Source organism: Mesorhizobium sp. M0910 (assembly GCF_040319465.1).
Taxonomy (GTDB): domain Bacteria; phylum Pseudomonadota; class Alphaproteobacteria; order Rhizobiales; family Rhizobiaceae; genus Mesorhizobium.
This window is the reverse complement of the sequence record NZ_JAMYNZ010000003.1, coordinates 623,607-681,277: the sequence shown is the minus strand read 5'-3', so window position 1 is coordinate 681,277 and position 57,671 is coordinate 623,607. Positions and strand designations below refer to the sequence as shown.

The following is a 57,671-nucleotide window of genomic DNA, read 5'->3' as shown; positions in this document are numbered from 1 at the left end:
GTCAGGGGCAAGCCGCCGATGTCGGTCGAAGCGATGCTGGTCGATCGGGCGCAGCTGCTGACCTTGACGGCGCCGGAGATGACGGTGCTCGTTGGCGGGTTGCGGGTGCTCGGCGCCAACACCGGTCAGTCGAAGCACGGGGTGTTCACCGACAGGCCGGGCACGTTGACCAACGATTTCTTCGTCAACCTGCTCTCCATGAACACTGTCTGGGATCCGGCGGCCGGCTCCGATGAAGTCTATGAAGCGCGCGACCGCAAGACCGGGGCGGTCAAGTGGACCGGCACCCGCGCGGATCTGATCTTCGGCTCGCATGCGCAGCTGCGGGCGCTGGCCGAGGTCTACGGGTCGGCGGACGCCGGGCAGAAGTTCGTCAGGGATTTCGTCGCGGCGTGGACCAAGGTGATGAACGCCGACCGTTTTGACCTGGCGGCCTGATCCGGGCATACGAATTTCTCGACGCAACAAAAAAGGCGCGGGCCTCGACCCGCGCCTTTTTTCGTTGGGCTTCCGAAAAGTCAGTCCTTCTCGAAGATACCGGCCTTGGCAACCACGCCGGCAATGGCGCCGCCGATCAGCGGCGCGACGATGAACAGCCACAGCTGGCCGATCGCCGCAGTTCCCGAAAACAGCGCCGGTCCGATCGAACGGGCCGGGTTGAGCGATGTGCCGGTCACCGGGATGATGGCGAAGTGCAGGCCGGCCAGCGTCAGGCCGATTACGAGGCCGGCGAAGGCCGTGGTGTGCTTGGCGTTGGTGACGCCGAGGATCACCGTGACAAAGGTGAAGGTGCCGATCAGCTCCCACAGCAAGGCCGAGCTGACGCCCCATTTCGTCACATCCCAGCCATTGGCGCCGAAGCCGCCGGTGTGGCCGCCGACCTGTCCGGAGACGATGATCCACAGTGCCAGCGACGCGATGATGGCGCCGATGACCTGCGCGATCCAATAGGGAATGACATCCCTGGCCGGCATCCGCCCGGCGAGGAACACACCGAGCGTCACCGCCGGATTGAGGTGCGCGCCCGAAATCGGGCCGATCGCATAGGCCGCCGCGATCAGGCCGATGCCGAACGCCAGACCGATACCTTCCTGGCCAAGCGGCAGCGCGCCGCCGAAGCCGCCCGTCACCACCGAAGCCGTGCCGATGAACACCAATAGAAACGTGCCTAGAACTTCCGCCAGATAAGTCTTCATTGCCCTCTCCTCGTATCGACCCGCGGCTCCGCCTTTTCTGCGACGCGAATCACCGCGCAAAGAGTATTCGCAACCGGAAAACTTGGAAAGCAGAGCAGTTTCGCAAGCCGCTATGCTTGTGAGCGCCAGACATGCACATTAGAGACTTGTAATTTATTGATGAATTGTTTGGTTACGCATGCCGGCGCCCGCTTGGTGGCGGCGGCTCGCGATGCACCAACCCACACTCGTCACCCCTTGCATGGATTGTCTCGCCGTCGGGGAAACAGAACTGTTTCAATCAGGACACGAAAAGCTCTAAGAGCAGGGCCGGATTTTGTTTTGCTGAGTAATGGAAGACGACAATGAGACTGGGCGGGCGGCTGGCGGCAGCCATTGAAGTGCTTGACGACATTGGCCGGCGCCACCGGCCGGTGGCCGATGCGCTGAAGGACTGGGGCCTGTCGCACCGCTTCGCCGGTGGCGGCGACCGCGCCGCGATCGGCAACATCGTCTATGACGCGCTGCGCCGCAAGCGCTCGGCCGGCTGGCTGCTCGGCGAGGACACGCCGCGCGCCATCGGCTTCGGCGCGCTGCTGCTCGAATGGGGCCAGACGGCGCAGTCGCTGAACGAGGTGCTCGAGGGCGACAGGTTCGCGCCGCCGCTGCTTACCGCCGACGAACTGACAACGCTCGGCGGTCGCCGGCTCGCCGATGCGCCGCCGGCTGTCAGGGCAGACATCCCCGACTGGTGCATGCCGCTGTTCGAGCGCGCGTTCGGCATGGCCTGGGTGGAAGAGGGTGCCGCGCTGGCGACACGCCCGCCGCTCGACCTCAGGGTCAATACGCTCAAGGCCGATCGCGGCAAGGTGCTGGCCGAGTTGGCGGAGACCGGCGCCAAGCCTGCGCGGATCGCGCCGCACGGCATCCGCATCCCGCCGATCGAAGGCGACGGCAGGCATCCGAACGTGCAGGCCGAGCCGGCCTTCCAGAAAGGCTGGTTCGAGGTTCAGGACGAGGGTTCGCAGATTGCGGCCGAACTGGCCGGCGCCGAACCTGGAATGCAGGTGCTCGATTTTTGCGCCGGCGCCGGCGGCAAGACGCTGGCGCTCTCCGCGGCGATGGACAATCGCGGCCAAATCTTCGCCCACGACGCCGAGAAGGCCAGGCTGGCGCCGATCTTCGACCGCATCCGCCGCTCGGAAAACCGCAATGTGCAGATCGTCACCAGGCCGGCCGAACTCGCGCCGCTCGGCAGGCATATGGACATCGTCCTGATCGATGCGCCCTGCACCGGCAGCGGCACGTGGCGGCGCCGGCCGGATGCCAAATGGCGGCTGACACAGAGGCAGCTCGACGCGCGCAAGGGCGAGCAGGAGACGATACTCGATGCCGCCAGCGACTTCGTCAAACCCGGCGGCCTGCTGGTCTACATCACCTGTTCGGTGTTCGACGAGGAAAATGGCGACCAGGTTTCGGCGTTCCGGGACCGCCATCCCGGTTTTGTCCCTGTCGATCACCGCCAGCTTTGGGACAGCCGTTTTGCGGGCCGCGAAGCGGTCATGCGGATAGGCGCTGCGGGCGGCATTTCGCTGTCACCGTTGCTGAGCGGCACCGACGGTTTCTATTTCTGCGCGCTGCGCCGCGCCGGCTGAACCATTGCCATGGACACAGAGCCGGGGCCGAATGCTGCAGTGCAGCATTTGCGATTGCCTGTCGCCCACCCCTCTGCGATAAATGACTTTGCAATAAGATTTGCCGAGAAACGAAGGGCGACGGCCATGGCAGCAAAGATCGTTCCTGCTCCCGATTATGAGGACCGCGTCAGGACGTCCTTTGCGCGCCAGAATGCGATGATGACGATTGGCGCCGAGCTGACGCTGGTGACGCCCGGCATCATCGAGATCGAAATGCCCTATTCTGCGGCACTGACCCAGCAGCATGGCTTTCTCCATGCCGGCGTCATTTCGACGGCTCTCGACTCGGCCTGCGGCTATGCGGCATTCTCGCTGATGCCGGAAAATTCCGGTGTGCTGACCATCGAGTTCAAGGTCAATCTGCTGGCGCCGGGCCGGGGCGAGCGTTTCCTGTTCCGCGGCTCGGTGACCAAGCCCGGCCGCACCATCATCGTCGCCGACGGCCAGGCCTATGCGTTCGCCGTCGATGGCGAGGCCAAGCTGATTGCCACAATGACCGGAACGATGATGACAGTGCTCGGCCGCGACGGTATCGAAGGCTGAGGAACGGGCAGGGGAGGATCGACGATCATGGCCGGCAAGGCACCTGGTGAGCTCACCCCGATCTCCGGCAAGTCCGTTCTCTTCGTCATGGCAGCCGAAGCCGAATACGGTCCACACCTGCAGCGGCTGTTCACGCCCCTGATGACCGGCGTCGGACCGGTCGAGGCCGGCGTCGGACTCAGCGCCGAACTGTCCCGGCTGCATGCCGGGATGGCGCTGCCCGATCTCGTCGTGTCGCTCGGGTCGGCAGGCAGCCGGACGCTGGAGCAGACGGAAATCTACCAGGCCGTTTCAGTCGCCTACCGCGACATGGACGCCTCGCCCCTGGGGTTCGAGAAGGGCGCCACGCCGTTCCTCGACCTGCCTGTCAGCGTGCCGCTGCCGTTCAGAGTTCCTGGCATCGGGCAAGCGACGCTGTCGACCGGTGCGGCAATCGTCACCGGCGCCGCCTACGACGCGATCGCGGCCGACATGGTCGATATGGAGACCTTCGCCTGCCTGCGCGCCTGCCAGCTGTTCGACGTGCCGCTTATCGGCCTGCGCGGCATTTCCGACGGGGCAGCCGATCTGAGGCATGTCGGCGACTGGACCGAATATCTGCACATCATCGACGAGAAGCTGGCCGCGGCGGTTCAGCTGCTGGAACAGGCGATCGCCTCCGGGGCGATCGAGTTTGATCTGTCGCGTGAAGATGCGGAATCGGAATGAGAGAGAGGCCTCGCAACCCATTGCGCCGACTCGTTTCTTTCTCTAAACGCTCGCCATGAAAACAGCCAATCATCCCGACACCGTCCTGATTGTCGATTTCGGCAGCCAGTTTACCCAGCTGATCGCCCGCCGCATCCGCGAGGCCGGCGTCTTTTCCGAGATCGTGCCCTTCCAGTCGGCCGAGGCGGCGTTCAAGCGCATCAATCCGAGGGCGGTGATCCTGTCCGGCGGCCCGGCCTCGACCGCCGACATCGGCAGTCCGCGCGCGCCGCAGATCGTCTTCGACGCCGGCGTGCCGGTGCTCGGCATCTGCTATGGCCAGATGGCGATGTGCGTGCAGATGGGCGGCGTCGCCGAAAGCTCCGATCATCGCGAATTCGGCCGCGCCTTCGTCGAGATCGCCAAGGACAGCCCGTTGTTCGAGGGCCTGTGGGCGCCCGGCCAGCGCCACCAGGTGTGGATGAGCCATGGCGACCGCGTCATCTCCCTGCCCAAGGGGTTCGAGGTGCTCGGAAAATCGGAGGGCTCGCCCTTCGCCATCTTCGGCAATGTCGAGCGCAAGATGTACGGCCTCATGTTCCACCCCGAAGTGGTGCATACGCCGGACGGCGCCAGACTGCTCCAAAACTTCGTCCACAACATCGCCGGTATTGAGGGCGACTGGACGATGCGCGCTTACCGCGAGCACGCGGTCGAGACGATCCGCAAGCAGGTCGGCAAGGGCAAGGTGATCTGCGCGCTTTCAGGCGGCGTCGATTCCTCTGTCGCAGCACTCCTGATCCACGAGGCCGTCGGCGACCAGCTTACCTGCATCCTCGTCGACCACGGGCTGATGCGCAAGGACGAGGCATCAGGCGTGGTGGAGATGTTTCGCCAGCATTACAATCTGCCCCTCATCCTGGTCGACGCTGCGGACCGTTTCATCGGCGCGCTCGAGGGCGAGTCGGACCCCGAGAAGAAGCGCAAGACCATCGGGCGGTTGTTCATCGAGGTGTTCGAGGAGGAGGCCGAGAAGCTCGGCGGCGCCGATTTTCTGGCGCAAGGCACCCTCTATCCCGATGTCATCGAAAGCGTCTCTTTCAGCGGCGGCCCGTCGGTGACGATCAAGTCGCACCATAATGTCGGCGGCTTGCCCGAACGCATGAACATGCAGCTGATCGAGCCGCTGCGCGAATTGTTCAAGGACGAGGTGAGGGCGCTCGGCAAGGAGCTCGGCCTGCCCGACAGCTTCATCGGCCGGCATCCGTTCCCCGGTCCCGGTCTTGCCATCCGCTGCCCGGGCGGCATCACCCGCGAAAAGCTGGAGATCCTGCGCGAGGCCGACGCCATCTATCTCGACGAGATCCGCAAGGCCGGCCTCTACGACGCCATCTGGCAGGCTTTCGCCGTGCTGCTGCCGGTGCAGACCGTCGGCGTGATGGGCGACGGCCGCACCTACGAGTTCGTCTGCGCGCTGCGCGCCGTCACCTCGGTCGACGGCATGACAGCGGATTTCTACCACTACGACATGGCCTTCCTCGGTGCCGCCGCTACGCGCATCATCAACGAAGTGCGCGGCATCAACCGCGTCGCCTACGACGTAACGAGCAAGCCCCCAGGTACAATCGAGTGGGAGTGACGAGGAGTACTGCGGAGTAGAAGAGAATCGAGCAGCATGTTTAAAGCGATGTTGGCTCGGCGATAATAGTCAATAGTCCCAGCCCCCGGCCACCCGGCGACGGCATAGACGAAGCATCTGGCCGATCGGCGAATGTCTGGAACGAACGTCCCACAGAGAAGGGTGGAGCAGCCTAGCCTTGCTGGGTTTGACACCCGGGCTCCGCGGCAACTGCCACCGGCGAGGCGTTGCATCTGGGGGCCACGTATCCTTTCGCTGGGTACATCCGTCTTAGCTGTTCATGGGCACGGTCATCCTTGACATCGCCCTCCTGGACGAATTGGAGCGTGACAAATGAACAGCAAGCAGAGCCTAGCGAACAAGATACACTACGAAACGCTCGCGGAGGCTTTCCGCAGCGGTCGAGAATCGCCACAGGAAGCATCCGAGTGGTCCGTTTTGACGGCAGAACCGGGCGGCGTCGATTACGTCGAGACGAACGTCGGCGACAAGACCGCGCTGTGGGTTCAGCCAAAAACGGCAGCCAAAGACCGGGTGATGCTTTACCTGCACGGCGGTGGCTATGTCGGCGGATCGATCTGGACCCATCGCAAGATGGTCGGACACCTTGCTAAGGCGATCGGCTGTTACGCTCTGCTCGCTACGTACGACTACGTTTTCCAGAGCAAGTTTCCGCGCCAAATCGAGCAGGCCGTGACCGCGTTCGAATGGCTCGCCGAGCAGGGTGTCGCGCCGAAGCACACCATAGCTGCAGGCGATTCCGCTGGTGCTGGCCTGATCGTTGCGGCGACGATGAAACTCCGCGATGCGGGACGGCCGCTGCCGGCCGCGATCCTCAGCATCTCTGGCTGGTATGATCTGTCGGCGAGCGGGCACTCCTACGAAAGCAACCGCGAGAAGGACGCCTTCTTCCAGAAGGCGGTCGTGGATATGCTGGTATCGCAAGTCCTTGCAGGGACCGATCCCCGGCATCCACTCGCCAGCCCGATCTTTGCCGATCTGAAGGGCCTGCCGCCGATCTATCTGCAAGTGGGCGGAGACGAAACCCTGCTCGACGACAGCCGAGCGCTCGCCGACCGCGCGAAAGCCGCCGGCGTCGAGGTGCGCTTAGACGTATTTCCGGGGATGCTGCACTCGTTCCAGATGATGGCCGGCCGCGCTCCGGAAGCCGACGACGCGATCGCGCGGTTGGCTCAATGGGTTCGCCCCAAGCTTGGTCCGGCCGCAACCGCGGCAACACGCGCTGAAGGTCAGGAGGTCGCATGACTGGCAAATTGAAACCAAGATGTGGCAGCTGAAGGACATGCCCGAGCGACCGACCGGCCTGTTCGATGCGCGATATCGCGCCTTCCTCGAGACGGTGTCAGGCGTCCGCGCCCAACTGCATCGCTACTGCGCCCGCATGACGGCCTCACGCCTGGACGGTGAGGATCTCGTGCAGGAGACGCTGTTCGAGGCCTATACGAACATTGAGACCCTCGACGATGTCCGCCGGCTGAAGCCCTGGCTGTTTCGCATCGCTCACAATCGCTGCATCGACCTTCTGAGGCGACGCGATGTGCGCGAGCGCGCGGAGCACGCCTATTCGGACGACATCGGCGTTGTCTCTGCAGAGCCGGCAGCGACCGATGCACGCCGCGCCATCGAACGGCTGGTTGGCCACTTGCCGCCCAAGGAGCGCGCCTGCATCCTCCTGAAGGACGTGTTCGACTATTCGTTGGAAGAGACCGCAGAACTCGTGGACTCGACGGTTGGGGGCGTCAAATCCGCGCTCTCCCGCGGACGGGCGAAGCTCGCCGACTTGCCCCCTGAACCTGCCGGTGAACCGAACCGTCCGCTTGATCCCGACACCGCGGGGCTCTTGCAGCGCTATGTTGATCTCTTCAACCGCCATGACTGGGATGGCGTGCGGAGCCTCACCAGCGCCGATGCTCGGTTGCGGGTCGCCGACTGCTTCGACGGCCTGCTCAGAAGTTCTCCCTATTTCGTCGAATACGAGCGAAACCCAGAGACGTGGACCATGGAGTTGGGGGCGATCGACGGAGAGCCTGTCCTGATCGTGCTCTTCCAGCGAGGCGACCGGTGGCAGGTCGCGTGGCCGGTTCGTGTCCATGTCGCCGGTCGCGTCATCGATCGCATCGAAGATTAATATGCCTGTCCATGGATGTTGGAAAACGCCGCGGAATCCGACCTGAAACTCATGACTGGGCCAGCCATTTTGGGAAGAGCATAAGGCGACGATTTCTCACTTCTGGCCTGGCGGAGTTACGATGGTGCGTCCTCAACGAAAAATCGTGGCGTGCAGCTTTGGCTGCGGTACCGATCGGTGTTCCGGACCTGATCGCATATCGTCGGATGGCACCGTCGCATCACCTATCAAATGTTATCCCGACTGCTGCCGGATCTGCGATGGAGAGAAGCGTCGACCGCATCCAGGCGGGAGCTTGGACCGCGGTAGATGCGAGCGTCTTTTATCGTTGGGAGAAAGATGAGGTGCCGCGATCTGTGCAAGCTCGGCCGCGCGCGCCGGCCCAATATTACGAAGCGCCTGGACGACGGTCCCGGCCAAGCTGCCCGGAGCAATCAAATGCTTATCCGGCCGCGTGGTCGTTGCCACCGTGCGCGGCGATGAACATGGCGACGGCCGACCGGCAATAGGATTCGATTTCGTTGTCGTCCTCTGCTCTCGCCTGATCGAAGCGTGCGATAATCAGGAGATCGGATCCCTTGAAAAGCGCGGCAAACAAGCGGGCGGACCGGAGAGGATCGGGCACGTTCAGAACCGCCTTCGCGTGCAACTGACGCAACAGGGCCTCGATTTGGGCGATGACATAGGCGGGGCCGGCTTCGTAATGGAGCCTGCTTAACGACTTTTGATTCGTCTTGTCGGCCATGATCATGGCTTCGACATTGCGGACGTCCGAGCTCAACAGCGTGCGAAGCAGGGATAATCCCACCGCCATGAGCTGATCTTCTGCCGAACCGTCGAGACCTTCAATAAGAGCCTGTGGTGCAAACTGATGACAGTGGGCCGCGATGGCCGCGCTGAACAGCGCCTCCTTGTTCTCGAAGTGCCGATAGATGCTGAGCTTGGATATTTTCGCCCGCTGGGCGACCTTGTCCAATGTCGTCGCTTGAAAACCCAATTCCACAAAGAGTTCGCACGCGGCGTCGACTATCGTTTGGCCAAGCGCCTCGTTGGCGGGCCGGCCGCGCCGACCCTGGCTGTTTTCGGTCACGACAATTCCAGTACTTGACAGTATCCTAATTCTTGCATTACGATACCATGTAGTATCTGAAATGTGCAAGCCAATGGGTAGGTTTCAACCTGTCCTCCAAATCAAGTTTCCCTGGGCCGCCCGGCGATATCGAATGCGGCATTGTCCGGCCGGTCAACACAGTGATGGGCGACTTTCTCGTCGATGCCGAAGCCCTGCTCGCTGCCCGTCTCGAGCGCGTATCGCTGGACGATATTTTGCGCCAGGCCCAGCCCAACCCCCTCCATCCACAACACGGAGTTTATCACCATGGATGACGTCATCATCATCGGCGGCAGCTTTGCCGGTCTCGCCGCTGCGCTTCAGCTCGGCCGTGCCCGCCGCAAGGTCACCGTTCTCGATACCGGCCTGCCGCGCAATCGCTTCGCCGGCCACTCGCATGGCCTGCTCGGTCACGATCACAAGCCACCGCTGGACATCCTGGCCGAGGCGCGGCAGCAGCTGGCGCGTTATCCCACGATCAGACTGGTCAGTGCCCGGGCCGACAGCGTCTCCGGCGCCATCGACGATTTCTCCGTCCTCACTGGCGATGGCGAAAGCCTTGCGGCGCGCCGCCTGATCCTGAGCTATGGCGTCGCCGACCAGATGCCTGATGTTCGGGGCTTTGCCGAAGGCTGGGGCACGTCCATCGTGCCCTGTCCCTATTGCGACGGCTTTGAAGTCGCCGGCCAGCATTGGGGCCTTGTCTGGTCCGGCCCGCAGTCGCACAATCAGGTAAGGCTGTTCCACGATTGGACCGACAGGTTGACGCTCTTCGCCGATGGTCACGACATTCCACCCGATATCCGGGCCGATCTGGCGCGCCGCAACATACCTGTCGTCTATGGCCGGATCACCGAGATCGCCCATCACGGGGGCCATATTGCCACCGTCAATCTCGATACCGGCCGCAATGTCGCAGTCGACATCCTGTTCGCCCATCCGCGCAACAAGCCGTCTGCAAGCCTGCATGAATCACTGGGCCTCGCCACGGTCGATACGCCCCTCGGCATCGCCCTCAAGGTCGACGAGCGCCGCGAAACCAGCATGCCCGGCATCTACGCCGCCGGCGACCTCGCCAACCCCCTCATGGCCTCGGTCACCACGGCATCATCGCACGGCGCGATGGCGGGTATCTTCGCCCAGCAGTCGATGCTGGTTTGAGGGCACAGATACCCTTCTCCGGTTGCCGCGGGCCATCATATTATGAAGGTTGCGGGCCGGTGCCACGGAAACGCGGGGCCCATCTCCCCTGAGGGGCGTCTTTGGCCGGTCAGCCGTCTCGAAGGGGCAGTTGAGCAAAACGATTCCCAGGCTCAGGCCGGTCCGCAAACCGTCCCAAAAGACCCACAGGTTTTCCACAGGTTATTCAACCTCCCCCGGCCCCCTCCGGGAAGAAGTTCAGCAAGCGAGGGCGCGGCATTGAACCTTGAACCGTGCTGTCGCGCCCTCGGAGCGGGTGGGTCTTGAGGTGTCCAGTTTATGCTGCCGGGAGTGTCCAGTTTGCACTGCCAGCGGTATCCAGTTCACCTACAAAACGGAGAGGGGATGGCGCCTGGATGACGCTGCCGCGGCGGGTCGCGTTGTGGCGCGCTGTGCTATGAAAGTTAGTGACGGGTACTTTCTTCGTTCGCTGTGAAACCACCTGAGTTGCCCAAAGTGGGTCCGGAAAGGCGATCGACTTCGATAGATGCCGAAACCGCACAAAAAATTTTCGTGCTATTTTTCCCTCGGAAATCAAGACTGTAACGTTTTGACGGCCCATAGGTCGGCTTCTCAATTCTATTGGTCCGCGCTTCCCACGTCAGCGCACTTTCACGTCGCCTGTTCGCTTGTTATCGATGTGAACTGGATTTTTGTTGGCAGCGTCCGATCCGCTCTTTACGTGATCGATAAAGGCTCGCAGTTTCGGCATCATTTGATGGCGGCTGGGATAATAGAGAAACACGCCCGGCGCTATCGGCGCGAACCGCTCCAGAACGCGCACGAGTTTTCCGGCTTTCACTGGCCCAGCTGAGATCGGCGCAGGCACTTGCGCGAGCCCCATGCCCTCCACTGCCGCGCCAAGTACGGTGGGAAAGTCGTGGGCGACGAGCGGTCCCGAGATGAGCGCCTCGACCGGCTTGTTGCCGTTGACAAAGGACCAAGGCGCGATCGACCCGTTCGAGCGGCGCATGCGCAGGCAGGCATGCTCACGCAGATCTTCGATACGCTCCGGCCGCCCCTGCCGGCGTAGATACTCGGGGCTGCCCACGACGACGAGCGGAAACGGCGGCGTGAGCCGCACCGCGATCATGTCCGCTGCGATAAACTGACCGAGCCGGATGCCTGCGTCAAATCCTCCGGCCGCGATATCGACCAGTTCCTCACTCGCGGCGATCTCCACCTCGACCTCGGGATTGGCTTGGCAGAAGGATGCGATCAGTGGCTCCAGCAGGATCGGCACCACCGCGCGCGGTACCGAGAGACGCAATAGTCCAGCCGGCCGCTGCCCGAGGTCACGCGCGGCCTCGCTTGCGGCGACGAGCTCCTCGAAGGCGGGCTTTGCGCGCGACAAGAAACGTTCGCCGGCCTCGGTCAGACCGACGCTGCGTGTTGTGCGGATGAAGAGTGCTGCGCCGAGGCGCGCCTCGAGCGCGCGTACCGCCTGGCTGATCGCCGATGGAGTCACCCCGAGTTCCGCGGCTGCTCTGCGAAAGCTGCGGTGCTGAGCAACGCTCAGGAATGCCTCGACGCCGTCGAGCGCGCCTTGCCTCACTGTGAAGTTCTGCTTCATGGCCCATCAATATTATCGCGGATAGTCGCTTACCGGAAGCGATCCTAGATTTGATGGGCAAATCCTGAATGGAGATTTCCCGATGGCCGAGCCGTCACCCACCCAATCCCAGACCTCCACCGCAACGACCACTGGCGTGTTTGCACTGTTGACGGCAAAGCCCGGCGTGAAGCGCGAGCAGGTTATGGCCGCTATACCCGCTGAGATACGCGCGACGGTCCAACTCTATCTTGAAGGCAAAATCCGCGAATGGCACTCGCGGGAAGACGGCAGAGGCGCCGTCTTCCTTCTGAACGTCAAAGACGTGGCTGAGGCGAGTTCGATCATGGAGGCCCTGCCGCTCGCTCAAGAGAATCTGATGGATCACGAGTACATTCCCGTCGGTCCGCTGATGCCATTGCGCCTGCTATTGGGAGCCAGTCAGCCAAGCAATAACTCGGCAGACCGTGAACCCAGCGTTTAGTGCATGAATCTCGGCGCTGGGGCGAAGTCTCATGGAAGGCCAGCTCGGCATTCTGACTCCGGTGTTCGAGGCCGCGTCAATCAACATCTGATTTGAGAAAGCATATGGAAGGACCGCTGATGCCCGTCGCCGCTGTTCCCGCTGGTATCGTGTTCCGAATGTGCTGAACAGCGCAGGCGCCGGCGCTTATCCCGATGTGCTGACCCCGGCTTCATGGTGCCATGCTCGATCCTGCTGCACACGCTGTCACTGCGCCAGTTAATCCGGCGCAGCCGGGCGGAAACGGCGCGGTATTCTGATAGCGGTGCTTGAGGCCGCATGAATCAAGTCGCGATAGGAGATTTCATGTCACCGGCAACGATCTTCGACATTCAACTTGTTCTGGGCTACGTGCCGTGGCTCATCTGCTTCGGTGTGTATTTCTGGCCCAGGCTCAAGTCGATGGACCGCGTTGAGGCGCAGCGCGCCATCGCGATCCTGCACGCTTTCCGCTTTTTTGGGCTGGTCTTTATCCTTCCGGGCGTTGTCGGCCCCGATCTGCCCGCTGGCTTTGCAGAGTTCGCCGCATATGGCGACTTCGCAACAGGACTGCTGGCCATCCTGGCGCTTCTCACGATCAGGGCGCGCTTCTTCTTCTGGCCACTCGTGCTTGCTTACAACATTGTGGGGATAGTCGATCTCTTCGTCGATTATTATCACGGCACCGTGTTCAATCTTGCGGCGCTTTCGGGACAGTTGGCCGCCACTTATGTAATCCCGATTGTCTATGTGCCCTTGCTCATGATCACACACTTCGCCGCGCTCTATCTGCTGGTGCGTCCGCAGTCCAATCCGGCTCGGGCCCACGGCAGCGATTCGGCCGTTGTTGACGGTATTCCGGCAGCTGAGCAAACGATGCTTCGCCAAGGCGCAATTCGAAATTCGATCGATCGATGCCGGTAGTCTCTGAAACCGAGCAAGTTTCGACTTGGCGAATTTTCCCTTTATATTCAAGATCGAAAATGTCTGACGAAGGGGACGAATGCATCGAATTTTTCGCCGCCTGCGCGATGCCAGCTTTGCAATCAGCATGGCGGTCAGGCTTCTGGCGCTACCACCGTTCCGACTGTGCGGCCGAACTATCCTCGACGAGGACATTTGATTGCGGCCCACCGCGCACGTCGGCCTCAGAATGCGTTTCCGAATGCGGTAGTGCTCCAGCGTAGAATGGCGCGCAAAAAGGTGGTTGAGGCGGACGCGCACGACGAGACACCTCGGTTGGTCGTATTGTCAATGAGGTTGATGATGGTCTCGTAGGTCCGCAGAGGGCGGCGACGACCTCGTCGGGGTTCTCTTCCGCGTAGTGAAGAGCCAAGCGGCCGACCGCGAGATCGACGACTTCATGACCGTCCCACGCGCGCGCCCAGGGTGATAAGAAGCTCGTCCAGTTGCTCGAACGTCTCGACCATTGCATCCGCCGCCCCGGTGCCGGCAGCGTCGAGAACTTCCTTCGAGGGATAGAGCTCGTGCAGGACCAGCAGCGTCTTGCCACCTTTTTCCTCGAAGGTCACCGTGGTCACGGGCCCACCCTCACCATCTTCCTCATTGGTCCAGACGAGGCGCGAGTGCGCTGTCACTTCGAGGTACGTGCCGAAGAACACCATAGCATCGGGTTCGAACTCGAGACGGTACTTGCCCCCGACACGAACATCCATTTCGCAGGAACGCAGGAGCATGCCCATCGACTTCGGCACCCACCACTGCTTGAACAGCTCGGGCTTGGTCCACGCCTCGAACACGATGCGCGCCGAGGCGTCAAAGGTACGCGTAACGACTAGCTCACGCTCGGACTTCCGTTCCACCGTCGTGCGGTTCTTCATGGGGGTAGGCTCACTCTCACTTCCTGCGTCCATCGACCTTCTCCTTCTGTTTCAGTTCCTCGATAACCTTATCCAGCTCGTCGAAGCGTGCGTCCCAGAGCTGGTTGTACCTCTCGATCCATGCCGCCTCTTCCTCTAGTCGGCGCAGGCCGAGCTTGCAGGTCCGCACGCGTCCGACCTTCTCCGTGGTGACGAGCCCCGCCTGCTCCAAGACGCCGACATGCTTTTTCATGCCCGTGAGGGTCATGTGGAACTTCTCGGCAAGGTCCGTGATCGAAGCGTCTGCACGTCCGAGCTGCTCCAGAACGCCGCGTCGGGTGGCGTCCGAGAGCGCGGCGAACGAGGCATCGAAGCGGGTCCGAGCATACTGAACCATGTGGTTCAGTATGTAACACATGGATTAGCGGCATTCAAGGGGAGACCGAGCGCGCGCTGCGTTGGTTCTCCATTGAGTGTAGAAAAAATTGCGCCGTTAGATCAATGCGTTGCCATATTCAAGAACAATCGAGTGGGAGTGAGGGGCGTGCTGTGGAGTAAAGTAGGATAGGATATCGCGCTGTAGGCGATACCAGCACAGCAAAAGTAGCCGATAGTTCTCAATTCGCGATGACTGGGATCAGCCGGCATTAGCGTCGGCTCCGATGATACAAACCCTCGACTGCAGAGGTCACGTTCCGAGGGTTTGTATCAAATCCGGCTGTGCCTGGTGTGGGGCGGTCGCGACCAGCATTCCTTGTCGAGCGCCTTCGACTATGGCTAGTTCCGCGATGCCTTCTTTGGTTTCGCGGCCAAGTCCGGGACGCTTCGTGAAAGAGATCGCCGATGTCGTGTCGCCCTAACGCAGCAATAACCGAGCACAACGCACCCGCCGCCGGCCAGAGTTTTTTGGAGCTGCCCTTGTCGCCGTGGGCGGGACTCTCGCCACGATCAATCAGAAGGCATATGCAATGACAACAACATCTCAAGATAGTCGTTATTCGCGCGGTCTTGAAATCTTACGGCAGATTGGCGGAGAGAATTTCGACGCGCCGATTAATAGTCTTGCCGAGACATCCGTCGACCTTTCTCGTTTCACCGTAGAATACCCATACGGAGACATTCTATCGCGGCCAGGTCTCGACCTCCCATTGCGTCAGCTGTGCACTATTTCAATGCTGCTTGCCGACGGAAGCGCCCAGCCGCAGTTGAAGTTTCATATGGCGGGCTTTCTCAACGCCGGCGGCGAGCCAAAGGCGCTCATCGAACTCATGTTTATATCTGTAGCGCTCCTCGGCTTCCCGCCAACGGTAAATGCGATCGGCCTTATTCGTGCGGTGTTCGCTGAGCGCAAGCTCGCTTTTGAACCCATCGAGCCCTCCGCAGGCGATGGATCGACACGCCGACAGGCCGGGTTGGAGGCGCTCGACCGGCTCTCTGGAGGCGATGTGCAGGCATATTTCGATGGCTTTGCTGCCGGTTCGCCTGACCTCGCGCAACTCTCCATCGAGTTCGCCTTTGGTGAAATGCTGGCGCGCGACGGCCTCGAACAAAAAGCCAAACTGTTAACAATCATCTCGATGCTTGCTGCCAGCGGCAATCGTGCGGCGACGCTCCGTCTTCATCTCGCCGGCGCGCTTGCCCATGGCGTGACGCGAGAGGAAATCATCGAGGTGCTGATCCAGCTCAGCGTCTATCGGGGTTTTCCGGCAGCGCTCAACGCGTTCGCCGTCGCCAAGGATATGTTCGCTGCCGGGTCGCCAACGATTGCGGCAAACGTCCCCCCACCCGCCGTGGTCGCGAGCCGCGCAGACCGGTTGGAACGCGGGCGTGCTACGCTTGCACAAACGTCCGGTTCATCGGGCGATGCCGTGGTCCGCAGTTTCGATGATGTCGCACCTGATCTCGGTCGAATGATCGTCGAGCATTCTTATGGTGAGGTGTTTTCGCGGAGCGGAATCGACATGAAGTCTCGGGAACTCAGCGCCTGCGCTGCTCTGGCAGCCGTTGGTTCTGCCACGACAGAGATTCCGCTTCGCGTGCACATCAACGCCGCGTTGAACGTTGGCGCGACGCGGGAAGAAATCCTGGAAACGCTCGTAAACCTCACTCCTTACAGCGGCTATCCCGCGACACAGCAGGCGGTTCGTATCGCAGCCGAGGAATTCTCTAAGCGCGGTTAGTCCCAAAAGGGCAGATCACCTCAGGGGCTTTCAAAACGGCTGACGACGGCCGATAACGGCGGGGCGGACGTAGGAGAGGCCGTCGCGAAACGGTCTCTCTCGCCCATGCGCTTTACTGCTGACGGTCTTTTATCAGGCGCTATGCCGAATGTGCGTGTGCCTGCGAAGCGGAAAATCGACCAATTGATGTCGATAGTCACTCCTTCTTGAACAAATCCTGGAAGATAAGCTGGCCCCAAGTACGGCCGCGTGCGTGCACCAGCGCGCCACCCTCGTTGAGCTTTCCCAGCTTGACGGGTGCGAACCCGAGTTGTTTGGCCAAGGCCGCCACGGGAGCGGTCGCGTCCTCGTCGTCGCTCGACAGAAAGACGACCCGGTGGCCGCCCTCGACGATCGGATCGGCAGCCAGGGTGGCCGCAATCAGGTGATTGAACCCTTTCACGAACTTGGCGCCGGTGAACGCCTTCGCGACGAAAGCGGAGGACGGGAGACCGTCCAGCTCTTCAGGGACCGGAAAGAGGTTCATCGCGTCGATGACCGTCTTGCCTTCCCAGCTCGGCAGGGCTTTCGCAACCTCGCGGTGCTCCCCGAACGGGACCGCCAGGATGATCGTGTCGGCCTCGAGTGCATCCCGCAGCGACTTGGTGACGATCGTGGGTCCAATCGCCCGAGCCTGCGGCGCCAACGCCTCGGGCGGACGGCGGCTCGCGACGGTCACGTCGATGTTTTTACGGGCAAAGGCGTGGGCGAGGGCCTGGCCTATCTTACCGAATCCTACAATTGCGTAGCTCATAATCTTCTCCGATTTGTGTTGGTATTGATTCCCCGGCCTTCAACGGCGCTGGGTTAGCGCGTCAGAGTTGCGCAAGACCGCCGTCAACGGCGACCTCGCTGGCAGTCATGAAGCTGCTGTCCGACGACGCGAGAAAGGCCGCCGCCGCCCCGATCTCCGCCGGATCGGCCATGCGCTGGAGCGGAGTCATCGAGGCGAAGACCTTCTGGCCCTCCTCGCCCAGCGCTTCCTTCGCTAGCTCGGTCGCAGTGGCCCCGGGCGACAGCACGTTTACCCGGATGCCGGTGCCCTTTAGGTCCTCCGCCCAGGTCCGCGCGAGGTTGCGCACTGCCGCCTTGCTCGCGCTGTAGGCGCTCATCCCCGGGGCGCCAGTGGTGCCAGCGCTCGATCCGGTCAGGATTATCGAACCGCCCTCGCTCATCAGCGGCAGCGCCTTCTGGATCGTGAAGATCGTACCCTTCACATTGGTGTCGAAGGTTTCGTCAATGTGCTCGGCGGTGATCTCGCCGAGCCGAAGCTGGCTTCCCGCCCCGGCATTGGCAAAGACGATGTCGAGGGTTCCACGCTCGGCCTTCACCGCAGCGTAAAGTCGGTCGAGGTCGGTCAGATCGGAGACCGAGCCCTTCACCGCGCGGGCATTGGGCCCGAGGTCGGCCACAGCGGCGTCGAGCGCTTCCTGCCGGCGGCCGAAGATGAAAACGAAGGCGCCCTCCTCGATGAAGCGCTTTGCTGCGGCGCGGCCGATGCCGGTAGCGCCGCCGGTGATGACTGCAACCTTCCCTTCAAGCTTTCCCATGACTTATCCTTCCAGGCCTTCGCCTTTGGTTGTGCCGGGACACCCCCGAGAACCTCGAAATAGGTCCGCCGGCATCAGGTGTTGAGTGCGGAAGCGCGCACATCGGTGGTGCAAAATCGATCCGGCGGGACGCCAGCCGCGACGATCGATGTCCGCCGTTCGGAATTGGGCCGCGCTCGTCGACATAAGCTATGATTGACCGCCCGTACTGCTGTTCGATGTGTTAGATACGGGCTTTGGAAGGCGCACCGTGCGGTGCCGGATTGCACCATGATCGACTGGGATGACGTTCGCTATTTTCTTGCCGTCGCGCGCGGAGGCTCGGTGCGGGCCGCCGCCGAGCGCGTCGGGGTGAATCACTCGACCGTGCTGCGGCGCATCGCCCAGCTCGAGGAACGCCTCGGGGCGCACATGTTCGAAAAGCTGCCTTCGGGCTACCGCCTGACGGCTGCGGGCGAGGAGGTCCTCGACCTCGCGAACCAGATGGAAGCGTCGTCGCACCAGCTGGAGACGCGCGTCTTCGGGCGCGACCAGAGCGTGCGCGGGCTTCTGCGGGTGACGCTGGCACCGCCCCTCGCGACACACCTGCTCATGCCGGATTTCGCCGATTTCGCGCGTCTGCATCCGGACATCGAGATGGAAATCTTGTCGTCCGGCGAGCTGGCAAATCTGACCAACCGGGAGGCCGACGTCGCGATCCGCGTCGTCTACGACCGCAAAACCCTGCCGCTCAATCTTCACGGCCTGAAGGGACCGGAGCTGTTCGGCGGCGTCTACATGTCTCGCGATCGACTAGCCGCGTGGCGTGCGGGCGCGCCTGATCCCATCCGGTGGATCGTCATAAGCATTCATGGCATCCCGGATTGGGCCAGCGAGGGTGAGGTTCGTACCACGGGGGTTCCGTTCAGGACCACGGACGGCGAGGCGCAGATCGTTGCAGTACGGCAAGGGCTCGGGATGACGACACTGCCGTGCTTCGTCGGAGATGCCGACCCCCTACTGGTGAGGGTGCCGGGCACCGACCTGCACATGTACGGAACGCTCTGGCTTCTCACACAGGGGGAGACACGCAAGACGAAGCGAGTGCGGCTCTTCACCGAGTTCGTATCCCGCACGCTCGCCGCGTACGCGCCGCTTCTCGCGGGACGGTCCTTATCGCGTGACTGACGCGCGGCAGGTAGCCGATGGCGCTGTCTCGAGCGTACCGCTGTATCAACTTACGCAGCCCGATGTAAATCTCGGGACGGACTCTGGTTGTAGACTGCCTCGTGACCGTCTTTTTCGTCTTAACGGTTGAAGATAGAAGAGTATCCCTGCCACGGGCGATGCGCGGAAAGCGACGCTGTGACCGGCAGGTGTCACAGCTTTCCTACTCCGGTGTGCTGGCTTTTTTTCTGCGCCGAATAGTGTGCGACTGCGCAACGGCCATTTTCAACTCGGGTGTGATCTCCAACGGCGCATTCTCTGCCCCATGTGGGTTCTGTAGCCCCTGGACCTGGACGGTCGGAAATGGGAGTTCGATGCCCTGCTCCTTGAAGACCTGGCGGAGGCGTACATAGAACTTGCGTTTCATACCGAACGCGCCTCCCGGTCTGGTTGTGGCCTTGACCCTCAACACGATGCCGTATTCGCCGAACTCCTGTACGCCCTGCATCTTGATCGGGTCGAGCACCCAGTGTTTGAACTCTGGATCTTCCGCCAGTTCGAGGCCGATCCGCTTGATCAGCTTGCGAGCGAAGTCGATATCGGTGTCATAACCAACGGTGATGTTGAATTTGTCGATAACCCAGTCACGGCTCTGGTTTTGGACTGCCCCGAGTTCACCGAAAGGTATCGTGAACAGCGGACCACGATGGTGACGCAGCTTCACCGAGCGCAGCGAGAAGCTTTCCACAGTACCCTTGTAATTGCCCGATGAAATGTATTCGCCAACACGAAACGCATCATCGAGCAGAAAAAACACACCTGAAATGACGTCCTTGACGATGGTTTGTGCGCCAAAGCCCACGGCGACGCCGACGACGCCGGCGCCGGCGATCAATGGGCCGATCTGGATACCCAGCGAGGCGAGCATCATAAGCACCGCCATCACGATGATCGACGCGAGCAGAATGTTCTGGAGGATCGGCAAGAGCGTGTGCAGCCGCGCCTGTTGCGGATCGAGGACCGGAACGTCCTCGTCGCTGATCACAGGGTGCGGTGTTTCGATGCCCAGCTTTCGTTCAATCAAAGCTTTGATGATCGACCAGCCGAAGTCGGCGGCGAGGGCAATCACCACGACATTGATCAAGCCGCGCAATATGAACGTCGTCGTCGTATCGCTGTCCCGCATGGATTGCATGTCCAGACCCCAGACACGTGCGAGAAGGTAAGCCGCCGCCAGGATGAAAATCATTCGGATTCCGCGATCGATGACAGCGATCGTCACCGCCGGGATCGTGGGCCGGCCGACATCTTCCGAACCTGGCCGAAGAACGAAATTAACCCCGCGCTGCGTCACCACGATTGCCAAAGGCAGGAAGAACGCGGCGAAGGTGAACCAGAAGTATGTATAAAGGCCGGCGATACGCTGCAGGAACAGGACGACGAAATAAGCAGTCAATAGCCATGTCGCTTCCGTGTGACCGATGTGGCGCGCACCGTCTCGCTGCGTTCTTGGCCGACGCCAAATGGCAAGCAGCAGGAGCAACAGCAGCACGAAATCGGCGCCCAGTGACAGGACCATCATTCCGTCCTGATCGATGCCGAGACCTGGCAAGAGGATAAACGCGGCGCCGAAGAAGGCGAAGACGCCGACGATCCGGGGTAGCCAAAAGGACCAATGGTCAGCCGCTTCGTTGGTGATCGGCAAAGCACGAACCTCGACGGCGTTCTCGACGTTCATGAAGGAAGGGACGAGCATGGCCATCACGTACATGCGCACACCCCATGTAACGACTGCCGCCATCAGAAATGTCAGTACAATCTCGCGGATAAGCATCGGCCAGTCGAACAACATGAATGCGCCGGCGCTGCCCAGTGCGAAAGAGACTATCAGCATGCTGGAATAAAGCAGGCGGCCACCAATCTTCTTGGCTCGCCCAACGGGCGTATCCTTGGGTTGCGCGATAATCCAGAGACGAAATGGGCGGGTGAGCTTGTACGTTGCCCAAGTGAGCGCCAGGCCGGCAGCGATGAACATTGCAATCAGCACAAATACGCCGGCAGGCCCCTTGCTGGACATATCCTCCATTGTCTCTGCCCGAACGCGCGCGAACTGGCTTGGCAGCAAGGGCAAAGTTCGCACGATTCGTTCGATATGATGCCTGATCCCATCGAGCGTCGAGGATGCCATCGTATTCATCGGGCCTGGTGCGGCCACGGCGCCGGACGATGCGTCGGTCGGCGAAGCCCCTGGCTCGGCAGGCGCTCCCGTTGACCCGGCGTCCTGATTTCGCTGTTCGGCCACCCAGGCCTTCACTGACGGATCGTCGAGAAGCTCGAACAGCTGTTTGACCCTTTCAGGCGGGACCGTCGCCGGCGCCTGCGCCTGTGCCTGACCAGCCAACAAAAGGGCGATCCCAAAGACGAGCGGCCTGGCAATCAAGGCAAACATCGCGGTCAGGTCTCCGAGACGCCGTGCCGGGCGCGCCAGATTCCTGGCCCCCAATCGTCGAGTGATGCGTGGCATCGTGCTGTAACCTTCCGGTCAAATCGGCAAGCAACGACATCTATGTCCGTTGTTGCCTTACCTTGAAGAAACCGATGTTGCGGTGCAAGACGTCATCGTTCCGAGCCGGACCTTGCGCCGGGTACTTGGCGGTGTTTATTTAGCCGCGGGGGCAGGGCATTCCGACCTCGGCCCAGGTCTCCGGCCGTTCTATAAACTGGGCATCGACGTTAAACCTCAGGAACTGATTTCCTGAACTGACTAGGACAGACCTTTGGCGGTCGCTCGGTGGTCAACTGCTTCGCGCACCGCTGCGGACATTGGAAACCATGATGTTGCTTGAGATGCAATGCGCTTCCGGGTCGGCGCTGCCATGCGGCAAATCAGGCCGGGAGCCGCCACATTCGCACACGACCTGTACCACGCAATTCCGTTTCCTCGAGTGGGTCGCAAGCAAAATTTGGTCCAAGCAGTTGATGAGTTGCATCCGAAATGCGGATTTCATCGGGCTCCGCGGACGTTTGGATACGTGCGGCGAGATTAACGGTGTCGCCCCATAGGTCATAGGCAAACCGCCTTTTGCCTATGACGCCCGCCACGATTGGTCCTGAGTGAATTCCAATTCTGAGTCTTATCGGTTCTCCTGCGAAGCGTTCGCGCTTGACCTCGTTGCGCAGTTCAAGTGCATAGTGCGCAAGGGCTTCCGCATGATCGGATCGCGCGGCGGGCAGGCCAGCGACCACCATTACACAATCGCCGATTGTCTTGATCTTTTCGCAGCCGTATTGCTCCGAGAGCAGATCCGCCGCCTTGAAGAAGTAATTTAAGATAGCGAGCGTCGTTACGGCTCCGACGCTCCGCGCTCTTTCCGTAAAACCGACGATGTCGGCAAAAAGCACACTCACGTCAGCATGGTTGTCTGCAATTTGTTCGTCCGCTTTTAAGCGCTCCGCGATCGACGCCGGAAGAATGTTGAGGAGTAGGGCTTCGGCGCGTTGGTATTCACGCGACAATCCCTCTTGGCTCGCCCTCAACGCCTCGTTCATCGATTGTAATTTCTCGTTGAGTTGACGCTCCCTCTCTTGCAGAAGCGTCATTTCATAAGCCTTCTGTTGAAGCCGCTGCCTATTGTCGCGTTCGGCAGCGGCGTCAAGAAAGAGCAGCCACACGCAGGCATTGTCAGCAAAAAGATGGAGGTCCGCGACACGCCCGCCGGGCAGTTCGACCATGTCCATATCAAATGGAAGCTCCGGGCAGGGCAACAAACCTTCCATGAATTCAAGCTGCTCGGCAACGAGCTTACCTATGCGAACTGACGAGAGTCCGTAATGTTTAACGTTACCGCCCTTCGCAGCTACGCAAAGCTGGGCGTCGATTTTTAGATATGCGACCGAGCGCTCGTTGTAGAAAAAATCGTAAATCCAGCTTCTAACTTCTCTTGGCAAGACATGCATGGTTTATTTGCTGACCATCGAAGCAAGTTGACGAAACGCATCATCAACATGTTCACCCGAAAGCGCACTTGTTAGATAGATTTGCCATCCAAGTTGCCTCAGTTCGTCAATTTCACGATCCGATATTGCCCACCGGTCGGCCAGATCTGATTTATTGAACAGCAATACAAACGGCATAGCGCCGAATTCAGCCTCGGCCCGTTCGCGCAATGTGAGCGCCACGGCAAGAGTAGCCGCGCGTGTTCCATCGACGACAAGCACGAGCCCACTCGCACCTCGCACATAGCTGACGCGGAATGAGCCGATATCGTCTTCGCCGGCCAAGTCCCACAAAATCAGATCCACGGTTTTGTCCGGGAATGCGACACTCTTCTTGTCGATTTTCACTCCCACCGTGGTCAAGTAGGTTTCTGAAAAGATGCTTTGCACAAACCTGCGAACCAGACTCGTCTTTCCGACAGCGAACCCGCCCAACATGCAGATCTTCTTTTGCAATATCCTGGGCTCCGCCTAGTGGAAGTTTACCGTAACCGAAACTCTGCGGTTCGCGGAGCTCCCGGTTCGGCTATTTTCAGTCTCCGCTGGCTCAAAGGTGCCCGCGCCGCGAACCAAGAGCAATTCCGGATCGACGCCGCGTTTCTTGAGAAGCGCACGAACTGTTTCCGCGCGCGCCGCGCTGATCGACAACTTGGCCGTTTCACGGCCCGTCTCGTCCGAATGGCCGGTCAACATGAATTGTGCTGTTACCCCTGCCTTGCGGGCGTCCGTGGCCAATTCCTTCAACTGACTCGCCAATTTGTCGAGAACCGGCAGTTGCTCTGGTCCCGGTACAGCCTTGCCAGAATCGAAGAAAATGCTGACCGTTTGAATAGCCTCCCTCAAATGAGTCAGTTCCGGAGGGGTCAACTCACGCAGCTCGGAGAGTTCTAGAGAGAGTCCGTCCGCGGACAGCTGTTGGGCGGCGACCCGCGCCCGATCTATCCAGGCGGCAGGAGCCTCACCCTGGGCAACGATGCGATCCTTGATGATCGAAAGCCGTACTGAATCCGGCGGAGTCAGCGACGCCATCAGCCGCTTCACCACGAACTTCGGATGAAGGCTTTGATAGAATTGCCATTGCGAATGAACGCGGGCAGGATCGACCCCTGTTCCGGACAGCAGAACCTGCGGGTCGGCGGCCTGCGGGTCTCTCAGGCCGGAAATATAGAAATGTCCGCCCCTCGCCGTTTGCTGGGCGACGATGATTCCCGCTTGGGCCTCCAGTCGTGACACATAGGCCTGCCAGTGCTCCGCCGCGCGTGCTTCGGGGCTCACATCACGAACTTTGGAGATGTCGAATTCCGGTCCGCCTGCCGAAAGCTGTCGGGCCGCTGCGCGCGCCCGATCTATCCAGGTGTCGGGAGCCTCACCCTCGGCAACGATGCGATCCTCGACGATCGAAAGCCGAACCGATTTCGGCGGGTTAAGCGACGCTGTCAGCCGCTTCAGCACGAACTCCGGCTCAAGGCTCTGATAGAATTGCCACTGCGAATGAACGCGGGCGGGATCGACCTGCGTACCGGCCAACAGCGACTGCGGGTCGGCGGCAAGAGGGTCTCTCAGGCCGGCAATATAGAATTGGCCATCGCGCACCTTTTGTTCGGCAACGATAATACCCGGCTGGGCCTCCAGTCGCGACACATAAGTCTGCCAGCGCTCCGCCGCGCGTGCTTCGGGGCTCACATCACGAACCCTGGAGATATCGAATTCCGGTCCACCTGCCGAAAGTTGCTGGGCTGCTGCGCGCGCCCGATCTATCCAGGTGTCGGGAGCCTCCCCCTCGGCAACGATGCGATCATTGACGATCGAAAGTCGTACTGAATCCGGCGGAACCAGCGACGCCGTCAGCCGCTTCAACACGAACTCCGGCTCAAGACTCTGATAGAATTGCCAGTGTGAATGAACGCGGGCGGGATCGACCTGCGTTCCGGCCAACAGCGACTGCGGGTCGGCGGCAAGAGGGTCTCTCAGGCCGGTAATATAGAATTGGCCATCGCGCACCTTTTGGTCGGCAACGATGATGCCCGGCTGGATCCCCAGTCGCGACACATACGCCTGCCAGCGCTGCCCGGATTGCCAGGAAAGAAAGAACCAACCGCCTGCGGGAATCAAAACCAGCAGGACTGCAGCCAGGACCAGCCACGGAAATCCCTGGTTTGATTCCTCCTGCTTCAGATCAACGCAGGTCTGCAACTGCGTCTCGACGCCAGCCAACTGCGAACTGTCGCCGTCAAACTGCTCCAGGGCCTGTGAGCATTCATCATGGATGCGAAGCAATACATCGCGAATTATTTCATGTAATTCCTCCGGCGGATTTCCCCGGATCACCGCAACCAAGGTCGCAAACGGCCCAACTTCCGACCAGAGACGAAGCTCCCCGAAACGGATAGTGTCCAGGCCACTCTGTTCTTTCTCGTTAAATGAGTCTTTTACAAAATCCTGAATTGCACTAAGCATCGAGGAAATCAGTTGAGGATCTTCGCTGGTTGCGTTTTCGGCAGTTACATGCTTGATCAAAAGCCCGGAATTGCGGTGAATGAGAAAGACATGTTCTACACGATAGACAAGAGAATGCCTAAGAACAACTTCTGAGAAGCTTGCCCCCGTTCTCCAAGCTTCAAATCTCCACTTGAGCCCATGCCAAGTAAATATGTGTCTTAAGGTTTCATTCAGCGACTGAAAGGTTTGGTCGATCTTTTCGCCGATCGACTTGCGAATAGCCGGCAGAAACACCGGGTATAATATATCCGTCAGCGTGCGCGGGCTTTTCTGGATGGACCGTTGCACAGCCCTCTCGACAACTGGCGCAAGGGCCTCGCCGAGTTGCGCATGAGACGCGCGTGCGGCTGCACCGGGGAGGACGCCCCCCACTGCCGCCGCAAGCTGCTCAGGTTCGTCGAGCAGGTGGGTAACTCGTGAAAGCTCCGAAATTTCGCGGCCGACCAGCAACTGGCGAAGCGTTTCCATGCGAGGATCGGCGGTTGGGATTCCGTCGAGACGCGCACGATAGTCCGGATCAACGTTCCGGGCAATTTCGATCAAAAGGCGAGCCAGAGCCTCGCGATCAATCTCTGTATCGTTCGAAGCCGCTCTTTTAGGGAGGCTGATTGGGTCGACAGTCGACGTCAAGTTCCCATCAACTCACTTTCCAGGTACGCTCCGAGTTGTTCTTGCTGCCGACGGGATCCTGATTTAGACATTTTGCAACCTCGACAAACAGGCCAGCCAAAAGATTTCGGTCAGTCTTGACATTGCCAAGATCGGAAAACATTTTCTCCATCAGCATCTGAATGCTTTCATTCTTTTGCTTGATTTCCTCACGCAGCAAATGATCGTTTCGATTTATCCGGTCCGCAACTTCCCGCTCAAGCTCGCTCAACTGATCCGACAACGCGCGCACCTGCTTTTCGAGCGCCTGATTTTGCTCGCGAAGATTCCGATCAATCTCCTTATCGGCGTCGGCTCGCGCGTCTTTTTCGTTCCGCAATTGCGCCGCAAGCGAGTCGACCTGCTTCTTTGCATTTGACTCGTACATTTCAAGATTGCGCTTGGCCTCGGATTCGACATCCTTGAAGCGCTGCAAGACCCGTTCTTCAAGCTTGGAAAAGCGGCGGTCATAGTCCTGCATCTGGTTGCCGAACAGCAGATCACGTATCTTGTCGACACCTACAGCGTCGCCGGGAGGCCCGCTCTCGCGAGCCTGGCCCGCCATGAAGTTCAGCCCGCTTCCGTCTGCATTACTTGTCAGATTTGCGTCCGCTTTATTTGCCGAAGAAGCGGTACTCGAAGATTCCTTGGCCATCCCATGCCCCTTCTTTTGACATTGCCACAGCGCTAATTTAGAAACTGATAAACATGTCAGCAAAATAGCCGACCCGCAAGCCGGAATTTTCTCGGCTCAAGTCGGTTCGTGCGTCCCCATTCGGATAGATTTCGACATGCGGCTCGATCCGGATCAGCTTGCGCTCGTGTCTTCGCCCGCGATCATCTTTTTGCAGATGAAATGCGAGAGCGGAGATGCCCTGGCGCATCGACCTCAGCTCCAAGCCGTCGGGCATGCACGCTTGCTATTCAGCCTGTCTTCAAGTCTTTTGCCTGTCTCTAATTCGCCCCGATCTTGACAGGGCAGTGCTGCCATCCGATGCCGTCATCCGGTTTTGACATTCGCCGACTCTTGCCGAAGAAAACGAAAGCTCGATGATCCAGGACAATGCTACCGCAAGGCGGTATGGTACCGATTTTCAATGCCGAGCAAACCGTCGGCGCAACGCTCGCCGGCAGGCCAAGAAAGATCAACGCATCTTGTTCTGCCTTCGGACCGGGCGCGGGTAAGACGGCGTGGCGCATGATCCCTTGGTTTCAATCGTGGTTCCTGCGCACAACGCGGAGGTAACGCTCGCGCGCGCACTCGATTGCCTTCTCGATCAGGAAATAGTGGATTGGGAGGCGATCATCGTCGACGACGCCTCCATGGACCGCACCCCCTCGATCATCGCCGGTTATGTAGAGCACGATGCCCGATTCCGGACGTTGAGGTCTTGCGCGTATAGCGCCGCCGGCGCGCGCAATAGCGGGATTTCGACAGCGCGCGGCCGCTGGCTCATGTTTCTGGATGCCGACGATTGGGTGGATGCCAGCTTCCTCGCCAAAATGCTGGCGGCACTGAAATCCGTTCCCGATGCAGTGGCCGCCTATTGCGGTTCCCGGCGCGTGATGCCCGATGGCGAACTCACCGCGTTGAGCATCGCAACGGAGGTTGCGATCCAGCCCTTCGAGACATTCGCCCGCAGGTGTGCCATCGCCATTCACGCGCTGCTGGTCGACCGCGAGACAATTGTCGAGTTGGGCGGTTTCGATGTGTCGCTGCGCACCTGCGAGGACTGGGACCTGTGGCAGCGCCTCGCACGTCTGGGCAAAAATTGGGTGATGGTCGATGAGCCGCTCGCTTTCTATCGGACCAGCCCCAACGCGCTCAGCCGCAATTCGACGCAGATGCTGGCAGATGCTGAAATCGTGATCGCCCGCGGCTTTTCCGCCGATCCCAGGGTCAAACACCCGGCGTCGGCTCACGCCAATGGAGCGATCGAGGCGAACGGCGGTACCGCCTCCGAGGCACTCGCGTGGTTCGCGTTGTGGAACGCCGCGTCGGATTGCGGCAGCGGCTCGCGCTCGATCAACCCGCGGTCCCTGCGCGCCCTCCCGCCAGGACGCAAATGGGCGCGAGAGATCGCCAAGGTGATCTTCGATGGCCTAGCGGTCGGAAGCCTGTCGGTGCCAGCGCAATTGGCTGCCAGGTGGGACAGGTTCGGCGGCTCCCTCACCGAGTTGATCATCGAACTCGGCAAGGTCTGGAACAATCCCGACGCGGCTCGCCGCGTCCAGTATCATCTTGAGCAAATGCTGCTCGACGTCGACGATCTCGCCGCGCCGCGCAGGCTGGCGCGGACACTTGGAATTCGTGTCGACGCGCGAAATCCGACCTCGATCGAAATGCCGGAAGGAATCGATCAAATCTATGCCTATCTGATGATGGATGGCCAGATCGAGGCTGTCGTGCAATTCGGCGTACTTGGGACAGTGACAAGGGATTATTGGATCGAATTGATCCTGAATGTCGTGCCCCCTGAGCGGCTTGAGGGCCGGTCCGATCCGGACAGTCACTTCGGCAAACTCGCCCAATTGGCCGAGGAAGCGCGGGAGCTGGTTCGGTCGAGCGCCGAACCTGCGGAGCCTCCCCCGGCGCTGCGCCGCGCACGGGCCAGGCACGACAAGGATCGCACGTCGTTCTGGAATGGCTATTTCGCGACCGAGGATCCCTGGAATTACGGTTCGTCCTATGAGCAGGAGAAATATGAGCGGCAGCTCGAAATTCTGCCTGCCGGTCCCATTGGACGGGCGCTTGAGCTGGCCTGTGCGGAAGGCCACTTCACGCGGCAACTGGCGCCGCGCGTGAGCCATTTGACCGCAACTGACATCTCCGCCATAGCCATCGAGCGGGCGCGCGCGCGATGCGGCGATCAGCCGAATGTTGAGTTCGGCGTACTGGATTTCATGGCCGATACGCTGCCGGGTGAGATGGATCTGATCTTCTGTTCGGAAGTGCTCTATTACCTGGATGATCTCGCCGAGTTGCAACGCTTCGCCAAGAAAGTCGTTGAGGCATTGGCGCCTGGCGGCAGCTTCATCAGCGCACACGCATTCGTGCTACGTGACAATCCTGAGAGGACGGGCTTCGACTGGAACACATTCGGTGCACAAGCGATCTCGGAGACGCTGGCAGGGACCGAAGGTCTTGTCCTCGAGCAATCGATCCAGACCGAGCTCTATCGCATAGACCGCTTCCGCCGCCTGTCACCAGGCGACGTGGCGACGGAACCAGTCATTGATCATGTGCCAATCCGCGCGCGCATCGATATGGGGGTCGCGCGAAAGATCGTCTGGGGCGGGGCGCGGGCCTTGCGCCGCGACGTCGCACGTAGCGAGCGGCGGCAGCGTATCCCTGTCCTCATGTATCACAGCGTCTCCGATGAAGGTCCGGCCGCGCTCGCCCGTTTTCGGCTCACGCCCGCCGCATTCGCCAGCCAAATGACATGGCTGCGCGCCAATGGCTTTCACGCGATTAGCTCCGAGAAGCTGGAATGGTTCATCGCCAACCGTCAGCCTTTCGTTGGCCGCCCGGTGCTCATCACCTTCGATGACGGCTTCCAGAACTTTGCCGACCATGCCTGGCCGATCCTGCGCGCGAACGACCTCACCGCGGAAGTGTTCCTGGTGACGGACTTGGTGGGTGAAAGTGCACAGTGGGACGCCTACAGCGGCCCGCCGACGCAGCTTATGGACGCCGGGACGGTGCGACGCCTCGCCGGCGAAGGCGCCTTCTTCGGAAGCCATCTGGCGACGCATCGCGCGATCGATGGTCTGTCGAGCTCTGACTTGGCCGCCGAGCTTCTGCGCTCTCGTATGTTCATCGAACGGTGGACCGGTCGGCCAACCGCGGCGTTCGCGGCACCCTTCTCAGTCACCGACCGACGGCTTGGCAGGCTGGCCAAGGAGTGCGGCTATCGAATCGGCTTCGGCGGCAGACACGGGCCGGCGGACCTCGATTGCGATCCCATCGACCTTCCGCGCATCGAGATTCGTGGGGATCGTTCGCTCGATGACTTTGTTGCGGTTGTCGAGGCCGTGCTCGCATGAACCGTGAACTTGTCAGTGTCTAGATTTGTAACAAGTTGGTTCCGCGTTTTGTTCAGCGTCCCGCTCCGCTTACCTCGTTCGCAAGTCTATTGGGCGACTTGGGACACGGCTGACATCAGCTCCTGCGGGCTTGGCGCCCCAAACATGTATCGCCCGCCCTCTGGAACCTCCGTGAAGCTCCAGCGGACGATCCCTTGCCGGTCCAGCAGGAACTGACCGATCAATTGTCCGTGTCCCGTTGCTATCATCTGCTCGTCGGCTTCGGTCAGTTCGTAATGGTCCTTCTTGTTGAGGATTTCGCTGGCCTCAAGAGGATCCATAGGACCGGGCAACTCGCCTGGTATGTCGACCCGCATATCCTTTGCCGCTGCCATCGAGACCTTGTACGGCCAGTTCGTCTCGTTTTGGGTGAATTCGAGATTGGGCAGTCCAAAAGCACGATGTGAAGCGCGTTCAGGGTCGGAGGCCGCAAGCAGATTCGGCATCGGATGGTAGCGGAAATAGAGACGCGCCCGTTCGATCGGCGTGTTGACCACCGTCAGGCTCTCCACGCCCTTTTCGCGCAGCTCCGGATCAAGCCGCGCCTGGGCGGCGATATGGCGCCGGCAAAACGCACAATGCAGACCTCGAAACAGGCCGACCAGCACCGGTTTTTGTCCGCGAAAGTCGTCAAGCGCGATCTTGCCTTCCTGGGTAATGGCGTCGAGTACCACGTTCGGCGCACGGTCGCCCGGTTGAAGCGGCACCAAGTCACTACGCGCGGACATTTCCAACCTCCAACCCCGGCTAGTCGAGAAAAGGCAGCACCACGAGCGCTTCCGGGTCGAGCCCGTGCTGGGCGCAAATACCCTGCGCCAGGGAAAAGTAGCGTTCGGCCTCGGCCAGGTTGTCGAGGTCGAGATTAAGCGTTGCAAGACCATCATAGCACGGAAACAGCAGTTGGGGTTCGCCCGTTTCGCGGGCTACGTCCAGTGCTTCGTGGAACAAACCAACGGCCAGGTCCGGACGGCCGTTGCACTGGTGGATCTGCCCAAGCACGATCAACGGCACCGGCAGGTGCTCGCGCTGGTCGAGCGCCCTGTCGATCTCGATGGCCTTCTCGGCAGCAGGTATGCCCTCCGTTGGACAGCGATCCGTGAAAGTACAACAAGCGACCGCCAGATTGGCGAGGAGGCGCGCCTGGAAACCCAAATCACCAATACGGCGCGCCACTTCAAGACCGCGCCGACAGACCTCCATCGCCTGTGCCGGATCGATGGTCGTGTATAGCACGCCGAGATTGGTGTAGCCGCGGCAGGCCGCGCCCAGCAGACCGGCGGCTTCGGCCAATTCAATGCTACGCTCAACCTGACGCACGGCCTCACGGTTTCGCCCGAGGCGAGCCAGCGCGACAGCCTTGGTATTGAGTGCCTCGGCGGTCACAAGAGTGGCATCACACCCAACCTCGGAGACATGCTCCGTTGTCAGATTGCGTACGCAATCCAGCGCCGCGTCTGCCCATTTTGCCGCGAGAGCGTGATCTCCGCTACGGAACGCCTGTCGGCCACGTTCTTGCCACAGATGCGCCTGCTCGATCGGGGCATCCGCCCCATCGAGGAGCGCTGCCGCCTCAGCATAGCAGGGTTCTGCCTTGTCCCGCTTGCCGACGTCCCAGAGCAGCCGACCGATCTTACGCAAAACTCGCGCCGAGGCGACGTGATTGGCCGCTTCGCGATATGCCTGCAACACGGTCTCGTAGTGGTGGTGCGCGATCTCGCGGCGGCCTGCCGGGCCGCTCAAATCGGCAATGCGCTCTGCAATTGCCAGTTTGAGCGGTGTTTGCCCGATCGCGTCCAATGCTGTCAGTGCTCGCTCGTAGAAACGAAGGGCGTCGTCGTTGGCGTATATCATGCGAGCGCGATCGCCTGCCGCCCGCAGGTAATGCGCGCCCTTCTCCCGCTCGGCGCTCTGTGCGAAATGATGACCGAGCACGGTCAAATCCTCGAGCCGTTCCGGCTGGTCGCCGCACAGTTGCTCCAAGGCAGCACCGACCCGCCCGTGGATGTCGGTCCGGCGTTGCAGGAGCAGATTCTGGTAGATCACGTCCTGCAGCAATGTTTGCGTAAAGCGGTAGCTTTGCGACAAGACCGAGCCTGATCCGGCAACTTCCTCGATGATTTCCGCATCGCAAAGCAGTTCGCAGCCGGCTTCAAGCCGGCCGGGGTCGGCCGTCACGGATTTCAGAAGTGTGGCATCGAAACGCGGGCCAATTACCGCGGCCTCCTGAGCCAACCGGCGCACCTCTGGGGGCAGCCGGTCGACGCGGGCAAGCAACATCGCCTGGATAGTGGCGGGGATGCCGGTTGCGACTTCGCCGGCCACAGTCCGCCATCGCTGGCCCTCTCGCATCAGTACACCGCGATCGATAAGGCCGCGAACAATCTCCTCTACAAAAAGGGGGTTGCCGCCCGCGCGCTCGAGGATCTGATCGAGAAGCCCTCCTGCGGAGTTTACCCAGCTCTCGCCGAAAAGCGCCGCGAGCAGCCTGCGTCCGTCATCACCATTGAGCGGCGGAAGCCTGAGCGCTGTGTGACTGACCCGACTTGAGTCGAGCTGGTCGTTGTCCGGCGCCGGACGATGCGTGACCAGCAACATCAACCGCGTGCGTTCTAACCTGTCCATCACGAAACGTCGTGCCTCGAGCGACACGGCGTCGGCCCAGTGCAGGTCTTCGACGACGATCAACAGCGGCGACAACGCAAGCCGCCGTTCGATGATTGTGCGGACTGCGTAGAGAATTTGCCGCCGCAACTGCTCAGGCTCGACATGCTGCAAGGTGGCATCGGGGTCGCCAAGGCCGAGCACATGATAGAGCAAAGGCATCAGCCGCTTCGCCTCCTCGCCCTGCAGGCCGAGATCGGCAAGCAAGCCTGCGAGCTTCCCCCGCATTTCGTCCCCATTGTCGTTTTGCATCATCCCGGCAGCGCTGCGCACCACGGCGCCCAAGGCGCCAAAAGATTGTTCGCCCAGCGGTGAGCACGTGGCCTGCCGCACGACGACGTTGCGAAAACGCTCCTCGTCGCCGACGCGGGCGACGAACTCCTTCACCAGCCGCGATTTCCCGATGCCGGCTTCTCCGACGAGGCGGACAAGTTGGGCCGAGCCGCCGCACGCCTGGTCAAGGCTCGCCATCATTCTATTGAGCTCCGCACCACGACCTATTAGTGGCGCACTGAGGCCGAGCGCCTCGAGCCCGCGCGCTGGGCGCGGCACCGCTAGCGGTGCGTCCAGTCGATGGACGAGCACGCTGCCAGCCTTGCCGCGAAACACGACATCACCCAGTGACTCGTAAGAGAAGGCATGCCGGGTCAGCCTGTGAGTGAGCTCGCCTACCAGCACCTCACCCGGTGCGGCCAGCGATTGCAGGCGTTGCGCCGTATTCACTGTGTCGCCGGTCACCGAATAGGATCTGGCGGTGCCGATGCCCAATCCGCCAGTAACGACCGGACCAGTGTTTATGCCGATGTGGAGTAACAGAGGCGAGCCGGAGTGGGGGGTGCTTTCGCCGAGCCGCGCCGTCCGGGCGATCATGTCGAGAGCGGCGCGAAGCGCACGTTCCGGATCGTCCTCATGCGCGACCGGCGCACCGAACAAAGCGAGCAGTGCATCGCCGATGAATTTGTCGACGAAACCACCAAAGTTTCGCACGGCCGCCGTCAATTCCTTGAACAGTTTATTCTGCAGCGCTTGCATGACCTCGGGGTCGAGCTGCTCGCTGAGTGTCGTGAAGCCGCAAAGGTCGGCGAACAGGACCGTTACCGTCCGGCGATCGGCGTCGGAGACGGGATGCAGCCCTTCTTCGCTTTCGATGTTCGGAAGCAGCGACGGAGTTCGAGAAGGCGGCACAATGGTCCGGCTTGGTGCCGGAGCAGGCCGTTCGACGGCTTTTGCGGGCGCACCGACGCTTGCCCCACATTTCGGACAGAACTCGAAATCAGGTGCGCAGGCGTAGCCGCAACTGGCGCATGGCACGGGCTGGCGCCTGCCACACCTCGGACAGAAGGCGTAACCGCCCTCAATCTCGAAACCGCAGCCCGAGCAGTCCATCGAACAAGACCTCACTAGTGGCCGTGACGGCGTGATCTCGCCCGCACTGCACGGCCAGGCTATTCACAAGGATGCACCGATAGCCGTCGACGAGCAAGCGGCAGCGCAAATGGGCATCGAGCCATCCGTGTGGGTCCGGTGGCAGAGCGCTACGCATGACCTCTTGATGCAACGGCTGGCTCGCTGTCAGCTTGCGGTTGTGACTTAGGCTCAGGTCGGCTTGATCTCTGCCTGGCCGATCTTGCGCCATCTGGCGTTTTCGCGAACCAGTTTTAGGTCGTCGGTCGTCTCGGCAAATGTCCGCAATCGGTATTGCCGGAGCAGGTCCGGGAAGAGCGCTCCTTCCGGCAGGCCGGCAAGCTGCTCGCGGACTGAGATCTTTTCATCGATGACCCGCATGCCCCAGGCATTTTCCCGAACCTGCAGCTCCGCAGCCAGATCGCGCTCTTCCGGCGCGTTTTCGTCTAGCGCGGCCAGAAGGATCGAGTGGAAAAGCGCTACATAGCCAATCTGTCTCAGGCCCCCCACGACCCGCGCGCGCGGCAATATGGCAAGGACGAGGAACGTCAGGAACAAGTTCGGCAGCAGCACGCCGTCCAGCAGCGCCTGCCTGAGATACGGCCGCTCGAACGGGATGGAAAGACCTTGCGGCCTGTCGGGCTCGATCAGGTGCCCGTTCTCGAGAACGAGTTTGCGCACGCGCTCCTCGCGAATGCCCCAGAAATAGTCCGTGGCATTGGGCAGGAATCTGCCAAATGGGCTCGATGCGGCCTCTTGCCAGGCACGTTCGAGACGCTGGCGTCTTGCGGGTTCAATGAGCAGTCTGGAAAGAAGGCCGCCGTCATATTCCAGATGCCGCGCCATGGCAGCCGCGGCGGCCCGATCATCGATGAAAACCGGCAGGGCCATGCCGGCACGATCCCAATTGGCGACCAGATCGTGGTTCAGGGCAGTCAGCGCATCGGCGGCGGTTTCAAACACCTTGTCCTGGCTGGCAAGCAGTGTGCCCAGCCAGCGGCTGGCATCCGTTTCATCGCCCACCGCTTCGAGCGCGCGCTTGTTGAGGGAGACGGGACCGGCCACGCAGGCGCTTTTGCGGCACAGTTTGTGGCGCCCCATGCCGAACAGGTTGACCTTGTCGTCGCCGACATCGAGCCATCCCGGCCCCTCCCGGCCAACTGTCTCCATGGTCATCGTCGTTCCCATGAAGCCGACGAAGGCCGACAGCCCGTTTTCGACCGCGCCGAGCCAGGCAAGCAGGAGGGCATCGAAGGTGATCCGGTCCATCAGAAGCAGGCAGTGCAGGCCGGACTGAATCACCGGTCTGTGCTCGAACTCGTCGAGGGCTTTGCCGATCTCCTCAGGCCGCATGATCCTATCGAGGCGCTGATGCAGGACTTCGCGCAGGATCGAGCGGGCAGCGATCGCCGGGCCCGATGCAGGCCTTGCCACCGGCCGCCACAGATGGCGGGCGTAATCGGAAACCGGTGCATTCCAGTTCTGCTCGATGTCGCGCACGACCTCCGGGCAGAGCAGCGACAGCACAGCCAGAATTTCCAGCGGAGGGGTAGGGGTTGGATCAAAGACGGCGGTCATTGGTCCCGTCTAGCCGCTTGCGGTGTAAACGCCAAGCGAGACCAGACTTGCTGGATGCAGCCCTGTTCGCTGACTCGGCACAAATTGTCAGATTGGCTAAACAGCCAAGGCAAACAGCGGATCTTAGAACCGCAGCCGGGCCATGCTCAGGAGGTCGTGGTACTGCCCGTCGGTAAAGCCGGCCTTCACATGCCGGCCTTCGATCTCAAAGCCGTGGCTCTTGTAGAGACGGAGGGCCGGTTCGTTGTCGGCATAGACGGTCAATTCGACTCGCTTCAGGGCGCGCCAGTTGTCGGCCACGTCAAGCAGCGCGCCAAGTATGGCAGAGCCGATACCTTTGCCAACAAAGGCATCGTCAAGGCCGATATTGATCTCGCCGATGTGCGAACGGCGCGGTGAACCCTGCACGACCAGGCTGCCATGGCCGACGACCTTGCCGTCCAGCTCGGCAACGATCCAGGTGGTTTCCGGGCCGGACTTGGCGATGCGCCGCGCCACCTGCTCCACCATCTCGAAAGGCATCCTGAGCGTGCCCTGGCGGAAGCCCGGCATGTTGAAAATAGCGCAAAGCGCCTCCGCATCGCTTGGCCGGACGGACCGGAGCAGCGGCTGGCTTTTCTCGGAGGGTGGCGACGTCGTGCTGGTCATGGCGTTCCCGGCGAAGGCAATCGGACCGGTACGATGCACCGGACGCCACCTGAAAATCCAGCCGTCTCTCAACCTATGATGCCGATTGCGAGCTGAAATACCGGGAGGCGGCGTAGAGTTTGAAGACGCCGCTGATGCCGATCCAGCCGAAAAGCGTGAGCCAGCACAATGTCCCGATCGCCGTCCAGTCGATCCGGTGCACCGCAGCGTCGGTGATGACGACGCCGAGGATGGCAAGCAGGCCAACCAGAAACTGTGCCAACCCGAGCACCAGCAGTTCCTCGCGCGGCGCGCTTCTCCAGACGAGATATATACCGCCCGCACCGGCGAGGAAGATTGCGCTGTAGACCTGAGCGTGGAAGGCATCGATCGGCCATGGCCAGATGCCACTGAATGTCAGGGGAAACAGCAACAGGCCGACGCCATAGAGCCCAAGGATCGCGGATTCCACCGGCATGTAGCCGCGCCATGCGGGATTTAAGGTCACGCCTTTCGCAGAAGGACGGGCTCTGGCCCGCCACAGGAACAGCCCGGATACCGCGACCGAAGCAAGATAGACCAAAAACCACAGCCAGGGCGCTTTGCGCTCGAAGTTGAAATAGCCGAGATTGATGAACGAAGCCACCGACACGATGAAGGTGAAGATGAAGGCCATGACGAGCACGAGCCTGCCGGGCGACCAGCGATTCCAGACCAGCAGCGCCGCCATCACGACCATTTCGGCGGTGTAGAAGCCGCCGAGAAAGCGCGCATTGAACGGCGTGACGGCCCAAGGCCAGCCCGGTTTGACCAGAACAGGCACGAAAAACAGGCCGGCGCCTACGATCAGGACGATGATGACGACCGCAGAGAAAAGGCGCAGGGTCGCGGGAAATGGCGGATTGTCGGATGTCGGCATGGGAGAAAATCCCAAAGATGAAGGCTCCATGGACCATCATAATGCTGCTTGCGGCCGGTTAAAATCGGCCTAAGTGAACGGTCACCAGGCTTATCCATTCGAATGGCCGCACGGTTCGTTTCGAAGTAAGATGGAGCATTCGGACCAAAGACCGGTCCGGTCAAAACGCCACGGGGTGCATTTTCCGGAGCCTGCACGATGAACGAAGCTCAGGATCTGTTCTCACTTCTGCGACAATCGGCCGATGTCGATCCACAGGCGATCGACGCGATCAAGCGAACCATCGCGGAGGGCGAGGACCGCGAACTTTGCCGCATCAATGCGCCAGCCTTCGCCAGCAAGCATGGCCTCGACGAGGAGCGCGCAATAGGCGCCTTTCTCCATGCCGCGCGGGTGGGCATCTTCGACATTTCCTGGAATGTTCTGTGCCCCGGCTGTGGCGGCGTGCTCGACACCAACGCCACGCTGAAAACCCTGCAAAAGGACGAATACACCTGCGCGCTGTGCTCCGAGGGCTATTCACCGACCCTCGACGAGATGGTCGAGGTGACATTCACCGTCAGTCCCCGCGTGCGCAGGATTGCCGCCCACAATCCACACGAACTGCCGGTGGCGGAATATTTCCGCCAGATCTACTGGGCGTCCGGCGTCGATCTGCCGGAAGAGCATTTCGCGGAAAAGATGGAAGCGTTCTCGCTGGAGGATATCGAGCTTGCGCCCGGTGAAAAGGCGGTTCTGCCCATACAGCTTCCGTCCGAATTCATCATCGTCTTCGAGCCGGTCACCCACTCGGCGCAGTTCATCGACGGGAAGGGCGAACCAACAAAGGAGCGCCGAAGCCTCTCTTTGGCCTTCGACCGCGACCATGTTCAGAACCAGACGCTGGAGATGCAACCCGGCCCGTTGCGCATTTCGCTGGAAAACCGGACCGACACCCGCGTGCTGCCGACGGTCTTCATCGCCGGCCAGGCATTGCATGATTTCCTGGGAAAACGCCGGCCCTTCCTGACCGCCAAGCGCCTGCTCACCAACCAGACGTTCCGCGATCTCTATCGCACGGATACACTCGACATCAACCAGCGCCTGAAGATCACCAGCCTGACGTTCCTGTTCACCGACCTGCGCGGATCGACCGAGCTTTACGAGCGGGTGGGCGACCTTTCAGCCTTCGATCTCGTGCGCGAGCATTTCCAGGTTCTGCACGAGATCGTCACGGCGGAGGCAGGCGCGGTGGTGAAGACGATCGGTGATGCGGTGATGGCGACCTTCGCGACGCCCGATCGTGCGATTGCTGCAGCCCTCAGGATGCGCGATGCCATGCGTACGCTCAACGACAAGAGCGGGCGCGAGGATCTGCTGCTCAAGATCGGAGTCCATGCCGGCCCTTGCATCGCCGTGTCTATGAATGAGCGACAGGACTATTTCGGCCAGACGGTCAACATTGCTTCGCGGGTCCAGAACCTTGCCAACGCACAGGCGATCTTCGCCACTCGATCGGTGGTCGACGACAATCTCACCGCCGATCTCTTACACAGGAACGCGCTGACGCCCGTGCCCCACGAGGTCTCGCTGCGCGGCATTGACCGGGAGATAGCAGTATACACGATCCCCTGAAGGCTTGGCCCTGAAGATTTGGCTCGTCCCGGCCCCTCACACTCGCCTACAGATAAAATAACGATCGGCGGGAACCGAAGGTGGCGGCGGGAGGCGTTGCAACTGCGGGTGATCGAGCGGCGTGCCGCTGACCGCGATGCCGCCGACGCGAAGTAGGCGCGCGGTCAGATCGGGAAGCCAGGTAGAGATCACTGCATCGCGATCTTCATAGCCGGTGCCGATGTCGGCATGAACAAGGGCGGCGTCGATGCCAATGAACCTGCTCGCCGTCTCGCGTATTTCGCCGAGCACGAGGTTTTCAGCTTCGGGAATTGAGCTGGCGTGTGCGGCAAGTGCGCGGTCGAACGCTATGATCCGGCGTCCGGGCAGGCGCTCGCGCAGATGGTGGAACGTCCGGCCATTACCGAGGCCGAGCTCGAGCACGGGGCCCTCTATCTTCGCCACCTCGGCGCAGACATGATCGAGTATGTCGCGCTGTGCGGTCATCCTCCGGATGAAACTGTCGAGGCGACTCATGCGCGATTGTATCTCCTGAACAAGTCCACGAAATCAACTGCCCCCGACCAGAGCGTTTCGCGGCTGAAACCAGAGGCGACGTGTTAAACCCCGATCGAGTCTTGCCGCGTGTAGAGGCGAACGATGAACACTGCAACAAGCGAACAGGCTGCCGACAAGGATCATACCGGGTGGAGTCGGCGGCGCGGCGCGCGGCGGAATAGCGATGTCACTTGTAGGGGTCCGCGGCGTCCCGCAACCCGTCGCCGAGGAAGTTGAACGCCAAGATGACGAGAACGACGGGGAGCATCGGCAAAAGCAGCCATGGATAGAACGCGATCACGCTGACGCTGCGCGCCTCGGTGAGCAGGATGCCCCAGCTGGTTATCGGCGCCCTCAGGCCGAGCCCGAGGAAGCTCAGCGCCGTCTCGCCCAGGATCATGCCGGGTATGGAGATCGTTGCCGTCGCGATCAGATGCGACATAAACCCGGGAATGAGGTGTCGGCGGATAATGCGGCTGCTTCTGGCGCCCATCAATTGCGCGGCCAGAACGTAATCCTCCTCGCGCAAGGCTAGAAGCTTCGAACGCACGGCCCGCGCCAGTCCGGTCCAGTCGAGCAGCCCGAGGATGACGGTGATGCCGAAATAGATCAGGATCGGACTCCAGGTTATCGGCATGATCGCCGCCAGAGCCAGCCATAGCGGAATACTGGGGATCGATTGCAGAACTTCGATTATCCGTTGAACGATCAGATCGAAGATACCGCCGTGATAGCCGGCCAGTCCGCCGATGACAATGCCGAGCAGGAAGCTGAAACTGATGCCGACGAGGCCTATTGTCAGTGAAATGCGTGCGCCATAGATGATGCGCGAGAGCACATCGCGCCCCAGCCTGTCAGTGCCGGCCAGAAAGAGCTGGCCGTTTTCGGCGGGGCAGACAAAATGCCTGTCACCTTCGATCAGGCCCCAGAACCGGTACTTGTCGCCCTTGCAGAAGAAACGGATCCGCTGAACATCATCCTGTTGCTCGATGTAGTTTCGCTTGAGCGTGTCCATATCCAGCGTCATCTGGCGGCCATAGACGAACGGCCCGACGAACTGGCCGTTGTGGAACAGGTGCACCCGCTGCGGCGGCGAATAGATGTAGTCCATGTTGCGCGTGTGCAGATCGTAGGGCGCCAGGAACTCGCAGATCAGTATCCCGAAATAAAGCGTTGCCAGGAATATGCCGGATACAAGGGCAAGCCGGTGCCGGCGGAATTTCCACCACATCAGCCGCAGCTGCGACGCCTGAAAGACCTTCTCCTGCTCCGGCGTCATCGCCTCGACCGACTGCAGGTCAAAGGGCTCGATGGAAACGTAGTGTTGCAGTGGGGCACCCGGAGCGGGCAGCGGCGATTGCGTGTTCATTTGGTGCTGCCGCCTTGCAAACGAATTCGCGGATCAAGTAGCGCCAGCGCTAGGTCGGAAATCAGGACGCCGATGACCGTCAGGAAGGCGAGGAACATCAGGAACGACCCTGCGAGATACATGTCCTGGCTTTGCAGCGCCTTGATCAGCATCGGCCCGGTCGTTTCCAAAGACAGCACGATCGCCGTGATTTCGGCACCGGAGATGATGGCCGGCAGGATAGAGCCGATATCCGAAATGAAGAAATTGAGCGCCATGCGCAGCGGATATTTGACCAGCGCCCTGAAGGGATGAAGGCCTTTGGCGCGCGCGGTCACGACATATTGCTTATGCAATTCATCGAGCAGATTGGCGCGCAGCCGCCGGATCATGCTTGCCGTGCCCCCGGTGCCGATGATCAAGACCGGAATCCAGAGATGGGCGAGGATCGACTTCGCCTTGGCCCAGCTCATCGGCTCGCCGAGATATTGCTGGTCCATGAGATGGCCGATGGACGTGCCGAACCAGATGTTGGCGAAATACATCAGGATCAGCGCCAGCATGAAGTTCGGAATCGCAAGGCCGAGAAGGCCGAAGAAAGTCAGGCCGTAGTCGCCCCAGCTGTATTGATGCGTGGCGGAGTACATGCCGATCGGAAAGGCAATGAGCCAGGTGAAGATGATCGTGACGAAGGAAACCAGCACCGTCAGCCACATTCGGTCCCCCACGACGTCGCGAACCGGCAGCTCATATTCGAAGGAATAGCCGAAATCGCCGTGCAGCATCCCGCCGACCCAGTAGAAGTAGCGAATGACCGGTGGCTTATCGAAACCATATTCCTTGCGCATCATCTCGATGCGATCGGAATCCACCGCTTCGCCCTGAGCCCGAAGCTCGGCAACATAGCTGTCGAAATAGTCGCCTGGGGGAAGTTCGATGATCGTGAACACCAGTGCCGATATGACCAGCAGCGTTGGAACCATCACGGCGATGCGCCAGACCAAATATCGAAGCACGCTCAGGACTCTCCAAGCCAGAATGTATCCGGCATATAGACACCGAAATAGGCGGTCGGGTCGTAGCCGTAAAGCGCCTTGTCGGGCAGATTGCGCAGCCGCGAGGATGCCAGAACCGGCTGATGCGTTCCGTTCACCGTGCCGATCGAAAACACCTGATCGGTATAGATCGACAGCATTGAATTCCAGATCTCGGCGCGCTCCGTGGCTTCAGTCGATGCGTTCCAGCGCTTGAGTAAATCCATCAACTCGACCACGGGCGGAAGATCGGGCGCTTCGCCGACCTTGCCACGGGACAAGTAGTGAGCACCCCAGAGCGGCCATTGCAGCTGGTCGTCGACGGTGGGGGCCAGTTGGTAGGGGTTCATGTCGGCGGTCGGCACGCCATTGTCGATGCCCGACCACATCGACATCATGATCTGGCCACCAAGCGCGCGGCTGCGGAAGATGTCGCGCTGCGAAGTCCGGATGAACAGAGCGATGCCGATCTTGCGCCAGTGATCAGTGATGAGCTCGAGCGCGTCGGTTTCCAGCGTGCTTTCGCCGGCAGTTTCCACTACGAGCTGCGCCGGGCGTCCGTCGGGAAGTATCCGCAGGCCGTCATCGTCACGCGCCTGAAGCCCGACCTCGTCGAGCAGGGCATTAGCCTGGTCGGGATCATGGGCGACCCAGGCTTTCGCGAATTCCGGCCGGTAGAGCGGGCTCTCCGGCAGGACCGTATCGGCACTTTCCTGCGCCAATCCGTAGAACACGGCCAAATTGATCTCGCGCCTGTCCACAGCGAGCGAAAGTGCGCGGCGCACGCGCACGTCACGAAAAAGGCCGCGCCACACCTGGTCGGCACAATTCAGATTGGGCAGCAGCGCCAGCCGCGAACCTTGTGTGCGTTTCCAGAGATGCATCTTCACTGGGTAGCGCTTCTCCGCATCCTTCAGGAAGGCGTAATCGGTGAAGTCAATTCCCATGCCTTGCAGGTCGCTCTCGCCCGCACCGGTCTTGGCGGAAATGATCGCCGACGAGCTGACGTTCATGACTATCCGGTCGACATAGGGCAGTTGCCGGCCATTCTCGTCTATTCGATGAAAGAACGGGTTCCGCTCGAAGACGAACTGCTCAGCCGGCGGCTTGGTCCGGTTCTGCCAGGGATCGAGCGTCGGCAGTTCCGGGTTCTCCGGGCGATATTGCCGCGACATGCGGATATGCAAGAGCGTCCATTTCTTGGCCCGGTTCTCCTTCATTAGGCCGGCGAGCCGGAATGGATCCTGGTATTTCTTGTGGAACTGCTTGAGATAGGCGGCCGGCAGAACAAGCGATAGGGGCGAAGCAGCGGCGAGCTTGGGCAGGAAGTCGGGATTGGGCGCATCCCAACTGTAGCGGACCGTCAACGGATCGACGATCTCGAAGCGTGGCGGCTTGCCATCCGCCAGCAGGGCCGGGGCGAGCCCGCCTTGCGAAAGCTCATCGTTCAGCCAGACATCTTCCCAGCAATAGCGAAAATCCTCCGACGTCAGCAGGCTACCGTCAGACCATTTATGTCCTTCTCGTATCTTGAAAGTGAAGACACGATCATCCGCTACATCGAAACTTTCGAGAATGTCGGCTTGCAGGTTAAGCTTTTCGTCATAGCCGACCAGGCGAGCATACCCGTAGATCGTCATCATCCGGATATCTTTCTGGCTGCCGATGATCGTGCGCAGCGTGCCGCCATATTGGCCGGGCTGCCGGCCCATCGCAGCGAGATTCAACGCGCGCGGACGCTTGGGCAGGCGTTCGGCCAGGGCCGGCAGCGCCCTGGCCTTCATCTGCGGCTGAAGAAATTCCGGCTCCAGGTCGCCGGCGCGCAACGTGCCCGGCAGAAATGCCGAAGCCATGAGTCCAAGGACGGTGCGCCGGCTGATCAATGGCGTAGCTCGCTGACATCGGCCGAACGTCGCGCCAGCACGAGGTGGCCGCCGCCAAGGTCGAGCGGCGACAGCATGTCCTCGTCGCCCTCGTCACGGAATTGCGGTCCCCATGCGCTGGTGTCGGAAGCGCCGCTGAGCTTCAGAGTCTTGAAATCCATCGGCCTGTCGAGATCGGGGAAAGGGACTGCGGCGACCAGTGAGCGCGTGTAGGGGTGGACCGGTTTCCTAAGCAGAATTTCGCGCGGCGCTAGCTCGACGATACGCCCGCCGCACATCACCGCGATGCGGTCGGCCATGTAGTCCACCACCGCCAGGTTGTGGGATATGAACAGGTAGGTCAGGCCCAGTTCCTTCTGCAGGTCCTTCAGAAGATTCAGGATCTGCGCCTGGACAGAGACATCGAGTGCCGAAACTGGCTCGTCGCAGATCAGGAGTTCAGGCCCCAGTGCCAACGCGCGCGCGATGCCGATACGCTGACGCTGTCCGCCGGAGAAACTGTGCGGATAACGCTTTATGAAACGCGGGTCGAGTCCGATTGCCTGCATCAGGTTCTTGACCGTGGCGAGTCGGGACGCGGCATTGCCACGTTGATGGATTTCCAGCGGCTCGCTCAAAATGTTCTCCACCGTCATGCGAGGTGAAAGCGACGAAACCGGATCCTGGAAGACCATCTGGATTTTCGCGCGCAGCATGCGCAGAGCGTCTCCCTCGGCTTTCAAGACGTCGATCGGACCATCGCGGCCGTTGAAGATCACAGAGCCGCCGCTAGGGGTGACAGCCCGCATGAGGACCTTGCTGACGGTGGTTTTGCCGGAGCCGCTTTCGCCGACAAGACCCAGGCACTCGCCCCGCCTGATATCAAAGCTCACGCCGTCCACGGCGCGAACAGAGGTTTGATGACCTCCGCCGAACCATCCGGACTTGCGGATCGTGAAGGTCTTTGTCATATCCCTGACCGACAGCAGGAGGTCGTCCGGCCCCTTCGATGCTGGCGCCGTCTGCTTGCCGAGCAGGTTCCCGACATTCACCGGCACCTCGCGGAGCGCTTTTAGCCTTTCGCCGGGCTTCAGGTCGAAATGCGGAACGGCTGCCATCAGGCCCTTCAGGTAAGGGTGGCCCGGCCGGCGGAATATCGCCTCCACAGGTCCCGCTTCCATGATCTCGCCATGGTACATGACCACCACCTCGTCGGCGACATTGGCGACTACGCCAAGGTCGTGCGTGATCAGCAGCATCGCCATGTTCAGCTTCGTCTGAAGCTCGCGCAGCAATTGCAGGATTTGCGCCTGGATGGTGACGTCCAACGCCGTTGTCGGCTCGTCGGCGATCAACAGGGCGGGCCGGCAGATAAGCGCCATGGCGATCATGGCGCGTTGACGCAATCCTCCCGAAAGTTCAAAGGGATACATGTCATAGGCGCGCTTGGGGTTGGGAAAGCCGACAAGTCCGAGCATTTCCTCGGTCCGCGCCTTGCGCTCCACCCGAGCCGTGGGCGTATGAATCTGCAGGGATTCGCTGACCTGATTGCCGATCGTATGCAGCGGCGACAGTGATGTCATCGGCTCCTGAAATATTTTGCCGATGCGGCTGCCTCTCAACGCCCGGATTTCGGGTCCGTCACGCGGCATCTGCAGGATATCCTGCGTCGTGCCGGGCTTTTCAGGATCGGAAAACAGGATACGGCCGCGAACATGGGCTGTGTTCGGCAAAATGCCCATCACTGCCTGGCTGAGAACCGATTTTCCGGAACCGGACTCGCCCACAAGCGCGGTAACCTTGCCGGGCAAGACGCGAAGATTCGCACGCCTGACGGCATGCAACGGTCCCCCTATAATGGCAAAAGAGATGCCAACATCCTCGATCCGCAGCAGATCAACGCCCAAATTCATTCTCACACCAGCCCCCACTCTGGCCGCTCCAGAAGGCGAGACTAGCGCATTGCCAGCCTAGAGCAACTTGGATTCGAACAGTCGCAAGTTCCCTGCCGGAACCGGCGATCGGACTGCATACCAAAACGCGTTCGGATCGGATCGTGGCGGTTACTGGAGCTTCCTCGGGTCGCCCGCGGACGGCCGCGCGGCATTGCGATGAAGCAGCATGACCTGCTCGGCGTCCGATATTCGGTCGTAAATCGGCTCCAGCGCACCGTCTTCGTCGAGCGAGAGAGCACCCGACAAATCGGGTGAAAGCACCGTTAGCTTCTGCCTGATGCCCGCCAGTTCCTCCATGCCGAGCGCCAGCCAGTTGTTGGCGCCGCAATAGCTGGCGAAGTCTTTGCTGGCGAGAACGCTGTGCGGATATTTCTTGGTTAGGGTCTGGAGGCGCTGGACCTCGTTTACAGCCGAGCCGAAGACGGAGAATGTGAGCCGGTCGGTAAGCCCGACATTGCCGAACATCACATTGCCGACATGCAGGCCGATACCATAGTTTATGTCGCTCAATCCCTGCTGCTTTCTGCGCAGATTGAGACCCATCATGCGCGCGGTGGCCTTGTGCGCTGCTGCAAGAGCGGCCTGGCAGGCGATCTCGGACTGTGAACGGTGCCTTGCGCAAGGGTAAACGGCAATGAAGCCATCCCCTATGAAACTCATGATCTGCCCGCCCTTGCGATTGAAAGGCGCAGCAGCGGCGTCGAAAAACTGGTTCAGCGTATCGATATAGACTTCGCGGCCGGAGGTTTCGGCAAGTCTTGACGACCCGCGCATGTCGCCCATGACCAGTGCCGCCCGGATTGTATCACCCTCGCCGCGCTTGATCTGACCGTCGAGCACGCGCCTGCCGGCGTCGCCGCCGAGATAAGTGGTCATCATGTTGTCGGCAAGCTTGGTGAGCACGGCCATCTTGGTTGCGATAGCGAGATGGTTCTGGATGCGCAGCAGCGCCGCAATCATGCTGTCGCTGAAGCCTGCGGCACTGTCGGTGGACCAAGACCCGATCATGCCCTGACTGGTGTTGCCGCTGAAGGGATGGACGAAAGCCATGTAATCGGTGACGCCCATCAGCTTGAGGTCATCGAAAACAGGAAATTCCGACGGCACCGACGAGTCGAGCCGGCGCCGCAGATGGTCGAGCTTGTGGCTAAGCAGATGGTAGTATGGGCTGGTCAGGAATCTGTCGGAATGAACGCCGTTCTCCTTGCGGAAGCCTTCCACTTCCAGGCCCTGGCCGCGGAGCCAGGTGAAGCCGAGCGCGTCATAAAGCGGATGAAGCATCGAAAAGCTCAAATGCACCCGCTTCAGCGGCAGGCCGGCAGCAGCCAGCCGTTCACAAAAGCCCCTTACCAATGTTTCCAGATCGTCGCCCGCCAACGCCGATTGCGTCAGCCAATCGGCAACCTTATCCATGAGAATGGCAGAAATTTCTGCTTGCGCTGTGCTCATGCTATCTCGAAATCTCCTTGATCCGCCACAAATTCGCCGGCTCGGACGCCGTCAGGCCTTCACCACCGTCTCTCGGGCTAGCCCGAGGCGGCCAAAAATATTGCGTGTGTCGACGATCAGTAGAGCGTGATCCGCGATCGCCTGATAGTCGATCGCGTCGTGGTCGGTTGCAACGACGACAGCGTCGAAATCCTTCAGGGCCACCTCGGTCAATTCGACCGAGCGACGCCCCTTGATCGCCATATGCTCCCGTGTGGTCGGGATTTCGGTAACATGCGGATCGTGGAATTCCGCCTTGCCGCCCCATTCCTCGATGAGTTCAATGAGCCGCAATGAGGGGCTTTCGCGGATGTCGGGCACATTCTTCTTATAGGCGAGCCCGATGATGAGAATGCGCGAGCGGCTGAGCGCCTTGCCGCAGCGCCGGTCCAGCGCCTTCGCCAGTTCATCGACCACATGACGCGGCATGGCCGTGTTGATCTCTGCCGCCAGCTCGATGAAGCGGGTCGGCAGTTCGTATTCGCGCGCCTTCCACGTCAGGTAGAAAGGATCGATCGGAACGCAGTGCCCGCCAAGTCCAGGGCCAGGATAGAAAGGCATATAGCCGAACGGCTTGGTCTTTGCCGCCTCGATCACCTCCCAGATGTCGATTCCCATCGCACCGAGCACGACCTTCAACTCGTTGACGAGGGCTATGTTGACCGAGCGGAAGATGTTTTCCGTCAGCTTGACCGCCTCGGCGGTTGCCGTGGTGGAAACCGGAACGACGGTCTTGACCACGCCATGGTAGAAAGCCTGCACGAGCATCGCCGCTTCAGTGCCGTCACCTGCCACGACCTTGGGGATCGTCGCGACTTCAAAGCTGCGGTTGCCGGGATCCTCGCGTTCGGGCGAGAAGCCGAGGAAGAAATCTATCCTCGACCGCAAGCCGGTTTTTTCCAGGATGGGCTTGATCACGTCGTCGGTGGTGCCGGGATAGGTGGTCGATTCCAGCACGATCAGCTGGCCGAGACGCAGATGCTTCGCGATGGTGCCTGCCGTGTTCCTGACAAAGGAGAGATCCGGCTCGCGGTGTTTCGTCAGTGGTGTCGGAACGCAGATGATGATGACATCGCAGACGGCCAGTTCGGCAAAATCCGCAGTGGCGCGGAACCGTCCGCTCGCCACCTGGCCGGCAAGGGCTGGCGACGTCACCGCCTCGATGTAGGATTGGCCGTTGTTCAGGCTCTCGACCTTTTGGGGTTCGATGTCGAAGCCGGAAACCGGGAAGCCGGCGCGTGCGATCGCAACCGCCAGCGGCAGCCCCACATAGCCCAGTCCGATCACGCCGACTTGCGCGGCACGCGTCGAAATCCGGTTCAGAAGACGGTCATATGTCGATCGTGAGGCGTCCAAAAATGTGCTTCCCGTCAATTCGGACAGGCCGTCCGCTTCCATGGTGAGGCTCACCGCTCCCAAGAGCCCCGAGGCATATTGCGGAAAATCGATGTCCGCAAGCCGTCAGACCGGCACCTTCGCCTTAAGGCTTGCGGCAGCCATCGCATAGCCGCCGGCGGCGCCATCGATGAAATGAACGTGATCGCGCTGCAGCGGCGATGCGACGAGGCATGTCATCAAGGCCGATTTCTGGCGGTGCAGGCCATAGTTGCAGATGCCCGCCTCTTCCGCCTGTTTCAGCCGGTTCTCGATCCGTTGCAATACATCCGCGTCAACGTCGATGGTCATCTTCAAGCCATCGTCGAACTTCCGGAAATCCGAATTGCTGGCCACTTCGCGTTTGTAGATCTTCGGATCGAATCTGCCGATCGTCCAGCCATATCTATCCGTAACAGCCGTAAGCGTCATCAGGAACACTATCCACAGCTTCGACAGCCACCGCCGTCCTGCCGGCGCCATGGCCCGCGCCTCGATATCGAGGCCGGCGGGCAGCAAACTGTAGTCCGGCCCGTTCACTGGCACCGGGTGGCCATCGCGTTCCTGCCTGCCGGCTAGGGCGATAATGTCGGAAACCAGAAACTGAAAACCGCGCAAGTCGCGCGACGCCCCCGGTATGGCTATGATCGAGACAATTTCGCCATGCCGGGCTTCGATTGGGTTCCAGCGGCAGGAGAGGCCGGTCAGATCCGGCCGCGCGCCGGCCGGCGCAGGATCGATGCGGTAGCGCCCCGCTTTCATCTCGGCTTCCGCCCAACTGCCGCCACCTCCGGCGAACATGGCATAGAAGACTGCATCGGAGGCCTGGAACCTCGCCACGCGAACGTCGAGGCCTTGCGCTCTTATATCCTTTATCGGCACGATTGCGGCACGCAAGGTCAGATCCAGTTCGGCCGCCACCCATCTCTGGACAGCCGCCAGCGCGTTGCGGGTGATCTCCAGCGCCGAGCCGGGAAACGCCACGAGCGCGCCGTCGCCGCCGAAGACAAAGGGAAGATCTTGCCTACCCAGCGCATTGAGCAGCGCCGAAATGACGCTGGCACCGGCCATATTGACGGTTTTATAGCGCCCCGCCTCGATCGCCTTGGTAGAGCCGACGATATCTGCGGTGGCCAGCGCCCAGCCATCGGGGAGAGGCCGATAGTTATCGATATCGGCAACGCTTTCGAACCTGGCGAAGACCGGTAGGGAAGCGACAAACGGGTCGGACGCGGCAGCTGTTTCCATGAGCATCAGATAGCACATTCCAGTGCTTGAGGGTGAAGTCGATCATGCTTCGAAATTGACTTGCGCAGGCTTTCCGATGATAGGGTCCGGCGATGCGAATTGCCTTCTACGCGCCGCTGAAGTCGCCCAATCATCCCGTTGCCTCAGGCGACCGTCAGATGGCACGGATGCTGGTCAAGGCGCTGGAGCATGGAGGGCACAGCGTCGAACTGGCATCTGAATTGCGCTTCTATCTACGCGAACCGGATTCGAAAAGTTTCGATGCGCTCAAGGTCGAGGCCCGGGAGGAAGCCGCGCGGCTGGCAGGGCTTTGGGATCGTGACGGCAAGCCCGATCTGTGGTTCACCTATCATCCCTATTACAAGGCGCCCGACCTGATCGGGCCCGAACTGGCGTTGGCCTTTGGTGTTCCCTATGTGACAGCGGAAGCCTCCTATTCGAGGCGGCGCAACACCGGTTTGTGGGCCGATACGCAAGCGTTGGTGGCGCGAGCCGTCGAACAGGCGGCGCTGAACATCTGCTTCACGCAAAGGGATCTTCAGGGACTGGCAGATGCGATACCCGACGCCGCTTTCGGCATGCTTTCGCCCTTCATCGACACATCGCTATTCCGGGAAACACCGGCACGGGGTTGTCCGACGCGCCTCGTTACCGTCGCCATGATGCGCCCGGGCGACAAAGTCGAAAGCTATCGCATGCTGGCGCAGGCGCTCGGTTCGATCGGTCATCTGACCTGGACCATGTCGATCGTCGGGGACGGACCTGCCCGCGAGGAGATCAAAGCGCAATTCGCCGGCTTGCCCGCCGAGCGTATCGAATGGCTTGGCGCGCTTGAGCCAGCCGCCGTGCCGGATGTCCTCTACAGTGGGGGAATTTACGTCTGGCCGGGTTTCGGCGAGGCCTATGGCGTTGCCTATCTTGAAGCACAGGCCGCCGGCCTTCCGGTTGTGGCTCAGGATGTCGCCGGCGTGCCGGAGGTCGTGCGGGATGGCCAGGCCGGGTTTCTCACCCCGCCGGACGATGTGGCGGCGTTCGCTTCTGCCATTGAAAGGCTTCTGACCCGTAACGACGAAAGATCCATCATGGCCGCAGAAGCCAGACGTTTCATCCTCGAAGAACGTTGTCTCGGTGCTGCGGCGGCGCGTCTGGCCGAACTTCTTGCGAAGATCCCGGTCTCATGACATCCGATCAAATCTGGCAACCCTTGGTGGAGGAGCTGGCGAACTGGCAACGGGCGGACCGTAAGGCAGAGTTCTGGCTGCGCGACGATGACGGCGTTGATCCGACGCCTGCGCTTGATCGGTTGCTCGACCTCACTGGTGAATTCGCGGTTCCGGTGACTCTGGCCGTCATTCCCGCCCTGACTGACGAGAAGCTTGTCGTTCGGCTTGACGAGGCGCCGCATGCCACGGTCGCCATCCATGGCTGGGCGCACCGAAATCATGCTCCGGAGGGCCAGAAGAAGCAGGAGCTCGGCGCGCATCGGCCACGCGAGGCGGTGCTCGATGATCTGGCCCGCGGGCTGTCGCACATAACCGGCCTGCACGGCGCACGTGCCGTTCCGATGCTGGTGCCACCCTGGAACAGGATCGACGCCGGCTTGGTATCCGACCTTGGATCGATAGGATTTTCGGCATTGTCGGTCTATGGGCCGCCAAGACCGGCTTCACTTGCGGTCATCAACAGCAATGTCGACATCATGGATTGGCATGGCACGCGCGGCTGCCGCGATCATGGCCTGTTGGTTCAAGCCATCATCGCGCAGTTGCAGCATGCATTCGATGGAGGCGAACCGGCCGGCCTGCTCACCCACCATCTCGTGCATGATGAATCGGCCTGGCTCTTCCTCGAACGGCTGTTCACAGTCACCGCACAGACTGAAGCCTGCGTATGGCTTCCGATCAGGACATTGATCGGGCGCAGCGCCGGTAAAGCAATTCCAGGAAAAGTGTGAATGGTTTTCCGTCCGGAATTGCGTCAAAACAAAGAGATAGAGGAAAACAGCTCAGCGCTTTTTGCGCAATGAGACTGGAAATTTGAGCGTCTGGCCATCCCGCGCGGCAAAAGCGCCGGTAAACCTGTCTTTGGCCAGTTTCTCGATCTCGTCCAGTTCCTCGTCGGTCCGTGTCGGATCGTGGTGAAACAGGGCAAGCCTGCGCGCACCGGCCGCCTCACAGAGCTTGACACCCTCTTGCCATGTCGAGTGCCCGTAACCGCGGCGGCGTTCCATTTCCTCCTCGGTGTAGGTGCAATCGTAAATGACGAGGTCGGCATCTTCGATCAGGCCGAGCACCGCCTGATCGAGTTTGTCCGGCTCGTGCTCAGTGTCTGTGATCATCGCCACGACGCGGCCGCCCCATTCGACCCGGTAGCCTATGCAGCCGCCCGGATGGATAAGACTGCCGGTTCGGACCACCACCCCTTCGCGCGGGCGAAGCACGTCTCCGGATACGAAATCGCGATAGTCGAGGCTTGCCTTGCAGGCTTCCAGTTTCACCGGAAACCACGGCGGCTGCATGAACTCATCGACCATCTGCCGGGTCGTCATGTGTCCTGCAAGATGCCCGGACCAAAGCGTAACCTTGGCGCCCCGATCATAGATCGGCGCAAAAGACGGCAACCCGATGATGTGATCGTAATGGCAATGGGTGAAAAGCAGGTCGAAATCGGTCACGCCCAACGCCTGAAGTGCCGCGCCGGCAGGCCGTAGGCCAGAGCCTGCGTCGAACAGAAGCGTATGCTTACCGCATCGCATTTCGACGCAGATTGAGTTGCCGCCATAGCGAGAGAATTCTGGCCCTGATACCGAAATGCTGCCGCGGACACCCCAAAACCTGACCAGGAAAACGTTGTCGTCCATGCTACCCCTTCGCCCATCATATCCAAACAACCGCTGCTAGGCGAGACAGGCTTTCTCCGGGTGATCTTCTCAGCGAGAGGACAGTGCCGTCACGACGGCGAGGATCGGGCGCACGTCCTTCGTTATTTGGCGCTTCGTGCGTCGATCAGATCCGCGGTCGTATGGCTTAGGCGATCGGCAAGAACCCGCAATATCTCGATGGTCATTTCCGGGAACTCCCTCATAAGCCTCAGGAAATGATCCTTGCGGATTCTCAAGGCTTCCAGCGGACTTGCCGCTCTGACGGTGGCAGTGCGGGAGCTGTTGCACAATATGGCGATCTCGCCAACGATCGAATTTGGCTCCAGTTCGGCAACTTTTATCGGTCCGCTATCGGAATCGACAAGAATATCCGCCCTGCCTGAAAGGATGACATAGGCGGCGTCTCCCTCGTCGCCCTGCCTGAAAAGGATCTGGCCGGCGCTGTAGCTCACACGATCGGATGTGAACGCAAGCAGCTTGAGCTTTGTCGGCTCGATGGCAGAGAACAAGGGAACGCGTTGCAGCATTCCAACTTCATCCTTGAGCAGCATTGTCGCAAACCTTCCAAAATTCGCGTTTGCCAGACTAGAGCAAGGGACGCCAAGATGGAATCAATTCTCTTTCCGAGATGGCGAGGCAAACCACGCGAAAGGTGGCGAGCCCGATGTCGTGCACCGGCAGAATGATCCATCTGAATGTCCGTTGCTCTATGACAACAGTTCCTTGAAGATACCGTTCCCCGCCAAGAGTGTCTCGTGTGTTCCGTCTTCCGCCAATTGACCCGAGTCGAAGACGACAACGCGATCGAACATCATCGCCATTGCCGGATTCGTCACGACCCACACAATTGCCGGCGAATGGCCGTCGCGCCTGGCTTCCTCGAGCACATTTCGCAGCACCTTATCCTGCATGCGCTGGTCGAGCGCCGACAGCGGCCGGTTGAGAATGAGAAAATCGGGACGCTTGAGCAAGGCCCGGGCAACATCGAGCTTCTGTCGCTGTCCACCGGTCAGCCGCCTCCCGCCGGAGCCGACGTTGAAGTCCAGGCCGACATCCAGAAGTTCGCCATAAAGCCCGAGTTCGTCAAGAATGTCATAGACGATGGAGCGTATGCGGTCGGGCGCGTCGGGATGATTGTTGCCCACACGCCCGAACAGGACATTATCCATGACCGTGGCCGCGGCAATGTATTTGGCAGGATCATACCGTTCGATCGCATTGTGCAACTCGGGCGGCAGGTCTTCATAGAACCGGTTGCGTGCAGCGACGATCTTGCTCATCAGCTCGTCGCTCAGCAGGCCGAAGCGGTGCCGGGGCTCGATGTAGGCAAAGCTCAAGGTGACGATCATGGCGCGATCGTTCTCCGAAACCGCCTCGTAGGGACGGTTCTTGAGCCGTTGCAGCAAGGTTTCGTAGGCGGGTATCTCCTCCGCGCTCATGAAGGCGAGCTGCTGGAAGAACTGGTGATCGGGCGGCAGGTCGGCAAACAACTCGATCGCCTGTTTGGCGATCTCCAAGCCCATTTCGTAGAGCGTGCGGTCGAGGCCGGCTTGCCTCAGCACGGAAGCAAAATAGGGATTGGCCGCCAGCGCCCTGTCGGCCAGTTCGGGACCGGCGGCAGCGCCGAAGAGCAGGTTTTGGCCGATCGTTGCTTCCTTGTTGTAGGCGCCCGGTTCGAAAGGAACCACCAGTCCGCTCAGCCCCTCTTGTTCCAGCCGGGTCCGCAGCGCCGCACGCAGTTCGACGATCCGCCTGGCAAGCTCCGTGTGACGCGTGAGGTCAGCTGAAGAGCGCAATCCGAGATCCAGAATGTCACGCGACAGAACAACCGCGTCGAGCACCCGGCGCACGGCTTCAAAGAGGTCGTGCGGGCCGGTAGCGCCAGCGGAAGCATAGTTGATCCAGTCGCCGTGGATATCAAGATCCGGATTGCCCGACCGGCGCGCCTCGTGAATGTTCCAGCGGTGCTGATCTGCCGCAGCACCGTCATAAGGCACCGATGTCAGCGGCGCATGCTTCAACCCGTAGAGCAGGTTGTCGCGGAGGCTTGCCTGGAACAGGAAAACATCCGACGAGGCATACGATATGCGCCGGCCGGTTACTGCTTCGGGGAGTTCAAGCAGGTCGTCGGTGCCCGAAGCGACCTTTCCGCTGTCTGGCCAGATCAGCCGCGCGAAGGCTTCTGCAAGCGCCTCCGCTCCACCTGTTGCGGTACTGACCAGTGCCACCGTCTCACCCGGCTTGACCTGGAGGGAGATACGGTTGAGGAGCATCGCACCGCCATCGTCTGCTATGGACAGATTGATCGCCGACAGCGGTTTGGTCATCGGATCGGGATCGTCGATCGTCAATGCCATGATTTTCGGCGCGATGAGACCTTCGACGGTGAACTGTTCAACGACCTGTTGATATTTGACCTGGACATCCTGCCGATCCTGATCCCAGTCGATCAGTTCCTTCATCGGTCCGGGCAGGTCCTTGTAGGCGCCGATCACGGCCACGAGCTGGCCGACGTCCAGCCGCCCCTGGAGGACCAGATACCCGCCGATCATGTAGAACAGAAAGGGCGTGAGCTGCGCGAGAAAATTGTTGAGGAACTTTACCATGAATTTCCATTGGTAAAGATCGAAGCGGATCTTGAAGATGAGCCCGAGCCGGGCAGCTATGTCGGCGCGCTCGTAGTTTGATGTATCGTGGACGTGAACCGCGCCGATGCCGTCGACGATTTCGCCAACCCGGCCCGAAAGCGCGCGCGCCGTCAACTGCCGTTGGCGCCCGAGCACGATCAGCCGCCGCCGCATTCGCGGGATGAGCACGATCTGGATCGCCACGATCACGACCGCTATCATTCCGAGCCAGACGTTCTGGATCATGATGAACAGCATGGCCGTCAGCGCTTGGCCGCCGAGCAGTACCGGCTGCAGGAAGGCGTCGCCGATGAAGCCGCCCAGCGGCTCCACCTCGTCCTTCACCATGGTCGCCACTTCGGCGGACTTCACCCGCTTGAAGTAAACCGGCGGAAACCGCAGCACGCGGTCGACCAGATCGAAGCGGATACGCCGCAGCATGCGTTCGCCGAGGCGGCCCTTGTAGGTGTTGATGTAGAATTTGAACAGGCCGTTGATGACGACTAGCAAGAGGAACACAAGGCTCAGGGCAAACAGGGTCTCCTCGCGGTCGAGCTGAAAACCGGAGAAGAACTGGACCTCTCCAATGAACGGCAGGTTATAGTGTAGCCTCATGAATGGCTGGGTCGCGCCCGGTTGCTCGAAGCCGCGACCTTGGATCGGTCCGTTGACGATCAGCTTCGGCAGGTCGAAGGACATGAAATACGGGATCATCGAAAGCACGACGATCATCAATATCCAGAGCTGCTGCTTCTTGGTGTGCGTCCAGATATAGCGGGCTAGGCTGGCTTCCATATGCGACTGTGGACCCTTCAGTTGGAAGCATGCAGGATGTAAAAGCACCTGCTGGCGAATGGCGTATCGGCAATTTCTTCATCGCCAGCGACAAGCTCGAAGCTGCCGTGCACGGACATTGCCCCGCGCTCAACTATGCAAGGAACCTGCGAGGCGGCGCGATCCAGTTCCGGCGCATGGTCGATGGCAACGACATGGGCATTGTCGATCGGCGAAGAAAGCAGCTGGCCAAACGATCCGCGGCTTTCGTAGGGCTTTGGCGAACAGCTGAGCAGCACGAGGCCGCAGCTGCGCGGCTGGTGCTGGCGGATGGACGCCGATGATCCGGACAGATGCAATAGGCTCTCTCCGGCACCGGGCAATAGCCAAGCGGCTTGCAGCATGATCACGTCCGCGGAATCAAACAGTCTTGCGGGAGGCAAGATTGCGTTGTGTCGCCCAGAATCCCAACATACAAGACGAATTATGATGGATGTCACGCAACCACGCAATGCCATGGACTGGCACGAGCAAGCCTTGGACCTCACACGGGGAATTGCTGCTTATGTCAACTGCCCTCTCGTGGCAGGGCTGGCGCGCGTCGTCGCCAAGCATCCGAAGGCCGATATTGCCAACGCCTTCAACCACAAGCAGGTCGCCTGCAAGATGTGGGCGCTCGACAGGCTGTTCGAAAGCGGCGGCGGCCGCTTCGGGCGCATATGGGTTCTGGGTGGATGGTACGGCGTATTGCCGGCAATGCTTTTCAACGATGCCCGCTTCGACATCGCGGCGATCGATAGCATCGACATCGATCCTGAAGTCGCGCCGGTCGCCCGGACCCTCAACCGGGAAGCCGGCGACCGGTTCCGGGCGCTGACGGCAGATATGTACGCACTCGACTATGCGGCCGGGCGGCCCGACCTGATGGTCAATACGAGCTGCGAACACATAGCCGATCTGCGCGCCTGGCTTGCTCTGCTTCCGCCGGGCACGAATGTACTGCTGCAATCGAACGATTATTTCAGCGAGCCGACGCACATCAACTGCGTGGCTTCGCTTGCAGCCTTCGAGGAGATGGCGGCGCTACGGGAGGTGCGGTTCTCCGGCGAACTGCCGACAAAAAATTATACGCGCTTCATGCTGATTGGAACTGTTTAATGCATTTCGCCCAAAAGTGCGTAGCGGTTTTGGGACAACGATACGCATAAAAACAGGACTTGAAGCGCGTCGCACGAATCTCACGGACGCTACGCGCGTTAGGATCTATCGTCTGTTTGATCATGAACTTTTCCGAAACCGGGCCCCACATTTAGGGACCATGTTCGATACCGCTCGCGCAGGATTTGCGCCGAGCGACGCGCGCCTTCCAGATCGAGACGATGCGCGGATGGCGTCCGTCCCACAAGCGCCTGTTCGATAGCTTGCGCCAAACCTTCAGGCGTCAGGTCCTTTTCCGTCAGCACCGTTGCAAGACCGAGTTCTTCGAGCATCAGGGCGCGAACCGTCTGTTCGGTTTCCCCG

The 57,671-nt window shown here is 60.7% G+C and carries 49 protein-coding genes and 1 pseudogene (2 of these 50 cut by a window edge); 18 read left to right on the top strand and 32 right to left on the bottom strand.

Annotated elements, in window-relative coordinates; genetic code table 11:
* Nucleotides 1–438 carry the end of a catalase/peroxidase HPI gene (gene katG / locus NKH78_RS10975; protein ID WP_352702036.1) on the top strand. 1,761 nt of this gene lie to the left of the window's left edge, so the window shows 438 of its 2,199 coding nt (coding positions 1,762–2,199); its start codon lies off the left edge, out of view; its stop codon occupies nt 436–438.
* Between the two features lie 80 nt (nt 439–518).
* On the opposite strand, the gene NKH78_RS10970 is transcribed toward katG, so the two are convergent.
* Entirely contained in the window at nt 519–1,196 is a 678-nt protein-coding gene (locus tag NKH78_RS10970) for an MIP/aquaporin family protein (RefSeq protein ID WP_254819333.1), read from the bottom strand.
* Nucleotides 1,197–1,540: 344 nt separating this feature from the next.
* On the opposite strand from NKH78_RS10970, the gene NKH78_RS10965 reads away from it, so the two are divergent.
* From NKH78_RS10965 to NKH78_RS10940, 6 genes are all read left to right on the top strand, one after another.
* Nucleotides 1,541–2,830: an RsmB/NOP family class I SAM-dependent RNA methyltransferase gene (locus NKH78_RS10965; RefSeq protein ID WP_352737294.1), complete on the top strand. Its 1,290-nt coding sequence runs from the start codon at nt 1,541–1,543 to the stop codon at nt 2,828–2,830.
* Nucleotides 2,831–2,956: 126 nt separating this feature from the next.
* Nucleotides 2,957–3,415: a PaaI family thioesterase gene (locus NKH78_RS10960; RefSeq protein WP_023677140.1), complete on the top strand. Its 459-nt coding sequence runs from the start codon at nt 2,957–2,959 to the stop codon at nt 3,413–3,415.
* A gap of 27 nt (nt 3,416–3,442) precedes the next feature.
* On the top strand, nt 3,443–4,123 hold the full coding sequence (locus NKH78_RS10955) for a 5'-methylthioadenosine/S-adenosylhomocysteine nucleosidase (RefSeq protein ID WP_352737293.1): 681 nt from the start codon (nt 3,443–3,445) through the stop codon (nt 4,121–4,123).
* Nucleotides 4,124–4,178: 55 nt separating this feature from the next.
* Nucleotides 4,179–5,741 (top strand): glutamine-hydrolyzing GMP synthase, encoded by a 1,563-nt coding sequence (gene guaA / locus NKH78_RS10950; RefSeq protein WP_352737292.1) that lies wholly within the window; start codon nt 4,179–4,181, stop codon nt 5,739–5,741.
* Nucleotides 5,742–6,074: 333 nt separating this feature from the next.
* Complete coding sequence (locus NKH78_RS10945; protein ID WP_352737291.1) at nt 6,075–7,007, top strand: alpha/beta hydrolase; 933 nt, start codon at nt 6,075–6,077, stop codon at nt 7,005–7,007.
* A gap of 19 nt (nt 7,008–7,026) precedes the next feature.
* Nucleotides 7,027–7,890 (top strand): sigma-70 family RNA polymerase sigma factor, encoded by an 864-nt coding sequence (locus tag NKH78_RS10940; RefSeq protein WP_352737290.1) that lies wholly within the window; start codon nt 7,027–7,029, stop codon nt 7,888–7,890.
* Nucleotides 7,891–8,110: 220 nt separating this feature from the next.
* Here the strand turns inward: NKH78_RS10940 and NKH78_RS10935 are convergent.
* The 3 genes and pseudogenes from NKH78_RS10935 to NKH78_RS10925 form a co-directional block, all read right to left on the bottom strand.
* A pseudogene (locus tag NKH78_RS10935) lies at nt 8,111–8,334 on the bottom strand (hypothetical protein); the annotation flags it as partial.
* A complete protein-coding gene (locus NKH78_RS10930; RefSeq protein WP_352737289.1) occupies nt 8,333–8,980 on the bottom strand; it encodes a TetR/AcrR family transcriptional regulator in 648 nt (215 codons plus the stop codon). The pseudogene NKH78_RS10935 and the gene NKH78_RS10930, both read right to left, overlap by 2 nt.
* Nucleotides 8,981–9,081: 101 nt before the next feature.
* The gene (locus NKH78_RS10925) at nt 9,082–9,270 is read right to left on the bottom strand and encodes a hypothetical protein (RefSeq protein WP_352688513.1); all 189 of its coding nucleotides are present in this window, start codon (nt 9,268–9,270) and stop codon (nt 9,082–9,084) included.
* Between NKH78_RS10925 and NKH78_RS10920 the strand changes: the two genes are divergently transcribed.
* Nucleotides 9,269–10,162, top strand: a complete 894-nt coding sequence (locus NKH78_RS10920; protein ID WP_352737288.1) for an NAD(P)/FAD-dependent oxidoreductase — start codon at nt 9,269–9,271, stop codon at nt 10,160–10,162. The two genes, NKH78_RS10925 and NKH78_RS10920, sit on opposite strands and share 2 nt — an antisense overlap.
* 640 nt (nt 10,163–10,802) lie before the next feature.
* On the opposite strand, the gene NKH78_RS10915 is transcribed toward NKH78_RS10920, so the two are convergent.
* Nucleotides 10,803–11,774 carry a LysR family transcriptional regulator gene (locus NKH78_RS10915; protein WP_352506870.1) on the bottom strand — a complete coding sequence of 324 codons (972 nt, stop codon included), beginning with the start codon at nt 11,772–11,774 and terminating at the stop codon, nt 10,803–10,805.
* Between the two features lie 82 nt (nt 11,775–11,856).
* Here NKH78_RS10915 and NKH78_RS10910 point away from each other — a divergent pair, with 82 nt between their 5' ends.
* Together NKH78_RS10910 and NKH78_RS10905 are read left to right on the top strand one after the other, a co-directional pair.
* Nucleotides 11,857–12,237 carry a hypothetical protein gene (locus tag NKH78_RS10910; protein ID WP_352702016.1) on the top strand — a complete coding sequence of 127 codons (381 nt, stop codon included), beginning with the start codon at nt 11,857–11,859 and terminating at the stop codon, nt 12,235–12,237.
* 345 nt (nt 12,238–12,582) lie between these two features.
* Nucleotides 12,583–13,179, top strand: coding sequence for a DUF8737 domain-containing protein (locus NKH78_RS10905; protein WP_352506868.1), 597 nt, complete (start codon nt 12,583–12,585; stop codon nt 13,177–13,179).
* Between the two features lie 437 nt (nt 13,180–13,616).
* On the opposite strand, the gene NKH78_RS10900 is transcribed toward NKH78_RS10905, so the two are convergent.
* Nucleotides 13,617–14,096 carry an SRPBCC domain-containing protein gene (locus NKH78_RS10900; protein WP_352737287.1) on the bottom strand — a complete coding sequence of 160 codons (480 nt, stop codon included), beginning with the start codon at nt 14,094–14,096 and terminating at the stop codon, nt 13,617–13,619.
* 16 nt (nt 14,097–14,112) lie between these two features.
* Nucleotides 14,113–14,472: an ArsR/SmtB family transcription factor gene (locus NKH78_RS10895; RefSeq protein ID WP_352506866.1), complete on the bottom strand. Its 360-nt coding sequence runs from the start codon at nt 14,470–14,472 to the stop codon at nt 14,113–14,115.
* 571 nt (nt 14,473–15,043) lie between these two features.
* Between NKH78_RS10895 and NKH78_RS10890 the strand changes: the two genes are divergently transcribed.
* Nucleotides 15,044–16,255: a carboxymuconolactone decarboxylase family protein gene (locus NKH78_RS10890; protein WP_352737286.1), complete on the top strand. Its 1,212-nt coding sequence runs from the start codon at nt 15,044–15,046 to the stop codon at nt 16,253–16,255.
* Between the two features lie 196 nt (nt 16,256–16,451).
* Here the strand turns inward: NKH78_RS10890 and NKH78_RS10885 are convergent, their stop codons facing one another.
* Nucleotides 16,452–17,048 (bottom strand): NADPH-dependent F420 reductase, encoded by a 597-nt coding sequence (locus NKH78_RS10885; RefSeq protein WP_352645096.1) that lies wholly within the window; start codon nt 17,046–17,048, stop codon nt 16,452–16,454.
* A 61-nt stretch (nt 17,049–17,109) separates the two neighbouring features.
* Nucleotides 17,110–17,844, bottom strand: coding sequence for an SDR family NAD(P)-dependent oxidoreductase (locus NKH78_RS10880; protein ID WP_352473458.1), 735 nt, complete (start codon nt 17,842–17,844; stop codon nt 17,110–17,112).
* Between the two features lie 270 nt (nt 17,845–18,114).
* On the opposite strand from NKH78_RS10880, the gene NKH78_RS10875 reads away from it, so the two are divergent.
* A complete protein-coding gene (locus tag NKH78_RS10875; RefSeq protein WP_352737285.1) occupies nt 18,115–19,011 on the top strand; it encodes a LysR family transcriptional regulator in 897 nt (298 codons plus the stop codon).
* A gap of 202 nt (nt 19,012–19,213) precedes the next feature.
* Here NKH78_RS10875 and NKH78_RS10870 read toward each other — a convergent pair whose 3' ends face one another.
* The 6 genes from NKH78_RS10870 to NKH78_RS10845 form a co-directional block, all read right to left on the bottom strand.
* The gene (locus NKH78_RS10870; protein ID WP_352737284.1) at nt 19,214–21,514 is read right to left on the bottom strand and encodes a mechanosensitive ion channel family protein; all 2,301 of its coding nucleotides are present in this window, start codon (nt 21,512–21,514) and stop codon (nt 19,214–19,216) included.
* A 362-nt stretch (nt 21,515–21,876) separates the two neighbouring features.
* The gene (locus tag NKH78_RS10865; protein WP_352737283.1) at nt 21,877–22,947 is read right to left on the bottom strand and encodes an adenylate/guanylate cyclase domain-containing protein; all 1,071 of its coding nucleotides are present in this window, start codon (nt 22,945–22,947) and stop codon (nt 21,877–21,879) included.
* 3 nt (nt 22,948–22,950) lie between these two features.
* A complete protein-coding gene (locus NKH78_RS10860; protein ID WP_352737282.1) occupies nt 22,951–23,442 on the bottom strand; it encodes a Rab family GTPase in 492 nt (163 codons plus the stop codon).
* A gap of 15 nt (nt 23,443–23,457) precedes the next feature.
* Entirely contained in the window at nt 23,458–26,028 is a 2,571-nt protein-coding gene (locus NKH78_RS10855; RefSeq protein WP_352506857.1) for an OmpA family protein, read from the bottom strand.
* 94 nt (nt 26,029–26,122) lie between these two features.
* Nucleotides 26,123–26,788 (bottom strand): DUF3450 domain-containing protein, encoded by a 666-nt coding sequence (locus NKH78_RS10850; protein WP_352506856.1) that lies wholly within the window; start codon nt 26,786–26,788, stop codon nt 26,123–26,125.
* 37 nt (nt 26,789–26,825) lie between these two features.
* Nucleotides 26,826–27,017, bottom strand: a complete 192-nt coding sequence (locus tag NKH78_RS10845) for a hypothetical protein (RefSeq protein ID WP_352702003.1) — start codon at nt 27,015–27,017, stop codon at nt 26,826–26,828.
* Nucleotides 27,018–27,324: 307 nt separating this feature from the next.
* Between NKH78_RS10845 and NKH78_RS10840 the strand changes: the two genes are divergently transcribed.
* Nucleotides 27,325–30,180 carry a trifunctional glycosyltransferase/class I SAM-dependent methyltransferase/polysaccharide deacetylase gene (locus NKH78_RS10840; protein ID WP_352737280.1) on the top strand — a complete coding sequence of 952 codons (2,856 nt, stop codon included), beginning with the start codon at nt 27,325–27,327 and terminating at the stop codon, nt 30,178–30,180.
* A gap of 86 nt (nt 30,181–30,266) precedes the next feature.
* Here the strand turns inward: NKH78_RS10840 and NKH78_RS10835 are convergent, their stop codons facing one another.
* From NKH78_RS10835 to NKH78_RS10815, 5 genes are all read right to left on the bottom strand, one after another.
* Nucleotides 30,267–30,947 (bottom strand): redoxin domain-containing protein, encoded by a 681-nt coding sequence (locus NKH78_RS10835; RefSeq protein WP_254818884.1) that lies wholly within the window; start codon nt 30,945–30,947, stop codon nt 30,267–30,269.
* A 19-nt stretch (nt 30,948–30,966) separates the two neighbouring features.
* Nucleotides 30,967–34,266, bottom strand: a complete 3,300-nt coding sequence (locus NKH78_RS10830; RefSeq protein WP_352882836.1) for an ATP-binding protein — start codon at nt 34,264–34,266, stop codon at nt 30,967–30,969.
* A gap of 210 nt (nt 34,267–34,476) precedes the next feature.
* On the bottom strand, nt 34,477–35,862 hold the full coding sequence (locus tag NKH78_RS10825) for a hypothetical protein (protein ID WP_352506852.1): 1,386 nt from the start codon (nt 35,860–35,862) through the stop codon (nt 34,477–34,479).
* A 123-nt stretch (nt 35,863–35,985) separates the two neighbouring features.
* Nucleotides 35,986–36,510, bottom strand: coding sequence for a GNAT family N-acetyltransferase (locus NKH78_RS10820; protein WP_302895874.1), 525 nt, complete (start codon nt 36,508–36,510; stop codon nt 35,986–35,988).
* A 73-nt stretch (nt 36,511–36,583) separates the two neighbouring features.
* Nucleotides 36,584–37,408: a hypothetical protein gene (locus NKH78_RS10815; RefSeq protein ID WP_352506851.1), complete on the bottom strand. Its 825-nt coding sequence runs from the start codon at nt 37,406–37,408 to the stop codon at nt 36,584–36,586.
* 198 nt (nt 37,409–37,606) lie between these two features.
* Between NKH78_RS10815 and NKH78_RS10810 the strand changes: the two genes are divergently transcribed.
* Nucleotides 37,607–39,022 (top strand): adenylate/guanylate cyclase domain-containing protein, encoded by a 1,416-nt coding sequence (locus NKH78_RS10810; RefSeq protein WP_352506850.1) that lies wholly within the window; start codon nt 37,607–37,609, stop codon nt 39,020–39,022.
* Nucleotides 39,023–39,058: 36 nt separating this feature from the next.
* On the opposite strand, the gene NKH78_RS10805 is transcribed toward NKH78_RS10810, so the two are convergent.
* The 8 genes from NKH78_RS10805 to NKH78_RS10770 form a co-directional block, all read right to left on the bottom strand.
* Nucleotides 39,059–39,538, bottom strand: coding sequence for a class I SAM-dependent methyltransferase (locus NKH78_RS10805; RefSeq protein WP_352506849.1), 480 nt, complete (start codon nt 39,536–39,538; stop codon nt 39,059–39,061).
* A 208-nt stretch (nt 39,539–39,746) separates the two neighbouring features.
* Complete coding sequence (locus tag NKH78_RS10800) at nt 39,747–40,928, bottom strand: ABC transporter permease (RefSeq protein WP_254818876.1); 1,182 nt, start codon at nt 40,926–40,928, stop codon at nt 39,747–39,749.
* The gene (locus NKH78_RS10795; protein WP_254818875.1) at nt 40,925–41,923 is read right to left on the bottom strand and encodes an ABC transporter permease; all 999 of its coding nucleotides are present in this window, start codon (nt 41,921–41,923) and stop codon (nt 40,925–40,927) included. Before NKH78_RS10795 ends, NKH78_RS10800 begins: the two co-directional genes overlap by 4 nt.
* A gap of 2 nt (nt 41,924–41,925) precedes the next feature.
* Nucleotides 41,926–43,824 (bottom strand): ABC transporter substrate-binding protein, encoded by a 1,899-nt coding sequence (locus tag NKH78_RS10790; protein WP_352506848.1) that lies wholly within the window; start codon nt 43,822–43,824, stop codon nt 41,926–41,928.
* Nucleotides 43,821–45,716, bottom strand: coding sequence for an ABC transporter ATP-binding protein (locus NKH78_RS10785; protein ID WP_352475783.1), 1,896 nt, complete (start codon nt 45,714–45,716; stop codon nt 43,821–43,823). Before NKH78_RS10785 ends, NKH78_RS10790 begins: the two co-directional genes overlap by 4 nt.
* A 150-nt stretch (nt 45,717–45,866) precedes the next feature.
* On the bottom strand, nt 45,867–47,207 hold the full coding sequence (locus NKH78_RS10780; protein ID WP_352882833.1) for an adenylate/guanylate cyclase domain-containing protein: 1,341 nt from the start codon (nt 47,205–47,207) through the stop codon (nt 45,867–45,869).
* A 51-nt stretch (nt 47,208–47,258) separates the two neighbouring features.
* Nucleotides 47,259–48,644: a nucleotide sugar dehydrogenase gene (locus NKH78_RS10775; RefSeq protein WP_352778714.1), complete on the bottom strand. Its 1,386-nt coding sequence runs from the start codon at nt 48,642–48,644 to the stop codon at nt 47,259–47,261.
* A 63-nt stretch (nt 48,645–48,707) separates the two neighbouring features.
* Entirely contained in the window at nt 48,708–49,886 is a 1,179-nt protein-coding gene (locus NKH78_RS10770) for a DUF3095 domain-containing protein (RefSeq protein WP_352506845.1), read from the bottom strand.
* Nucleotides 49,887–49,960: 74 nt separating this feature from the next.
* Here NKH78_RS10770 and NKH78_RS10765 point away from each other — a divergent pair, with 74 nt between their 5' ends.
* Both NKH78_RS10765 and NKH78_RS10760 read left to right on the top strand, forming a co-directional pair.
* Nucleotides 49,961–51,049, top strand: a complete 1,089-nt coding sequence (locus NKH78_RS10765) for a glycosyltransferase family 4 protein (RefSeq protein ID WP_352506844.1) — start codon at nt 49,961–49,963, stop codon at nt 51,047–51,049.
* Nucleotides 51,046–51,822, top strand: coding sequence for a polysaccharide deacetylase family protein (locus tag NKH78_RS10760; protein ID WP_352688526.1), 777 nt, complete (start codon nt 51,046–51,048; stop codon nt 51,820–51,822). The genes NKH78_RS10765 and NKH78_RS10760 overlap by 4 nt, the downstream gene beginning before the upstream one ends.
* A gap of 51 nt (nt 51,823–51,873) precedes the next feature.
* On the opposite strand, the gene NKH78_RS10755 is transcribed toward NKH78_RS10760, so the two are convergent.
* The 3 genes from NKH78_RS10755 to NKH78_RS10745 all read right to left on the bottom strand — a co-directional run bounded on the left by NKH78_RS10755 (nt 51,874) and on the right by NKH78_RS10745 (nt 56,171).
* Entirely contained in the window at nt 51,874–52,728 is an 855-nt protein-coding gene (locus tag NKH78_RS10755; RefSeq protein WP_352506842.1) for an MBL fold metallo-hydrolase, read from the bottom strand.
* 122 nt (nt 52,729–52,850) lie between these two features.
* On the bottom strand, nt 52,851–53,300 hold the full coding sequence (locus NKH78_RS10750) for a cyclic nucleotide-binding domain-containing protein (protein WP_023675957.1): 450 nt from the start codon (nt 53,298–53,300) through the stop codon (nt 52,851–52,853).
* Nucleotides 53,301–53,456: 156 nt separating this feature from the next.
* Complete coding sequence (locus NKH78_RS10745) at nt 53,457–56,171, bottom strand: ABC transporter transmembrane domain-containing protein (protein ID WP_352506841.1); 2,715 nt, start codon at nt 56,169–56,171, stop codon at nt 53,457–53,459.
* A gap of 29 nt (nt 56,172–56,200) precedes the next feature.
* Here NKH78_RS10745 and NKH78_RS10740 point away from each other — a divergent pair, with 29 nt between their 5' ends.
* The gene (locus NKH78_RS10740; protein WP_352506840.1) at nt 56,201–56,494 is read left to right on the top strand and encodes a hypothetical protein; all 294 of its coding nucleotides are present in this window, start codon (nt 56,201–56,203) and stop codon (nt 56,492–56,494) included.
* A 145-nt stretch (nt 56,495–56,639) separates the two neighbouring features.
* A complete protein-coding gene (locus tag NKH78_RS10735) occupies nt 56,640–57,308 on the top strand; it encodes a class I SAM-dependent methyltransferase (protein WP_352506912.1) in 669 nt (222 codons plus the stop codon).
* Nucleotides 57,309–57,406: 98 nt separating this feature from the next.
* Here the strand turns inward: NKH78_RS10735 and NKH78_RS10730 are convergent, their stop codons facing one another.
* Nucleotides 57,407–57,671 carry the final stretch of a glycosyltransferase family protein gene (locus tag NKH78_RS10730; protein WP_352506839.1) on the bottom strand. 932 nt of this gene lie beyond the right edge of the window, so 265 of the gene's 1,197 nt are visible here — the last part of the coding sequence; its start codon lies off the right edge, out of view; it ends in the stop codon at nt 57,407–57,409.

Excerpts from the sequence above, each read along its gene's own strand:
- NKH78_RS10890 (WP_352737286.1), top strand. The coding sequence starts at position 15,044 with ATGACAACAACATCTCAAGATAGTCGTTATTCGCGCGGTCTTGAAATC.
- NKH78_RS10830 (WP_352882836.1), bottom strand. The coding sequence starts at position 34,266 with ATGGACTGCTCGGGCTGCGGTTTCGAGATTGAGGGCGGTTACGCCTTC.
- NKH78_RS10845 (WP_352702003.1), bottom strand. The coding sequence starts at position 27,017 with ATGCGCCAGGGCATCTCCGCTCTCGCATTTCATCTGCAAAAAGATGAT.
- NKH78_RS10805 (WP_352506849.1), bottom strand. The coding sequence starts at position 39,538 with ATGAGTCGCCTCGACAGTTTCATCCGGAGGATGACCGCACAGCGCGAC.
- NKH78_RS10775 (WP_352778714.1), bottom strand. The coding sequence starts at position 48,644 with ATGGAAGCGGACGGCCTGTCCGAATTGACGGGAAGCACATTTTTGGAC.
- NKH78_RS10835 (WP_254818884.1), bottom strand. The coding sequence starts at position 30,947 with ATGTCCGCGCGTAGTGACTTGGTGCCGCTTCAACCGGGCGACCGTGCG.
- NKH78_RS10905 (WP_352506868.1), top strand. The coding sequence starts at position 12,583 with ATGTCACCGGCAACGATCTTCGACATTCAACTTGTTCTGGGCTACGTG.
- NKH78_RS10745 (WP_352506841.1), bottom strand. The coding sequence starts at position 56,171 with ATGGAAGCCAGCCTAGCCCGCTATATCTGGACGCACACCAAGAAGCAG.
- NKH78_RS10820 (WP_302895874.1), bottom strand. The coding sequence starts at position 36,510 with ATGACCAGCACGACGTCGCCACCCTCCGAGAAAAGCCAGCCGCTGCTC.
- NKH78_RS10955 (WP_352737293.1), top strand. The coding sequence starts at position 3,443 with ATGGCCGGCAAGGCACCTGGTGAGCTCACCCCGATCTCCGGCAAGTCC.
- NKH78_RS10940 (WP_352737290.1), top strand. The coding sequence starts at position 7,027 with ATGTGGCAGCTGAAGGACATGCCCGAGCGACCGACCGGCCTGTTCGAT.
- NKH78_RS10760 (WP_352688526.1), top strand. The coding sequence starts at position 51,046 with ATGACATCCGATCAAATCTGGCAACCCTTGGTGGAGGAGCTGGCGAAC.
- NKH78_RS10755 (WP_352506842.1), bottom strand. The coding sequence starts at position 52,728 with ATGGACGACAACGTTTTCCTGGTCAGGTTTTGGGGTGTCCGCGGCAGC.
- NKH78_RS10945 (WP_352737291.1), top strand. The coding sequence starts at position 6,075 with ATGAACAGCAAGCAGAGCCTAGCGAACAAGATACACTACGAAACGCTC.
- NKH78_RS10885 (WP_352645096.1), bottom strand. The coding sequence starts at position 17,048 with ATGAGCTACGCAATTGTAGGATTCGGTAAGATAGGCCAGGCCCTCGCC.
- NKH78_RS10870 (WP_352737284.1), bottom strand. The coding sequence starts at position 21,514 with ATGCCACGCATCACTCGACGATTGGGGGCCAGGAATCTGGCGCGCCCG.
- NKH78_RS10875 (WP_352737285.1), top strand. The coding sequence starts at position 18,115 with ATGATCGACTGGGATGACGTTCGCTATTTTCTTGCCGTCGCGCGCGGA.
- NKH78_RS10785 (WP_352475783.1), bottom strand. The coding sequence starts at position 45,716 with ATGAATTTGGGCGTTGATCTGCTGCGGATCGAGGATGTTGGCATCTCT.
- NKH78_RS10915 (WP_352506870.1), bottom strand. The coding sequence starts at position 11,774 with ATGAAGCAGAACTTCACAGTGAGGCAAGGCGCGCTCGACGGCGTCGAG.
- NKH78_RS10765 (WP_352506844.1), top strand. The coding sequence starts at position 49,961 with ATGCGAATTGCCTTCTACGCGCCGCTGAAGTCGCCCAATCATCCCGTT.
- NKH78_RS10900 (WP_352737287.1), bottom strand. The coding sequence starts at position 14,096 with ATGAAGAACCGCACGACGGTGGAACGGAAGTCCGAGCGTGAGCTAGTC.
- NKH78_RS10750 (WP_023675957.1), bottom strand. The coding sequence starts at position 53,300 with ATGCTGCTCAAGGATGAAGTTGGAATGCTGCAACGCGTTCCCTTGTTC.
- NKH78_RS10970 (WP_254819333.1), bottom strand. The coding sequence starts at position 1,196 with ATGAAGACTTATCTGGCGGAAGTTCTAGGCACGTTTCTATTGGTGTTC.
- NKH78_RS10850 (WP_352506856.1), bottom strand. The coding sequence starts at position 26,788 with ATGGCCAAGGAATCTTCGAGTACCGCTTCTTCGGCAAATAAAGCGGAC.
- NKH78_RS10800 (WP_254818876.1), bottom strand. The coding sequence starts at position 40,928 with ATGAACACGCAATCGCCGCTGCCCGCTCCGGGTGCCCCACTGCAACAC.
- NKH78_RS10965 (WP_352737294.1), top strand. The coding sequence starts at position 1,541 with ATGAGACTGGGCGGGCGGCTGGCGGCAGCCATTGAAGTGCTTGACGAC.
- NKH78_RS10735 (WP_352506912.1), top strand. The coding sequence starts at position 56,640 with ATGGATGTCACGCAACCACGCAATGCCATGGACTGGCACGAGCAAGCC.
- NKH78_RS10865 (WP_352737283.1), bottom strand. The coding sequence starts at position 22,947 with ATGCATGTCTTGCCAAGAGAAGTTAGAAGCTGGATTTACGATTTTTTC.
- NKH78_RS10740 (WP_352506840.1), top strand. The coding sequence starts at position 56,201 with ATGCAGGATGTAAAAGCACCTGCTGGCGAATGGCGTATCGGCAATTTC.
- NKH78_RS10815 (WP_352506851.1), bottom strand. The coding sequence starts at position 37,408 with ATGCCGACATCCGACAATCCGCCATTTCCCGCGACCCTGCGCCTTTTC.
- NKH78_RS10880 (WP_352473458.1), bottom strand. The coding sequence starts at position 17,844 with ATGGGAAAGCTTGAAGGGAAGGTTGCAGTCATCACCGGCGGCGCTACC.
- NKH78_RS10810 (WP_352506850.1), top strand. The coding sequence starts at position 37,607 with ATGAACGAAGCTCAGGATCTGTTCTCACTTCTGCGACAATCGGCCGAT.
- NKH78_RS10925 (WP_352688513.1), bottom strand. The coding sequence starts at position 9,270 with ATGGTGATAAACTCCGTGTTGTGGATGGAGGGGGTTGGGCTGGGCCTG.
- NKH78_RS10910 (WP_352702016.1), top strand. The coding sequence starts at position 11,857 with ATGGCCGAGCCGTCACCCACCCAATCCCAGACCTCCACCGCAACGACC.
- guaA (WP_352737292.1), top strand. The coding sequence starts at position 4,179 with ATGAAAACAGCCAATCATCCCGACACCGTCCTGATTGTCGATTTCGGC.
- NKH78_RS10770 (WP_352506845.1), bottom strand. The coding sequence starts at position 49,886 with ATGTGCTATCTGATGCTCATGGAAACAGCTGCCGCGTCCGACCCGTTT.
- NKH78_RS10960 (WP_023677140.1), top strand. The coding sequence starts at position 2,957 with ATGGCAGCAAAGATCGTTCCTGCTCCCGATTATGAGGACCGCGTCAGG.
- NKH78_RS10780 (WP_352882833.1), bottom strand. The coding sequence starts at position 47,207 with ATGAGCACAGCGCAAGCAGAAATTTCTGCCATTCTCATGGATAAGGTT.
- NKH78_RS10895 (WP_352506866.1), bottom strand. The coding sequence starts at position 14,472 with ATGGTTCAGTATGCTCGGACCCGCTTCGATGCCTCGTTCGCCGCGCTC.
- NKH78_RS10825 (WP_352506852.1), bottom strand. The coding sequence starts at position 35,862 with ATGACCGCCGTCTTTGATCCAACCCCTACCCCTCCGCTGGAAATTCTG.
- NKH78_RS10920 (WP_352737288.1), top strand. The coding sequence starts at position 9,269 with ATGGATGACGTCATCATCATCGGCGGCAGCTTTGCCGGTCTCGCCGCT.